This is a genomic window from Nitrosomonas marina, assembly GCF_900110145.1.
GTDB lineage: Bacteria > Pseudomonadota > Gammaproteobacteria > Burkholderiales > Nitrosomonadaceae > Nitrosomonas > Nitrosomonas marina.
In genome coordinates this window covers 1-57671 of sequence record NZ_FOCP01000008.1, presented here as the reverse complement: position 1 = coordinate 57671, position 57671 = coordinate 1, and the positions used below count along the sequence as shown (strand labels likewise).

The window sequence follows — 57671 nt, the reverse complement described above, 5'->3', positions numbered from 1 at the left end:
TATTGGCACCCTACAAAGCACCCACAAAACCTTTTTTATTCAATATTCTGAACCTGCTCGCGCATCTGTTCGATCAGGACTTTCAGTTCCATGGCGATTCGGGAGATTTCGATGTCGACCGATTTGGAGCCGATGGTATTGGCCTCGCGGTTGAGTTCCTGCATCAGAAAATCGAGCCGCTTGCCGACGGTTCCGTCGGTGTTCAAAATGCGTTCGACTTCATCCAGGTGGGTGCGCAGCCGGGACAGTTCTTCGTCGATATCGATTTTGGCGGCAAAAATGGTGATTTCCTGGCGTATGCGGTCGTCTTCGCGATTATCGAGTGCCTCTTGCAGGCGTGTGGCCAGTTTCTCTTCAAAGGCTGCGATCAGGTCGGGTATGCGCGGCACAATCGCCGCCAGGTGCTGCCGCATGGTAGCGACACGCTCAAGCAGTACTGCTTGCAGTTTTTCGCCTTCGCGCATGCGGGTCGCCTGTAGTTCAGGCAGTACCGACTGCAGCAGGGCCAGCGTGTTTTGATGTAGTTCATCGATGGACAGCACGTCGCTGCCGAGCATGCCCGGCCAGTTCAGTATTTGAGCAACGGACAAGCCGGCTGCTTCGGGTAGCGCGGTCTTGACCGTGTGATTCAGTTCCAGCAGTTTGTGCATTAACGCCGAGTTCAGTTGCTGCGGGTTTTCAATGTCCGAATGCGGTGTGAAGTTCAGTCGGCATTCGATTTTTCCGCGTTTCAGATGCTGTGCGATCTGTTCGCGGATTTTGGGTTCGAGTGCGCGGAAGTCGTCCGGCAGACGTAACTGAATATCCAGAAACCGGTTGTTGACGGCACGTAATTCCAGCGTCAGCGTGCCGTTAGGGGTCGTCTGCGTCCGGGTGGCGTAGCCCGTCATGCTGCTGATCATCATTGATGCACGCTCCAGTCGTTGGGATGAATTTACTGCGTTTGAAAGACCAGTCCGGCGTGTTCACGCATTTTGTGAAACTGCACGGTTGGCCAGTTTTCTTCGGCGACGCTGATTTCGGCGCCGAAGGAAGCCAGGAATGTCGGTGCGTCGACAGCATCGTAAGCAATCCGGTGCGCATTCGCTTCGATAAAACGCTGTAATTCACGCGGATCGTCCGCCGTCACCCAGCGTGCCAGCTGGTATTTGGCCGGCGCAATACGGGCGGCAACGGCATATTCATGTTGCAGGCGGTGCGCAACGACTTCAAATTGCAAAATGCCGACCGCTCCCAGCAACAGCATGTTGCCGAGATGGGGACGGAATACCTGGATTGCGCCTTCTTCGCCGAGTTGGGTCAGGCCAAGCTTGAGTTGTTTGCTGCGCAGCGGATCAGCTATTTCGACGGTGCGAAATATTTCCGGCGCAAAAAACGGCAGGCCGGTGAATTGCAGCGATTCGCCTTCAGTCAGGGTGTCGCCAAGCTGCAGGGTGCCGTGGTTGGGTATGCCGATAATATCGCCGGGATAGGCTTCTTCCAGAATATCGCGGCGCTGCGACAGGAACGACACCACGGTATTGGTACGAATATCTTTGCCGCTGCGCGCGACTTTAAGATTCATGCCGCGCCTGAACTGACCGGAGCAGATGCGCAAAAAGGCGATACGGTCGCGGTGCGCCGGATTCATATTGGCCTGAATTTTAAATACGACGCCGGAAAATTTCTGTTCGTCGGGCAATACTTCGCGCTGCATCGCCTGGCGGGGTTCTGGTGGCGGGGCCAGGTCCACCAGCGCATCCAGCACTTCACGTACGCCGAAATTATTGATGGCCGAGCCGAAAAAAACCGGTGTCTGCTGGCCGGCAAGAAACGCCATGTGATCGAAGGCCGGAGAGGCCACCTCAATCAGTTCGATTTCCTGTTGTGCATCGCTCAGGGCAGAGCCGAAACGTAATTGTACATCCCTGTCATTCAGGTTTGTAACAAGTTCGTTTGCGGTATCGGCACGGTCGGCGCCTGGTTTAAAGACACGCAACCCTTGCTTGCGCAGGTCATATACGCCGTGGAAAGAACGACCCATACCGATCGGCCAGGTAAACGGCACCGCATCCATACCGAGCGTGCGCTCTATTTCATCGATGAGGTCCAGCGGCGGCTGCACTTCACGGTCCATTTTGTTGATAAAAGTCAGTATCGGTGTATGCCGCGCTCGACAGACCTCAAGCAGGCGCAGGGTCTGTTCCTCGACACCGTTGGCAGCGTCAATAACCATCAATGCAGCATCGACGGCGGTCAGGACGCGGTAGGTATCTTCAGAGAAATCCTGGTGCCCGGGTGTGTCCAGCAGATTGATCACGCAGTCGCGGTATTCCATCTGCATGACCGAACTGGCAACCGATATGCCGCGTTGCTTTTCGATTTCCATCCAGTCTGAGGTGGCGTGTCGGCTGGCTTTGCGCGCTTTGACGCTGCCGGCAATATGGATCGCGCCGGCGTACATTAACAGTTTCTCGGTGAGTGTCGTTTTGCCCGCATCCGGGTGGGAAATGATGGCGAACGTTCGGCGCCGCGTGACTTCTTTTTCAATGCTCATGTTGCTTAGTAATGTGCTCCTGTGAATAAAGATAACAATGTGTATAGTGCGTTGGGCTGATTGTGCTGGCTGCCGGATAAGACTGGTTGCAGACCGGCATGGCATGCGGACAACGTGGGTGAAAATGACAGCCTGCCGGTGGCGAGGCCGGCGAGGGCAAATCCCCTTTTAATTTTATCATGGCTGCAGCAGAGGATTCATTAATGACCGGCACTGCGGATAATAACGCCTGCGTATACGGATGCCGGGGATGATCGATCACTTCATCGACCCGCCCGTATTCAACAATACGACCCAGGTACATGACTGCAATCTCGTCGGCCAGATATTCGACGACCGAAATATTATGCGTTATGAATAAAAATGCAAGTCCAAAATCATTCTGTAACGTATTCAGAAGATTCAGAATCTGCGCTTGTACAGAGACATCGAGAGCGCTGGTTGGTTCATCGCAAATCAGCAGACTTGGATTGACCGCCAGCGCCCGGGCGATTGCTATGCGCTGCCGCTGACCACCCGAAAATTCATGTGGATAGCGCCATTTGGCTTCAACGGGCAATCCGACGCAATCGAGCAGTGCATCAACTGCCTGTTCGCGCGAAAGGGGGGGCTGCGATGCCTGAATATTCACGGCCGGCGTGTCGACATTGAGTGCATTCATGCCTTCCTGAAGAATATCGATAATCCGCATACGCGGATTCAGGGATGAATAGGGATCCTGAAATACGAATTGCAAATCTGAACGCAGCGGGCGTAATCGTTCACGGCGCATGCCAACCAGCTCATGGCCGTTATAACGGACATTGCCGGCCGTCGGTTCGATCAGCTGCAGAATACTTTTACCGACGGTGGTTTTTCCACAACCCGATTCACCGACCAGCGCCAGTGTTTTTCCGGCAAAGATGTTCAGCGAAACGCCATCAACAGCCCTGACCTGCCCGACCAGGCGTTTGAACAGTCCTTTGCGGATCGGGAAATGAACTTTAAGTCCGTTAACCTGCAATAACGGCTTGTCGGCCTGTGGTTGCCGTGCTGCGGTTTCGGTTTTCAAGGTAACATCAGGTGCCGGTCTGTTTTGCTCAGGTACGGCAGCCGTATCGTAAAGATGGCAGCGGACGCTGTGATTGTCAGCAATTACATGCCATTGGGGTACGATATCGTGGCAGCGTGCAAAAGCATGCGGACAGCGGTCAGCAAAGCGGCAGCCTTTGAATTGCTGTGACAGTGAAGGCACCGTGCCGCTGATGACAGCCAGTTCCAGATGACGTTTCTGTTTGGCCGGAAGCGAGGCGAACAGCTGCTGTGAATATGGATGCGCAGGTTGCGAAAAAAACCGTTCCCGCGGGGATTGCTCGACGATTTCTCCTGCATACATGACCGCGATGACCTGCGCCATTTCACTGACGACGCCAAGATCGTGCGTAATCAGCAGGATTGTCATCTGATTTCGTTGCTGGATCCGGCGCAGCAGATCGAGAACCTGCGCCTGAATTGTGACATCAAGTGCGGTTGTCGGTTCATCGGCAATCAGCAATTCGGGCTGGCCTGCCAGTGCCATGGCGATCATCGCCCGTTGCTTCATGCCACCTGAAAACTGAAAGGAATATTCATGCATTCTGCGGCGTGCATCGGGAATTCCGACCTGTTCGAGCAATTCGACAATGCGATGCTGCGCGGCGTCATTACTCAGCGGTAAATGCTGCTTCAAAACCTCGTTAATCTGATCTGCAATAGTCATGACCGGATTGAGGCTGAGCATGGGTTCCTGAAATATCATACTGATCAGTTTGCCGCGAATACGGCGCATTGAAGCCTCAGGCAACTGAAGTATGTCATTGCCGCTGAGTCTGACTGCGCCCGACTGAATTTCACCGGTGTCAGGTAATAATCGCATGATGGACAGCGCTGTCATGGATTTGCCGCAGCCTGATTCGCCAAGCAGGGCGAAAGTCTCACCTTTATTGATGGTTAATGACAGGCCGTCGACCGCACGTACCGGACTGTTACCGGTATGCAGTATCGTTCTCAGATTTTCAATTTGCAGAAGTGTGTTCATGATTGCCGTGGTGGTCTGTTGACTGTAACGGCTGTAACCGGCGAGACGGATGCTTGTGTCGCCGCTGCCTGATGTGTGGTTGCCGCAGCCGGGATATTACCTTTTGACTGGTTGTCGTGGCTCTGATAAGTTCTGACGCGAGGGTCGAGCGCTTTCTGTACTGCGTCTGCAAACAGGTTTGCACAGAGTACCAGGGTGAACATAAATAAAAACGCGGCCAGTAATGCCCACCAAACCATCGGTTCGCGGGCCATTTCCAGCCGGGCCGCATTAATCATGGTGCCAAAGCTGATCATGGACGGATCAACGCCCACGCCAACATAGGACAGCACGGCTTCGGCCAGCACCAGCCCACTGAAATCCATCACTGTGGCTATCAGAACAATGTACATCACGTTAGGCAGGATATGGCGGCTGATAATACGCCAGTGCGAGACACCGAACGCATGTGCAGCCTGAATGTACTCCATCTCCCGAAGTTTCAGTGTTTCTCCGCGTAGCAATCGGCACAGGCTGGTCCAGCTGGTAATACCCAGAATAATGCACAAAAAAAGCAGTCGTATATCAGCACGCGACGCAATCGTTTCAAACATTTCCGGATGAGTTTCAATATAAACCTGCATCATGAGAACCGTTGCTGCAATCAGCAGGACACTGGGGATGGAGTTCAGCGTGGTATAAATGTATTGAATCACGTCATCGATCCAGCCGCGAAAGTAGCCGGCCGTTATGCCCAGCAGCAATGCAAAAGGCAGCATTATCAGCGTGGTCAGGGTGCCGATAATCAGCGCAATGCGTATGCTTTTCAATGAAAGATACAGTACATCCTGGCCGACTTTGTCCGTGCCAAGCACATGGTATTGCATTGCGAGCAGTGTGGTTATACCGATCAGCACGGAAACAATTGCCAGTGTAATAAGAATGGCATGCCATGGAATCTCAGTTGACCGCCGCCAGATGGACTGAAAACACTGAGCAAAGTTGCGGTCTGAACGCCGTGCCATGCTCAGGCACAGCAGGGCATGCAAGCCGCACCATACCAGGAGTCCCAGCACTGCACCAGTAGCGGTCCGCCACGCGATATCCGTTAACCGGTCCGACGCCGGGTTTTGAAGGTGCGCGCCGCCAAATTCGAGTCTGGCAAACGTGCGTATCTGGTTGCCGTCCGGTCGGTCGATAGTTTCTTTGGTATATAAATGCGTCGCCAGCGGCGCCGAATAGGTCTTTTCTACGTTGGTTCGCAACGGCGTCAGCACGATATCGAGCACACTGAGTACTTCAACACTGTACACTCTTTCCCCGTGATTGTTTGTGTGCTGTAAAGCCGGGCGGAAATGTAGCGTATCCAGTAAACCGATAGTAATGAAGACCAGTAAAACGGTAAGTGCTGACATACCACTGGTACTGTGCCCGACTCTTCTCCAGGGGGCGAGCAAGTACTCATGGTTTCGTACATACCAGATGGTAACGAGCACGATCAGAACCAGTAAAAATACCAGTGAGTCGGTCCAGAGAATAACGGGCTTGAATGGCATTTCAGTATTCGTTTGCAGCAGGGTCAAATGTGGATGGTTTAAGACCACCGGTTATAACATAATTGTATCTGCTTCACCATCACCTTATTATGGGGCGGTCTCGCTGTTGATGGTGAATTTGTGTGTCAATCGGATGCACTTGTTTGTGATTTGCAAACAGCAACGCGCTGTTTGATTGTTGACAGTTCAGTTTACTCGGTATGCAATGCATCGACGGGATTCAGTTGAGCGGCGCGCATAGCCGGTAACACCCCGGCTGCAAGACCTATGAATATTGAAATTACCAGGGCACCTAAAACATAGTCCCAGGGAATGTTAACCGGCAAATTGACGACAAAAATTTTGAGCAAGCCGGCCAGACCTGAGCCGGCGATCAGTCCTGCCATGCCGCCCAGTGTTGATAACACCGTCGATTCAATCAGAAATAAAGTCCGAATGCGCGCGCGCGTTGTTCCCAGCGCAGTCAGCAACCCGATTTCGGCTACCCGTTCTGCGACTGCGATATGCATTAATGTGACCATGCCGACAGCGCCGACCAGCAGGGAAATACCGCCCAGAGCCGCAACAGCGAACTTGAGTACATTCAGCACTGTCGAGAGCGTACTGAGCATTTGCTGTTGTGGTGTGACCGTAAAATCTTCCCGTCCGTGACGTGCGACGAGAATATCTTTTAGCTCGTCAACAACAGCTTCCAGCGGCGCGTCAGGCTGGTAGGAAACATTAATTTCCATTACGCCTTCCCGATTAAAGACCTCCAGTGCCCTTGTGGTGGGAATGTAAACGGTATCATCCAGATCGAACCCGAGCACATGACCCTTGGGGGCCATGACGCCGATGATCCGGAACCGGGAGCCGCCAGCCTGCAGAATTTCTCCAAGCGGATTTTCGCTGTCGAACAGTTCCTGATGTACTTTGGCGCCGAGTACGACATAAGCGCGCGGGTTCCGTGGATCGTCGTCCGGCAAAAATCGGCCGATAGCAACCTGCATATTGAACGCACGTGCGAAATCGGGGCCCTGGCCGTACAGCGTGACGCGTCTGCTGAGTCTGTTAGCCTTGATTTCCGCATTTCCCATAACGCTTGGATTGGCATATTCGACATAGCGGGAATTGCCTAATGCAATCGCGTCATCGATGGTCAGCAGACGGGCGCTGCCGATAGCGCCCAGCGAACCGCCGTGTGTTGTGATTTTACCGGGTGTAATAGTAATGATATTGGTCCCGAACTGGGTAAATTCCGATAATACAAAACGCTGGACACCATCACCGATGGCCGTTAACAGAATAACTGCGGCTATGCCGATGGCGATCCCGGATGCCGATAATGCCGTGCGCAGGGGGTGCGCGGTCAGTGAACGAAAAGCAAAATGCAGTGTATCGATCGTGTTCATTTCTTGCTCAATGCTTGAACGGCATCCAGACGCGCGGCCTTGTTGGCTGGCAGGATACTGGCAAGAATTCCGGTTAACAAAGCGACCGTGATACCGGCAATGCTGGCCCATGCAGGCGCCCATGCAGGAAGATCAGGATAAGCAAGGCGTAGCATAAGACTGCCTAACTGACCTACCAGAAAACCGAAAGCTGCACCCGCTGTAGACAGCCACATGGCCTCGGCAAAAAACAAGAAACGAATATCGGCGGCTGGCGCGCCTATCGCTTTCAACAGTCCGATTTCCGAAGTGCGTTGATTCACGGCGACCAGCATCACATTCATGACCAGAATACCGGCAACGATCAGGCTGATCGCAGCGATACCGGCAACAGCAAGTGTCAATGCGTGCAAAATACGATCGAATGTCGCCAGAATTGCGTCCTGCGTGATAACGGTGATATCTTCCTCGCCATCGTGACTTTGTTTGAGCGTTTCCAGAATGGCTTCTTTGGCTGGTTCTATGGCATCGTGGCTTTTGGCCTCGACCAGTATGCGAAAAAGGGACGTGGTGTTGAACAAGGACTGCGCCTGTTCGACCGGTATGATCACGATTTCATCGGTATTGTGGCCCATGGTTTTACCCTGAGGGGCGAGAACGCCGGATACAAGAAATCGACGTTCATTCAATCTGATTCGCTGTCCAATGGCCGATGTCAGTGGAAAGAATTCGCTGGCCAGTTTGGAACCAAGGACGATCTGGGCGCTGTAGTCAGCGCCATGCTTCAAAAAGCCGCCTTGAGCCAGTTTCATGTGCCGTATGGGAATTAGTTCTTCATTGCTGCCGAGCACGGTAACCTCGCGCAGCCGGTTTGAAGCGGAAAGCTCCGCCTCGCCAACGTTCAGTGGCGCGTATCGCCTGACTTGAGGAAGCCTGCCGAGCAATTGCGCATCTTTCAGCGTCAGATCACGTGGTGTCTGGCCCAGCACGGCGCCGGGAAATGCGCCGGTAGTTTCTGCGCGCCCTGGCATGACAACAAGTAAATTGGTTCCGATAGAAGAGAACTGGTTTACAACATATTTTCGGGCGCCGTCGCCCAGTGCAGTCAACACAACAACGGCGGCAACACCCAGTGTCATCGCCAGAATAATCAATACCGAGCGCAGGCGATAACTGACTACGGTTTTAAATGATAAAAAAAAAGTATCGGCCAGCGTCATGTCTTTTTATCGGTCATGATTTTTCCGTCACGCAGCATCAGTTGACGGTGCGCACGATCACCCAGCTCGCGGTCATGTGTCACCACTATGAGTGTGGTGCCGGTCTGGTGCAGATTTTCCAGCAGCGCAATTACTTCTACGCCTATTTGATGGTCCAGATTGCCTGTTGGTTCATCGGCCAGTATAGCCGTCGGCTGCATAATGGTGGCGCGTGCAATGGCGACGCGCTGTCGTTGTCCGCCGGATAATTCAGACGGCCTGTGCGCGGCACGGTCTGAGAGATCGAATGCACGTAATGTATCGTTTACACGTTGCTTGCGCTCAGCAGCCGCCAGTCCGCTAAGAATCAAGGGCAGCTCAATATTCTCGGCAGCTGTCAGGCGCGGCACCAGATGAAACGATTGAAACACAAAACCGATCTTTTCACGGCGGATCTGTGCCTGCTCGGCTTCAGACAAGTCGGTGACTGTTTTTCCATCGAGCCTGTAACTGCCATCGTCCGGTTTGTCCAGTAAACCGATGACATTCAGTAATGTTGACTTTCCAGAACCGGAAGGTCCCATGATGGCCACATATTCACCATTCTGTATCTCAAGATCAATATGATCCAGCGCATAAATACTCTGTTCTCCCATATGGAAAATGCGCGTTATACCGGTCAGCTCAATCATGACACAGGGGTTTCGGATGCTTTGGGCCGCACGACGATACCCGGTTTGATTTCTTCAAGATCAAATGAAATCAGCACTCGATCGCCGTCATCGAGACCACTGATGATTTCGGTGAAGCTCCAGTTAGCCAGACCTGTTTCAAGTTGCCGTTCTATCAATGTATTGTCCTGACTGAGCAGCCATACCTTATTGTTCTGGCGCAGGGCTTGTGTCGGTATACGCAGCACATGTTCGCGGCTGTCGAGAATCACTTCGACATCGGCGCTGTAACCAGCCAGTAGCGGATTGTCAGGCAGTTCGGAGAAATCGACTTCAATATCGACGGTTCTGGCCTGTTTTTCAACTTCTGTGACATAAGGGGCAATGCGCCTGACCCGGCCCGGAAAGGATATTTCGGGCATGGCATCCAGGGTGATACGTGCAGGCTGACCGATTCTGATTTTGGGGGCGTCGATTTCATCCATGGGCGCCATTACATACAAGCAGCTGGTATCAATCAGGTCAATAACCGGCGGCATTGGAATACCTGGAGGCGAAGGGGTGGCGTATTCGCCGATTTCGCCTGTTACCTGTGCAACGACACCCGCAAAGGGTGCTTTTAGAACGGTACGTTCCAGACCGGCCAGAGTAACGCGGATCTGCGCCTTGGCACGCTTGATATCGGATATTGCCGCGTCGCAACTGGCCTGTCGCGCACGTGCATTGGCATCGGCGTCTTCAGCGGCCTGCGGGCTGATAAATCCCTTATCGACCAGTTGCTGTGTCCGTTGCGACTCCCGCCAGGCATTTTCTGCAATGATACAGGCCTCCCGGCGGCGCTCTTGGGCCATCGAAAGCTGGCGTTCGGCGAGTTCTCGCTGCGCGATCAGATCGGCATTCCAGAGTTCGAGTAAAACCTGGTCCTGCTCGACATTGTCGCCTTCATCGACGAGAATATGCGCGATCTGCCCACCGAGTGCCGGGGCCAGTCTGGCACGCTGGCAGGCCTTGACTGTGCCGGCACGGGTATTGACCACGGTAGACTCGACATTACCGTACGTGACGACAGCCAGTTCAACCTCTGGAGGCTCCGGACGGGAAAAATACCATACCGCAGCAAGTATCAAGACAATGAAACCGCCATATATGATAAAGCGGAATGTTTTTTTGGATTGCTGCATAATTAAGTAGCGATTTTGTTTGTATTCTTTAATGGGATACTGATATTTTACACATTCAATCAACCTTGCTTTTGCATGAATTAAGAAAATTTATGAATATTTCCAGCCAAGCGATATCCGAAGAATCTATCTGGCGCCACCCATTCATTCTTTCCAGTGGTGATCGACCTGTCAGCATAGACAATTTTCGTCCTGCTGAGCCAGACCATACGGTACTGGATCCGAAAACATACGAAGCGATTGAAGCCGAGAAGCTTTTTGCTACCATTAATCATACTCGAACCGAAGCAGGGCGCTTGTGCCTGTATCGCTCGTTAGTACGTCCGCTGCCTGATGCGCAGGTTTTACGAATGAAACAGGAAGCACTGCGGGAAATCGAATCGAACCAGAATATCTGTGAAGCGCTTGAACGCTATGTTGAAAAAGGTGTAAAAGACGAGCGTGAACTTAAATATCTGTTGTATGGAGAGTTTACAGGCGGATTGACTACCGATGTGCCGGCCGAGAGATCAGGAAGGCTCGAATTTGGCGGTTTTGGCTATCATCAGTATCGTGAAGGCACGCAGTATGTCGTTGACAGAGTTGCTGCCGCTAAAACATTACCGCAGCCTGAAAGCCGGTATCTGCAAATTCTGTTTGCAACGTTGCAGACATTTGAGCAGACGCATGTTTATCAGCTGATGAAAGGGCCGGTATACCTTGCCAACGACAAATTCAAGACGCAGCAGGAGAAACCCAGGTTTTTGCCGTTACCGCGGTTTCGCCCAACTATTTTCAAATGGGTGCCGGCAGTTTTATTTATTGCGGCAATTTATGCGATTATGCTTTTTTTTGAAATTCTGGCACCAGAGCTTGGCGCTTCGTATATCGGTTATGGAATTCTGCTGTTAACCGTGCCGGCTTTCCCGATCGTATTGCTGGCGATGGGCGCGTCGGATCGTGATTCGGTGATTTATCCACTGCGCCGACTATACCGGCAAAGCGAAGATCTGGCCAGACTGTATGATACTCTGGGCATGCTGGATGAATTACTGTCATTTCACCGCTTCAGGGCTTCACTGCAGGAGCCTATGACATTACCCAAAGTACTGGACGAACCGCATCACTTGCTGATCGTCGATAACGCCAAGAATCCCCTGTTGATTCACGACCATCCTGACTATGTGCCGAACGATATCGTTCTGGATACAGTCGGCAGGTTGCTGATTATTACCGGACCAAACAGCGGCGGCAAGACGGCGTATTGTAAGACGATTGCTCAGCTTCAGCTGCTTGGCCAGATTGGTTGCTATATACCGGCAACCAGTGCGCAACTGGTCCCTGCCGAACGGATTTATTATCAGGTGCCGGATCCGGGACAGCTGGCAGCGGGTATGGGACGTTTTGGGCATGAGCTCAAACGCACGCGTGAGATTTTTTTTAATTCAACGCCACGCAGTCTGGTTGTGCTTGACGAATTATCCGAGGGCACTACATTTGAGGAAAAAATGACACTATCGGAATATATCCTGAAAGGATTTCATCAATTGGGCGCCAGTACCATACTAGTTACCCACAATCATGAACTTTGTGAGCGGTTGCAGAGCGAAGGTATCGGGCGGTATCTACAGGTCGAGTTTGTACAGGATGGTCCAACGCACAGAATGATCGACGGTATATCCCGCGTCAGTCACGCGCATCGTGTTGCCAGTGAGATCGGGTTTAGTAAAGCGGATGTTGATAAGCATATCGAGCAGCATTTATCCGGCAGCAACAATAAAACAAGCTAGCGTTGTGTGGAACAGTAACAAGACCGGACAACTGCTTGTTTATTGAGCGGCGGTGCGGACCGCTTTTAGCAGATCTGAATCCAGATGGCCGTCAGCGACACGCTGCGTTCTTTGCTGAAAAACGCTGATCGCTTTGCGTGTTTGCGGACCCATGACACCGTCTACGCCGCCGGCATCGATACCGAGTGCTTGCAGATCCTGTTGTAACTGCCTGACTTGATCCCGCGTGATTTTAATTTCATCCTCGGGCGGGTGCTGGGATAAACCGGGTTCGCCGGCGATGCGGTCGGCCAGATGACCGACAGACAGGGCATAATATTCTGAACGATTCCAGCGCATGATGACATGAAAGTTGCGCGTGACGAGAAACGCCGGGCCCTGGTGGCCAGCGGGCACCAGTAACGAAACTTTTTGGTCTGTTGGCAAGAGGCCTGGACCGGAAACAGGTGTGACGCCGTATGTTATCCACTCACGTAACGGGCGTTTATGATGACTGCCGGCCAGGGCATAATCGAAATCCGGCGGCAGCCTGACTTCCTGTCCCCATTCGAGATCCGGGTCCCAGCCCATTTTGAGTAGAAAATTTGCTGCCGAAGCCATGGCATCTTCAAGACTGCCCCACAAATCGCGGCGGCCGTCACCGTCTGCGTCAATGGCATAATTTAAAAATGTGGATGGCATGAATTGCATATGACCCATTGCTCCCGCCCAGGAACCTTTCATGCGATCCGGGGTGATGTCTCCAGCATCGATGATACGCATGGCATTAAACAGTTCTTGCGTGAAGTAAGTGCTGCGACGTTGGTCACAGGCCAGTGTCGTCAATGCATCCGGCACCGACCAGTCGCCAAAGTATCCGCCATAATTGGTTTCGAGCCCCCAGAATGAGGCAAGGTATTTTGGCGGAATACCGGTTTCCCTTTCTATTTTTTCAAATAAATCGCGGTGTGCCGTGAACAGTCTGCGTCCGTTACGGACGCGTTCTTCAGTGACGCGTGCGTTAAAATAACCGGCGAAAGTCTGGGTGAATTCGGGCTGGCGACGATCAAGCTCAATGACGCGCGCCAGGTATCTGGCCTGACCGAGTACCCGATTGACTGTATGTTCGGATATTCCCTGCTGCAACGCCTGTGGTTTCAGGCGGTTGACGCACTGATCGAATTGCTGATTTGCAGCCAGGCTGGAGCTGAAAAACACCATGCCGGCAATTGAAGCAATAGTGCACAGCCCGCTGGGTGAAAAAAAAACTGTGCCTGACAGACGCAAAGAAGACATTATTTGCAATTGAATGTGTACGAGTTGTTATTTACGGTGTGGGCACGGGTCTTTCAGGCATTCGGCGTAAAGTGATAACGAATGTTCCTGTAATTTGAATCCTCGTGTTTTTGCTATCTCGATTTGACGCTTCTCAATTTCAGCATCATAAAATTCCTCGACACGACCGCACTGCATACAGACCAGGTGATCGTGATGTCCCTCGTTTTTCAATTCGAAAACAGCTTTGCCACTTTCAAAATGATGACGTTCCAGCAGGCCGGCTTGTTCAAACTGCGTCAAAACACGATAAACTGTAGCCAGCCCGATATCTTCATTTTCGTTGATCAACTCTTTGTAAACATCTTCTGCCGAGAGATGTCGTATAGGGCTATTCTCAAAAAGGTTCAGTATTTTGAGTCTCGGCAGCGTGGTTTTGAGGCCGATAGTTTTCAGGTCAATGCTTTTGGCTTCTCCAGAATTGCTCATGGTGATTTCTGTCAAGTAAATAATTTACTGTATCATATCGTGCTCAATTATGTTCAGTCTACTGTACCAATATTACAAATTTGTACAATTCTATAAAATGATAATAAAAATCATTGTGTTGCTGGTTTTTTTTAATTTGTCAGGGTGTTTTTTAATTCCACATGTACTCTATAAAATCGATGTACAGCAAGGCAACGTGGTCACTGATGAAATGCTCGACAAATTAAAGGTGGGAATGACCAAGCCCCAGGTGCGGTTTGTACTCGGTTCGCCGTTAGTTGTCGATACGTTTCGGGATAATCGCTGGGACTATGTCTATATTCAGCGTGAAAAGGGTGATCTGGTTGAACAAAAAAGACTGACAATTTACTTTGAAGATGAACGTCTGATTCGAATAGAAAACGAGCAGCTTTACTCACTTCATCCGGTTGAGTCTGATGCGCGCGAATCGCGTGGGGCGGTTGAGGAAAGCGATGATCAGTCAGATGATCGTTGAATTATTCTAATTTCTAATTATTTCACAGGAGTCACATGTCCACTCAAAACATCGCCATAGCCGGCAGTGCTGGCCGCATGGGACGTGCATTGCTGGAAGCAGTCACGCACGCTGACGGCATGCAGTTATCTGCAGCACTGGAACACGACAACAGTCAATTTTTACACAAGGATTCGGGAGAACTGATAGGGTCTACCAATGGTATTGTAATTACCAGTGATATTGTCACGGCTTTGGCTGGTTGTCATCAAATTATCGATTTTACGAGACCGCAGGGCACGATGGCGCATTTGGACGCATGCAGGGAAAAGGGTGTAAAAATGGTAATTGGCACCACGGGTCTTTCCGAGCAAGAAAAAAACCGATTGAAAGACGCGTCAAATGATATTGCCATTGTATTTGCGCCCAACATGAGCGTGGGTGTAAATGTCACGTTTAAGTTGCTTGAAATCGCTGCCAGGGTATTGCGTCAGGGTTATGATATCGAGATCATAGAGGCACATCATCGTCATAAAATCGATGCCCCTTCAGGTACAGCGTTGCGCATGGGTGAGGTCATCGCCGATGCACTGGGTCGGGATTTGAAGCAAGTGGCGATTTATGGACGGGAGGGTGTTACGGGAGAGCGCTCAGACGAAACCATCGGTTTCTCTACCATTCGAGCGGGTGATATTGTCGGTGAACATACTGCGATGTTTGCCGGCGCGGGCGAGCGCGTTGAAATCGTGCACAAAGCAAGTAGTCGCATGACCTTCGCCATGGGTGCGGTGCGTGCCGTACGTTTTCTGGAAGATAAGGCCAGCGGTCTGTTCGACATGCAGGATGTGCTTGGTCTGCGGTAAGTGCGTTGCTGCATGAATTCATCTCTATTGTCGATAACTATTAAATTGTCGAATGCATTGTTGAATCTGAGACCAGCATAATTATCATGGCAACTTATGCAATTGGCGATATTCAAGGCTGCTACTCATCATTCAGAAGGCTGCTTGATTTAATTGAATTTGACGCTGCGCTCGACCGGCTGTGGCTGGTTGGCGATATTGTCAATCGTGGTCCGCAATCGCTGGAAACGCTGCGTTTTGTCAAACAGTCGGATGACGCCATGATCATGGTGTTAGGCAATCACGATTTGCATTTGTTAATGGTTGACGCCGGTATTGTCCACTGCGGAAAAGGCGATACCATTCAACCGATTCTGAGTGCACCTGATCGTGACGAGTTGCTACACTGGTTAAGGCACCAGCGATTGTTTTTCAATGAGGGTGACCATGCGCTGGTTCATGCCGGCCTGTTACCGGAGTGGTCTGTTCCAGAAGCTGCTCGGCTGGCGCACGAAGTTGAAACGGCGTTGCGCAGCGATGATTACAGCTATGTTTTTTCGCAAATATATGGCAATGAGCCGAATTACTGGCGTGATGACCTGACAGGCACCGAGCGTTTGCGTGTCATTATTAATGCCATGACTCGCATGCGTGTCTGCAGTATTGATGGGCGGATAGATTTTACATTCAAAGGCAATTTGCAGGATATACCTGACGGATCTTTACCATGGTTCGACATGCCTAATCGCGCAAGCCGGGACCATACGATCATATGCGGACACTGGTCGGCACTCGATCTGCATCTATCAGATACAGTGGCCGCGCTCGACAGCGGCTGTGTCTGGAATAGACAGTTATCCGCTATGCGTTTGGAAGATAAGAAGGTTTTTCAGATTCGCTGTGATAAGCGGATTGTGACAGATTCTGGTTAATTGCTTCTTCTGACAGGCGCGCCAGTTCACGACGGTTTTTTTCTGTACTGTGAATAGGTTCGTTGCAGTTCAGTACAGCTTCAATGTGGGGCTGGCGCAAAATTTGTCGCAGTGAGGTTACCAGGGAGACATCGGTATATGCGGCGTCGCGGCAGGTGTTTCCGTCTGTATCCAGATAACGAATTGCGACAGGGTACACCAGTGCCTCAGCATTGATGGCGGATTGTAGCAGTGAAGCATGAAAGTGGAGCGTTTGCGTACCATCGCTGATACCGCCTTCAGGAAAAATGCAAACACACTTGCCAGCGGTCAGTGCTGCGCTGATTTCCTGGTTGATACGAGCGGTATCTCTTCGTTTTGCACGCTTTATGAAAAGTGTGTCAACTCTTTTGGATAAAAAGCCGATAATCGGCCAGCTGCTTATTTCGGATTTTGCAACAAATTGTGCGGGGCACACAGCCAGAATCACACAAATATCCAGCCAGGATACGTGATTGGCTACCAGAAGCGCACGTTGGTGGCTCTGGTTCGGGATATTACCGGTATAATGTATTTTGATGTCCAGTGCTTTCAACATGCCTGCTGCCCAATTTTTCATCTGGCGCTGCTGAGTGGAATGGGAACAATACGGGTAGACGATTGACTGCAGAATACCGGTTACGATCTGTACCAGCAGACGAAATAAACGGATGAGACGGACAACTATAGAGGTAGTCTTTTTTTTCATCTTTTTGCGTTACGGCTGTTAAGTCATGATTTTAACCCGATCGCCTTAAAATTAAAAAAAATTTAGCCGGCAAAGACCGGTAGCTGTTTCTTGATTACACTTTATGTAATAATTTAATGTTGAGATTACTGAACTGAATCAATTACGATCTGGATGATGTATACGTTATACGACAAACTTTGGAATCAACATCTTGTACACACTGAATCGAACGACGCTGACAGCATGGCGCTGCTTTATATTGACCGTCATCTGGTTCATGAAGTAACCAGTCCGCAGGCGTTTGAAAGCTTGAAACTGGCCGGACGTAAGCCATGGCGGGTGAATTCGATTCTGGCTGTAGCAGATCACAACGTACCGACAACGGGTCGTAATCAAGGGATTAACGATCCGGTATCGCGTTTGCAGGTCGATACGCTTGATGAAAACTGTGAGGAACTGGGTATTACTGAATTCAAAATGCACGACGTGCGTCAGGGGATTGTACATGTAATTGGGCCCGAACAGGGGGCTACTTTACCTGGCATGACCGTAGTATGCGGGGATTCGCATACCAGTACCCATGGTGCGTTTGGCTGTCTGGCATTTGGTATCGGCACCTCGGAAGTCGAACATGTGCTGGCCACGCAATGCCTGTTAGCCAAAAAATCCAAAACCATGCGCATTTTAGTTGAAGGCGAGCTTGGGCTGGGCGTTACCGCCAAAGATATTGCGCTGGCAGTAATCGGCAGAATAGGAACGGCAGGTGGTACCGGCTATGCCATTGAATTTGCCGGCAGCGCAATTCAGTCGCTGTCTATGGAAGGGCGCATGACACTTTGTAATATGGCTATTGAGGCTGGTGCACGGGCAGGAATGGTTGCCGTCGACGACACGACGATTGAGTACATCCAGGGACGGCCATTTGCACCGCAGGGAAACTTATGGGAACAGGCTGTTGCATATTGGCGAACATTACACAGTGATGCGGATGCAGTATTTGACAAATCTATTATCTTGAATGCTGCAGAAATTCGTCCTCAGGTTACCTGGGGAACTTCTCCGGAAATGGTAACGACGATAGATGGTTGTGTTCCCGATCCAGCGAATGTGGCTGATCAGGTAAAACGCCATGATATGGAGCAGGCACTAAAATACATGGGACTGCAACCCAATACACCGATTCAAGCAATTACGCTCGACAAAATATTCATCGGCTCATGCACAAACTCGCGGATTGAAGATTTACGTGCGGCAGCAGCGGTAATCAGGGACAGACATATTGCTCCAACAATCAAACTGGCGCTGGTTGTACCCGGCTCCGGACTGGTTAAGCAACAGGCCGAAAAAGAAGGGCTTGATAAGATTTTTGTTGCAGCCGGATTTGAATGGCGTGAACCCGGTTGTTCGATGTGTCTGGCAATGAATGATGACCGGTTGTCAAGAGGCGAACGCTGCGCGTCGACGTCCAACCGCAATTTTGAAGGAAGGCAGGGGCCTGGTGGCCGTACACATCTTGTAAGCCCTGCGATGGCGGCTGCAGCTGCTGTGGAAGGTCATTTCGTGGATGTAAGCAAGTTCGGCACATCCTGAATATTGTTTTATTTGATTATTGCTGCAGTTACTGTACTTTTTATTCCACTGAAGGAGGGCATCATGAAACTTTTCACGGCAATCATTGCGTTCATTGCATTATTCGGTTTGACGGCCTGCAATACAATGGCCGGACTTGGCAAGGATATTCAGTCAGGGGGTGAGGCGCTGGAACGTACCGCACAGTAAAAATTATGGAGAAATTTCAAACATTCACGGGTGTTGTGGCACCGCTTGATCGAGCCAATGTGGATACGGACGCCATTATTCCAAAGCAGTTTCTGAAATCAATCAAGCGCACGGGTTTTGGCCAGAACCTGTTTGATGAATGGCGCTACCTCGATCATGGCGAACCGGGTATGGATGTATCGCAACGGCAGCTGAATCCGGAATTTGTCTTGAATTTACCCCGTTACAAATCAGCCAGAATTTTGCTGGCAAGAGACAATTTCGGGTGTGGATCGAGCCGTGAGCATGCGCCGTGGGCACTTCAGGATTATGGTTTCAAGGTCATAGTTGCGCCCAGTTTTGCAGATATCTTTTTTAATAACTGTTTTAAAATCGGACTGTTGCCTATTGTGCTGGAAGGAAAATTTTTGGATCAGTTGTTTCGTGAGGTAAATCAGACGGAAGGTTACGCCTTGACTGTGAATCTGCAGGATCAGATGTTGATAAAACCTACAGGTGAACATATTTCATTTACTGTGGATACATTCCGGAAACACTGTTTGCTGAATGGCCTGGATGATATCGGTCTGACGCTGCAGCACGCCGAGAAAATTAAAGCATACGAGAAAAAAAGACGTGTACAGCAGCCTTGGCTGTTTGTGTGAAACATATTTATGGCAACTATGAAAATTGCGATTCTGGCCGGTGACGGTATAGGACCTGAAATTATTGCGCAGGCAGTCCGTGTTCTGGACATCTTAAAAGTGGAAGGCCTTGATATTGAACTTGAGTATGGATTGATAGGAGGGTGTGCAGTCGATGCGACTGGCGAGCCTTACCCGGAAATGACCCATCAGCTGGTTTCACGCGCAGATGCGGTGTTACTCGGAGCAGTTGGTGGCCCACAGTATGATGCGTTGCCGCGTCAGCAACGACCAGAGAGAGGACTGTTATCCATCCGTAAATCTTTAAATCTGTTTGCCAACCTGAGACCGGCAACGCTTTATTCAGAACTGGCCGATGCGTCAAGCCTGAAACGCGAGATTGTAACCGGAATGGATATTCTGATTGTTCGTGAATTAACAGGTGATATCTATTTTGGTGAACCGCGCGGCATTGAAATGCGCGACGGGCAGCGCGTTGGTGTGAATACAATGGTATATAGCGAAGCCGAGATTCAGCGTATTGCGCATGTTGCATTTCAGGCAGCACAGAAGAGAAATCGTGCTGTATGTTCAGTGGATAAGATGAATGTACTGGAATGCACTCAATTATGGCGTGACGTAATGGAAGAAACCGGTAAGGAATATCCCGACGTTACGTTGTCGCATATGCTGGTTGATAATGCGGCCATGCAGCTGGTTAGAGACCCCAGGCAATTTGATGTGATTGTCACGGGAAATATGTTTGGTGATATTTTGTCTGATGAGGCGTCAATGCTGACGGGTTCGATTGGTATGCTGCCGTCTGCCTCACTTGACAGTCAGAATAAGGGGCTGTACGAACCGATACATGGTTCTGCACCGGATATCGCGGGTAAGAATATTGCAAACCCGCTTGCCACTATTCTTTCTGTCGCTATGATGATGCGTTACACTTTCAATCAGGATGATGTGGCACAGCGCATTGAAAAAGCAGTGCAAAAGGTGTTGTCAGATGGTTTGCGCACAAGCGATATCGCAAGCCATGGAGTGCAGGTGCTTGGTACGAAGGAAATGGGCGATGCGGTTTTATCAGAATTATGAAGTCAATTGTTCTTGCTACATATTTTTGATAAAAAAGATTGTCGAAATGCATTGTTGAATATTTCTGGCGATTAGTTGATAACAACAGTTTTTAACGAGTGATACATTTTAGGGTGATAGATTAATCATGAAGCAGGTTGGTTTTGTTGGTTGGCGAGGTATGGTCGGTTCCGTTTTAATGCAGCGCATGCGTGAAGAAAGCGATTTCTCCTTGATTGATCCTGTATTTTTTTCAACATCCCAGCAAGGCGGCCGGGGACCGGATGTTGGAAAAGATGTGCCACCACTGAAGGACGCTTACGATTTGACCGAACTTGCTGCAATGGATGTCATTGTGACTTGTCAGGGCGGAGACTATACCAGTAAGGTCATCAATGACCTCAGAAAGTCCGGCTGGCAGGGCTATTGGATTGATGCCGCATCGGCACTGCGTATGAATGATGATGCTGTCATTATTCTTGATCCTGTAAATATGCCTGTGATTGAACAGGCATTGCACCAGGGTGTGAAAAATTATATTGGCGGTAACTGCACAGTCAGTCTGATGCTGATGGCAATTAGCGGTCTGATAGAAAAAGGGCTGGTAGAGTGGGTCAATGTTATGACTTATCAGGCGGCCTCGGGTGCAGGTGCCCGCAATATGCGTGAATTGCTACAGCAAATGGGTGAAGCGCATCGGGTCGCCAAGGAATTACTTGATGATCCGGCGTCCAGTATTCTGGATATTGATCGAGAAGTAGCCGGAACATTGCGGGATAAAAATTTTCCGGTAGCCAATTTTGGTGTTCCACTGGCCGGCAGCCTGATTCCCTGGATTGATAAGGCTGTAACCAACGGCCAAAGTCGCGAGGAATGGAAAGGTCTGGCTGAGACCAACAAAATCATAGGTAAAAAAGATCGGATATTGCCGGTTGATGGCACCTGCGTTCGAATTGGGGCCATGCGTTGCCACAGTCAGGCGCTTACCATGAAGTTAAAGAAAGATATACCGCTGGATGAAGCGGAAGACATTATCGCTAATTCCAATGAGTGGGTGCGGGTTATACCCAATGAACGGGAAGCAACAACAAAAGAATTAACACCTGCGGCCGTTACCGGTACCCTGTCGATACCAGTCGGGCGTATACGCAAATTAGCCATGGGGGACGAATATCTGTCTGCTTTCACAGTTGGTGACCAGCTGCTTTGGGGTGCCGCGGAACCGCTGAGAAGGATGCTTAGGATTATAGTACAACATTAATTTTGTACAATTATTGACTGATTATTAAGACAAATGGTATTGTCTTGATATATAAACTCAAATCTTTTATTCAGGAATTAGCATATAATTCCCTGAATATTTTAGCGCTTGCACTAGTCATGTTCCTGTTAGGCTAAGTCTATTTTCTTTTGAGAACAAGAAAGGGGTCCTCAGTGTATATTTCGTATCTTAGAGCGTGTTTGTTGTTGGTCAGTGTAATTTTTTCCCTAACTGCGCATGCCGCAGGACTTGGTAAGCTAACCATCAATTCTTCTCTCGGGCAGCCGCTCAACGCCGAGATTGATCTTGTCTCTGTCAGTGAAGAAGATCTTTCTTCTTTAAAAGCCGAGATCGCCTCGCGCGAAGCATTTGCACAAGCGGGTATACGCTATGAACCTTTCTTTTCAACTTTTCAATTATCTGTAGAATCGCGTGTCAGCGGTAATTCCTATGTAAAAATTGTATCACCGCAATCCGTAAACGAACCTTTTCTCAACATGCTGGTGGAGTTGAGCTGGGCATCAGGCCGATTGTTGCGTGAATATACAGTCTTGCTTGATCCCGCAGATGCGCGGCCTGCAGATCCGGTAGCGCCTGTTGTGCCACCAATCCAGCAAAAACAAGAGGCAATAGCTGAATCAGAGAATATTCCGGTAAACCAGGTTGCTTCTCAAACAGCACCACTACCTGTTGCTGATGAGCCTGATGTACAAACGCGACAGGCACAGGCATTATCAAAACCTGGAACATACGGACCAATACTGGAGGGTGATACGCTATCGTCGATTGCCAGGCAGGTAAAACCGGAATCGGTCAATTTGAATCAAATGCTGGTAGCGATTTTCCGTGCTAACCGTGATGCGTTTATCTCGGAAAACATGAATTTGCTCAAAACGGGCGCGGTTTTAAAAATACCTGATTTGCGGGATATTGCAGAAATCACTGAAAGGGATGCCAATGCTGAAGTCAGAGTACATGTTAGTGATTGGCACAAGTATCGGCAGAACCTGGCTTTGTCAACACAACAGCCGCAAAATGAGGACGATACGCTTAGCCAGACTGCTGCCGGAGAAATCACAACGGCTGTCGATAATGCAGCCGTTTCCCAGAGTGATTCTCCAAAAGAGGTGCTGCGGTTATCCAGTGGCGAGAAACCTGCTACAGCTCAAAACGGAAGTTCTGATTTAAGTGCTCAAGAGCGAATACGCATGATGGAAGAAGATGCCATTGCGCGTGATCTTGCGCTGAAAGAAGCCAATGAACGTGTTGCAATGCTGGAAAAGAATATAGAGAATCTGCAAAAACTACTGTCATTGCAAAATCCCGAATTGGCACAGGCACAGTTAAATGCCGAATCTGAAACACAACAGTCAAAGCCTGAGACAGAAACGCTGGAAGTTATACCTGCTGAATCCAATCTTGCATCCGATGACGAATTTGATTTGTTTACTGAAAATGAATCTGGCTTTGAAATGGATGTTATGTCCGAGGATGATTCTACCTCGCTGGCAATGACGGATGCTGCAACACAGGAAAGTGCTGACACTACTGCGCAGGATGCCACGCTAAACCCTGAACCACGGATAGAGTCTGCGGCACATTCTATCCTGTTGCCAGAGTCAGATGAAGCATCTTTGTTTGATCAAATCATGGACAATCTGATGTACATCGGTGCGGTTGCAGCCATTGTATTGCTTACCCTGCTGGCTTATATACTCAGACGACGCAGACAGACGGCTGAGGCAGAAGCTGAGGCAGAAGAGGCCAGATATGAAGAGCTGTCATCGGCACTGCGTGATAAAACAGCTGCTGCAGTGGCGGCTGCTCACGCAGTGGATCAGAAAAACGATGAAACGGATGAATTTGATCAAACCAATCAATTTTTCTCACAGGACGAATCACAGGAAAAAAATGATTCGGCAGCATTTGATTTATCATCAGATGTAGAGGAAAAATCAGAAACGCAGGCAGAAAATGCATACGAAATAGATCAGCCGATCGAATTGGATTTTTCAAAGGAGAATGAAGAAGCGGATGCCGGTAAAGAATCTCCTGTTGATAATTCAGAGACCGCTTCAGAATTAGAAACTTTTGATGACAATATGTCGGAACTAGAAAGTTTAGATGATGTGTCGCATGAAAATGCAGATCATACGCTTGATTTTAGTGATGCTAGCAAAGCTGAGATGGGTGCTGTAAAACAGGGTTTGGAGGAAAGTAACGAGCCCGATGATTCGAATCTGATGGATTTCACGCCAGAAACGCCGGATTTGTCTAAAGATACTGAATCAGATTATGAACTGAAGATTGATTTTGACGAACCACAAAAATCAGAAGCAGACAATGCAATGTCGGTGGATTTTACGGATGAAAAGCTTGAAACTGAACCGAAAGAAATCGACTCTGTATCTGGGATTGATAACACGCTCGACTTTTCAGTTGATCCTTCTTCGATCGATTTGTCTGATGAGAACAATTCTGCTGATGAAATGCCTGAACTGAATTCGCTGCCTGAAACAGAATTGCCGGATACGCTGCCCGAAACCGGAAGCGATTCTCAGGATTCTGGTCAACAACCCGCGGAAGTTGATTTTTCGGATATCAATCTGGATCTTGAGGATACATCTGGAGTTGATAAAAATCAGGCGGACAGTGAAAATGAAATTGCTAAACCCGAAGAAAAAAATGAGCGCTGGCATGAGATAGAGACCAAAATTGATTTGGCAAAAGCTTATCTGGAAATGGAAGATTTCGAAGGTGCGCGAGAGATGCTTGAAGAAGTTGCCCAGGAGGGCGACGAGAATCAACAAAATAACGCTAAAGAGTTGCTGAGAAAACTGTAAGGTGTAAACAGGTTATTAGATTTATCGGTGTGTGGTTATACTACTTAATGAATACTTCAGGCTGATTACCGCCTTACTGTGAGAGTTGTACTGGTTCTTGAATACGACGGCAGTAATTTTTGTGGATGGCAAAGTCAGTCAAATGCCTGTTCAATACAAAATAAACTTGAATTAGCCCTGTCCCGAATTGCCGATGAAAAGATACGTGTCATTGCTGCCGGCAGAACAGATGCAGGGGTGCATGCCCTATATCAGGTTGTGCATTTTGACACCACGGCCAGGCGTCCGCTGACAGCCTGGACACGCGGTGTCAACACATACCTGCCAAAGGGAATTGCCGTATTATGGGCAAATGAAATATCCACTCAGTTTCATGCGCGTTTTAGTGCACAAACGCGCCGTTATCAATATTTACTTCTTAATCATGCTATTCGTCCAGGCATTCTTTATCATAAAGTCGGATGGTTTCATCAACCGCTTGATTTCGAAAGAATGCGAACAGCAGCACAAATTTTACTTGGTGAACATGATTTTTCGGCTTTTCGTGCTGCTGAATGTCAGGCAAAATCACCTGTACGCACACTGACACAACTGGATATAGCCCATCGTGGTAATATGCTTATCTTTGAGTTAAGTGCCAATGCGTTTTTGCATCATATGGTGCGTAATATTATCGGATGTCTGGTCTATGTGGGTAAAGGCCGATACCCACCGGACTGGTTGCGAGTATTATTGGAAAATGGTGACAGATCGGCTGCAGCGCCCACATTCTCTGCATCCGGCTTGTATCTGGCCGATATCAAATACAGTCCGGACTGGAATCTGCCACGCATGGCAGGGCGTCTCAATATAGTTGATGAATATCGTTTTTTTTAGTTGCTGTTGTCTTTCCTTCAAACTAAATTCTATTTATGGTGGTGCGCGTAAAAATTTGCGGAATTACCCGTACTGAAGATGCTTTGGCGGCGGTCGATTCGGGAGCGGACGCAATTGGGTTTGTTTTCTGGCCAAACAGTGCGCGTTATATAACTCCGCACGAAGCCGCTGAAATTTCGGCTGATATACCTGCCTTTATCAATACTGTCGGCGTTTATGTTGATCCTGAACCAGAATGGGTAAATGAAACCGTCCAGATTGCGAAGCTGAGTCTGTTGCAGTTTCACGGTAATGAAACACGCGATTTTTGTGATCAATTTTTCTTGCCTTACATCAAGGCAATTCGCGTCAGGGAAGATGTAGATTTGTTACAATATGCAAATCGATACGACACTGCAAAAGGTTTATTGCTGGATACCTATACCAAAAACATGCCAGGTGGTACGGGGCATAAATTCGACTGGAATTTGATTCCCCGTCAGTTACCGCTGCCCGTGATTTTATCGGGTGGATTGAATGCTGAAAATATTTCTATGGCGATCAAACAGGTTCGTCCTTGGGCAGTGGATGTTTCCAGTGGTGTCGAATCTGCCAAGGGTATAAAGGACGAGCAAAAAATTTCTGCTTTTATGCGAGGAGTTCGAGAAGAGTGAATATTTATGATCTACCGGATAAACGGGGCCATTTCGGTCCTTACGGTGGTGTATTTGTTGCTGAAACATTGATTTCCGCACTGGACAAGTTGCGCGAGCAATATGATTCCTATCGGAATGATGCTGAATTTAAGCGTGAATTCGAAAACGAGTTAAAACATTATGTTGGGCGACCAAGCCCAATTTACCATGCCAAACGCTGGTCAGAGCATCTGGGCGGCGCACAGATTTTGTTAAAGCGTGAAGACCTAAATCATACCGGAGCACACAAAGTCAATAATACCGTCGGACAAGCCTTGCTTGCGCGGCGTATGGGCAAAAAACGAGTTATCGCCGAAACAGGTGCGGGGCAGCATGGTGTAGCAACAGCTACAGTCGCTGCACGCTATGGCATGCAATGCGTTGTTTACATGGGTGCTGAGGATGTGCGGCGACAGGCAACCAATGTATACCGCATGAAATTACTGGGAGCTGAAGTGATTCCAGTTGAATCAGGTTCCCGAACTTTGAAGGATGCACTGAATGAGGCCATGCGCGACTGGGTAACGCATGTCGAGAATACTTTTTATATTATTGGCACAGTTGCCGGGCCGCACCCCTATCCGATGATGGTGCGTGATTTTCAGACGGTTATTGGAGCTGAAGCCAAGTTACAAATGCAGGAGACGTATGGCAGGCAGCCCGATGTGTTAATAGCGTGCGTGGGTGGTGGATCAAACGCGATTGGCCTGTTTTATCCCTATATCAATGATGAAAGTGTGCGTATGATCGGTGTGGAGGCTGCAGGTAAAGGTCTGGATACAAATGAACATGCGGCCACATTGAGTAAAGGAAAACCCGGCGTGTTGCATGGGAACCGTACCTATTTGATTCAGGACGATAACGGACAAATTATTGAAACACATTCCATATCAGCCGGCCTGGATTACCCTGGTGTAGGTCCGGAACACGCATGGCTCAAGGATATTCATCGGGCTGAATACGTGGGAATCACGGATGATGAAGCGCTTGAAGCATTTCATGCGTTATGTCGCTTTGAAGGAATTATGCCGGCGCTTGAATCGAGTCACGCTCTGGCCTACGCAGCCAAATTTGCGCCAACCCTCTCTAAAGACCAGTTAATACTTGTCAATCTTTCTGGACGCGGTGACAAAGATATGGCGACCGTTGCGCAAATGTCCGGAATCACGTTATAGCATCAAGCGATGCCAACAAATTTTTTTGACTCAGCTTTCAACTTTATCTCTACTATAGGCTATTGCTGAGCTGGCCTGGATACTTGACATATTTTTACCAATTTAGAATGAATCGTATCGCACAAACATTTGCTGTTTTACAATCAAACCGGAAAAAAGCACTTATCCCATTTATTACAGCCGGGGATCCCGGCCCTGCAAATACTGTTGAACTAATGCATTGTTTGGTCGAGGCCGGATCAGATATTATCGAACTGGGTGTACCGTTCTCTGACCCGATGGCGGATGGTCCCACCATACAGCGTTCATCAGAACGGGCTTTGAAGCACCAGGTCGGGATAAACAGCGTGCTGAACATGATATCGGAGTTCAGAAAAACAAATTCACAAACGCCGGTTGTTTTGATGGGGTATGCTAATCCCATAGAAGCGATGGGTCATGAATATTTTGCCGCTCGTGCAAAAGAAGCCGGTGTAGACGGCGTACTGACAGTTGACTATCCACCGGAAGAGTGCGAAGAATGGGTGCGTTGCCTTGAGCAGCATGGTATGGACGCCATATTTCTGCTTTCGCCAACATCGGCGCAGTCACGGGTAGCGCGGGTTGCTGAATTGGCAAAAGGCTATATATATTATGTTTCATTGAAAGGGGTTACTGGCGCGTCTCATCTTGACCTAGAAGACGTTGAATCAAGACTGGCACAACTGCGTACGGCGGTATCCATTCCTATTGGGGTTGGTTTTGGCATACGCGATGGCGCGATGGCGGGTGCTGTAGCCAAACTGGCCGATGCAGTGGTTGTCGGCAGTCGCATTATCGAAGAAATTGAGCTTTCCCCGCAAAACGAACTGCTGAATAATGTAAGGAATTTGGTTGCGGGCATGCGTAAAGCTATTGATGAACAAGGGGATTAAATTAACGAATTCCAAAAGAGATTGCCATTATGAGTTGGTTTCAGAATATTATTCCACCTAAGATAAAACGCAAGGAAAACGGTGAAAAGAAAATTGTTCCGGAAGGTCTTTGGAGCAAATGTGGTTCCTGTGAAGCTGTTCTGTATTGTACTGATCTGGTAAAGAATCTGGACGTTTGTCCCCGCTGTGATTTTCATAATCGCATTTCTGCCAGAACACGGTTGGATTATTTTCTGGATGATCGTGACAGGCAGGAAATTGGTGATGAGATTCTGCCTACTGATCCGCTCAAATTCAAGGATAGTAAACGCTACGTGGATCGACTCTCACAAGCTAAATCCAGTATTGATGAAGACGATGCCTTGATCGTGATGAGTGGCAGCGTATTATCTGTACCTGTTGTTGCCGCTGTATTTGAATTCGGATTTATGGGTGGTTCGATGGGATCGGTTGTAGGTGAACGTTTTGTGCGCGGTGTCAACGCTTGCATCGAAAACCAATTGCCTTTTATTTGTTTTAGCGCCAGTGGCGGGGCGCGCATGCAGGAGGGTCTGTTTTCGCTTATGCAAATGGCCAAAACATCAGCGGCATTGACTCGTCTGAGCCGTGAAAAATTGCCATTTATTTCAATATTAACGGACCCAACAATGGGTGGAGTATCTGCCAGTTTTGCATTTATTGGCGATGTTGTAATTGCCGAGCCGGGTGCGTTGATCGGTTTCGCCGGTCCACGAGTTATCGAGCAGACGGTACGCCAGAAATTGCCGGAAGGTTTTCAGCGCGCGGAATTTTTGTTGGAACATGGCGCTATCGATATGATAGTCGATCGTAGACACATGCGTGAAAAAATCGCGAATCTGTGCACACTGCTGATGCGAAGCCCCTTGCCAGCAACCACATAAAAGTCAATTTTGAGAAAAATATAATTAATCCCGTATCTGTGTTTCATTAATTTCTATTCTTTTGTTCCGTGACTGTATCCAAAACTGGAGCAATCTCACCTGACGGGAAATTCAGCGATCTGAAAGAATGGCTGGCCTACCTGGAGCAGCTTCATCCAAAATCAATCGAAATGGGTCTGGAACGTATCGATCAGGTGCGCAAAGCGCTTGGATTGACACCTTTTTTTCCGGTGATTATTGTGGGTGGCACCAATGGTAAAGGTTCGGTCTGTGCGATGCTGGAGTCCATTTTGACTGCAGCTGGCTATCATGTCGGATGTTATACTTCACCGCATTTGATTCGCTACAATGAACGGATTCATGTCGGACAACATGCGGTTACCGATGAACAGCTGCTTAAGGCATTCAAAGCTGTTGAACAGGCCAGAATAGAAACTGGCGTTTCGCTGACTTATTTTGAATTTGGGACGCTTGCAGCCATGCATGTGTTCATGGTCAAACAGATTGATGTTGCCATACTCGAAGTTGGCCTGGGTGGGCGATTAGACGCTGTCAACATTTTTGATGCCGATTGCGCCATTGTGACCAGTGTTGACCTTGATCATCAGGATTATCTGGGTGATTCGCGAGAGAGCATAGGATATGAAAAAGCCGGAATTTTCAGGCAAAACAAGCCGGCTGTATGTGCTGATGCTGTTCTGCCATTCAGTGTGCAGCGTCATGCACAAGAAATTGGCGCTGAGATCAGAATGGTCCATCAGGACTTTGGTTTTATTAGAGAAACCAACCAGTGGCGCTTCTGGAGCCAGCATCATCGACGGCACGCATTGCCGATGCCTGCGTTGCTTGGCAGAAAGCAGCTATATAACGCAAGCGCCTGTTTGATGGCGCTGGAATTATTGCGAGAACAACTTCAGGTCAGTATGCACGCAGTACGTGAAGGCCTGCTAAATGTAAAATTACCAGGAAGATTTCAGGTAATTTCAATCCAACCGATGGTTGTTTTAGATGTTTTGCATAATCCCGCAGCCGCCGCTGCATTTGCAGACAATCTGCTGGAATTGGCGCCGTCTTCCGGAAAGACTTATGCAGTATTTGGAATGTTGCACGATAAAGATATAGCAGGGGTTGTGGAGGAACTAAAACCCCATATCGACAACTGGCTGATCGCTACTATTGATGTTCCCCGAGGTGCACATGCTGATGAATTGTTGCAAATTCTCAATCAATCAGAAATCACTAGAGAAAACCATACGATTTATGAATTTGAAGACGTTGTTTCAGCTTATGTATTTGCCTGTGAACATGCAGGTAAAAATGATAGAATCTGCGTGTTCGGTTCATTTTACACAGTAGGCGCAATCCTGCGACATCATGGAGAATAGTCAGTCATACTGGGACATTAGGTATGAATAAAAATATCACTGAAGAAGAGTTGTTACTCAGAAAGCGCGCAAGGCGTCGTCTGGTTGGTGCTGTCGTATTGGTCGTGACGGCAGTTATTGTACTGCCCATGATATTCGATGAACCAAAGCCGGATACGGAGACACATGAAATCGATATTCATCTGTTTCCCCAGGATGATATTAGTGAAATCCCGCCTTTAGTCCTGCCTTCAGAACAGTATCCACCGCAAAATACGGATCGGATCGATGATCGTACAGAGTTGGCGTCAGATATGCCGCCCGATATTCCCGAGGTGTTTGAGCCGCATGATCAGATAAGTGAAAATGAAGAGCGCCATAAACACATGCAGACTGGCCGGACTCCAATTCCGGGTATCAAACCGCGATTAGCCCAGGCTCCCCAATCAGGTCATAGCGCACCGTCCAGCCAGACGACCCCAGCGCAGTCAGAGCGCGTTCCACAATCCGTTCAGACTTCCGAGCAGTTTGTTGTTCAGTTAGGCGCATTTTCCGATCAGTCTAAAGCACAACAGCAACTGAACAATCTGCGAATGAATGGTCTAAATGCTTATACAGAAACACATACGATTAATGGTAAAGTTGTTACGCGCGTGCGCATAGGTCCCTTTTCTAGTCGTAATGCCGCGGAAAGCGAACTGGAAAAACTGAGACGACAAGGACTGGATGGCGTTGTAAATCCCAGATAGGATGAATTTCATACGATGTTACTTCATTATTACATTTAGATTGTAAAGAATGAATCCATAACCATGATTGATTTCAGCTTTCTTTCTAATGACTTTGCTTGATTATATCGTTCTGTGTATTTTTTTTATATCGATTGTTTTAAGCATTATTCGCGGATTAGTACGTGAGGTTCTCTCTATAGCAGGCTGGGTTGTCGCCTTTATTGCCGCCAGTACATACGCCTATGAGTTTGAACCTTTTATTCCTTCAGAAATCGGGGGGGAATCTTTACGCATCATTGCGGCGTTTATTGTAGTTTTTGTTGCAACGTTATTAGTTTCTGTTTTGATCACCATGCTGCTAAATGCACTGATAAAAAATGTTGGCCTGGGTTTTATTGACAGAACATTTGGTGCTTTTTTCGGGTTTGCGCGAGCGCTTGTTATTGTCATGATGCTGGTTCTGATAGCTGGCTTGACAGCCCTGCCGCAGCAGCCGGTGTGGCGTCAGGCCGTACTGAGTCCGACATTGGAAGTTGTGGCGCTGGAGGTGCTGCCCTGGTTGCCGGACGATTTATCCAAACGCATCAGCTATGAAAAAAAAGAACAGCTTACTCAGCAGAAGAATTAGAGGGTTTTTGCCGTGAACATTCAGTCATTGTCGGTTTTTGTTTTCCAGCACAGCATATTTGGAGTACGCCAATGTGTGGAGTATTAGGTATTGTCGCCAAGTCACCGGCTAATCAGTTGCTTTATGACGGTTTGCTGATGCTGCAACATCGCGGCCAGGATGCGGGCGGGATCGTTACGGCTCAAGGTAGCACGTTTCATATGCACAAGGGACTCGGACTTGTTCGCGATGTTTTTCGAACCCGAAACATGCGTGCGCTGCATGGCAACATGGGTATTGGCCACGTACGTTATCCTACAGCGGGTTCGTCTAAATCTCCTGCCGAGGCGCAGCCTTTTTATGTAAATTCTCCGTTCGGCATTGTACTGGGTCATAACGGTAATCTAACCAATGCAGAGCAACTGAATCAGGAATTGTTCCGGACCGATTTGCGACATGTCAATACGCATTCCGATTCGGAAGTATTATTAAATGTTCTGGCGCATGAACTGCAGGAACAGACAGGTAATTGCCATCTTGATCCGGAAACGATATTTGCTGCGGTCAGTGGTGTGCACAGGCGCTGCGCTGGCGCTTACGCTGTTGTTGCCATGATTGCAGGCTATGGTCTTCTGGCATTTCGTGACCCCCATGGTATTCGTCCGTTGGTGTATGGAACGATGGAAACTGAAAAAGGTACAGAATACCTGATTGCATCCGAAAGTGTGGCGCTGGATACACTGGGATTTCAGCTGGTTCGAGATATCGCACCGGGGGAAGCGATTTTTATCGATGAGGCAGGCAATTTTTTCAGTCAACAGTGTGCGAAGAAAGCAAGCCTGAATCCGTGTATTTTTGAATATGTCTATCTGGCGCGACCCGATTCCGTTATCGATGGTGTTTCGGTTTACGAGACAAGATTGAATATGGGTGAGTCGCTGGCGGAAAAAATCACCCGGACTATGAGCCACCTTGATATTGACGTTGTTATTCCGATTCCCGATTCAAGCCGGCCGAGTGCGTTGCAGCTGTCCAATCGACTGGGGGTCGATTTTCGTGAAGGCTTTATCAAGAATCGTTATGTTGGACGCACGTTTATCATGCCCGGACAGCAGCAGCGTAAAAAATCTGTGCGGCAGAAACTGAATGCCATGAGTATCGAGTTCAAAGGAAAAAATGTGCTGCTCGTTGACGATTCGATCGTACGCGGCACAACCAGCCGTGAAATCGTCCAAATGGCAAGGGATGCAGGTGCCAATAAAATTTATTTCGCTTCTGCCTCGCCACCAGTGCGGTTTCCGAATGTCTATGGAATAGATATGCCGACGCGCCAGGAATTGATTGCAGCTGAACGGGACACAGAAGAAATTTGTCGTGAAATAGGTGCGGATTATCTGATTTTTCAGGAACTGGAAGCGTTGACGCATACGGTTTCGAAAGTCAAGCCGGATTTGTCATGTTTTGAAACCTCCTGTTTTAATGGTCACTATATTGCGGGTAATGTGACAGCAGAGTACCTGGAAACGCTTGAGACCAAAAGGAACGGAGACAGGGCCGGCAGGCAAATGCCATTAAAAACACAGCTTGATCTGAGTCTGACGGTATCCGAATAGACCGCCTGCTTTGCATTCCAGTTGACAGAGTGTCTTGTATCAAGTTTGCCCAGGAGTAAAATATTTAATGTCCGACGATCAACTAAAACCCGAAACGCGTGCTCTCAGGACAGGGATACATCGCAGCCAGTTTAATGAACATTCGGAAGCGCTTTTTTTAACATCCAGTTTTGTCTTTGATAGTGCGGCACAGGCCGCAGCACGTTTTTCTGGTGAAGAATCCGGTAATATCTATTCGCGTTTTACCAATCCAACTGTAACCGCTCTGGAAGAAAGGCTTGCAGCGATGGAAGGTGCGGAAACCTGCGTTGCCACATCAACCGGCATGTCGGCAATTCTGGCATGTATTATGGGCCTGTTATCGGCCGGCGATCATGTTGTTGCTTCGCAGAGCCTGTTTGGCGCCACTGTTAACCTGTTTAACAATATATTGAAGAAATTCAACGTTCAAACGACGTTTGTATCTGCGACTGATTTGAACGCATGGGAGGCTGCGGTCCAACCGAACACCAAACTTTTTTTTCTTGAAACACCTTCCAATCCGTTGACAGAGATTTCGGATATTGCCGGACTCGCCAGCATCGCCAGGAAGTCGGGTGTATGGCTTGCTGTTGACAATTGCTTCTGCACCCCGATTTTACAAAAGCCTATTGAACTGGGCGCCGATATTGTCATTCATTCGGCGACAAAATATCTGGACGGCCAGGGACGTGTTTTGGGGGGTGCTGTTCTGGGCAGTCGTGAGTTGATGATGGAAGGTGGTGTTTTCAGCTTTCTTCGCACTGCAGGCCCGACTTTGAGTGCATTTAACGCATGGGTGATCCTGAAAGGACTGGAAACGCTTAAGGTACGTATCGACGCGCATTCCAGAAATGCGTTGCAAATGGCGCAATGGCTCGCTGCACATCCTAAAATTGAACGGGTTTTTTACCCTGGATTGCAGTCCCACCCACAACACGCACTGGCAATGCGACAGCAGAGTACAGGCGGCGGTATTGTTTCATTTGAAGTTAGCGGGGGCAGGGAAGCCGCCTGGCGCGTCATAGATAATACGCGGCTGGTCTCTATTACCGCAAATCTGGGTGATGTAAAAACCACGTTAACGCATCCTGCTACGACTACACACGGACGTATCAGTCAGGAAGCACGCGATGTTGCGGGTATTACCGACGGTTTGCTGCGGATCGCGGTAGGATTGGAAGCCGTGGAAGACATACAGGCCGATCTGGCCAGAGGTTTGTCCTGATACTCCATCAACAGTATATTCGATTGATGGAGTACAGACTTATTGTTTGTATAGGACAGGCAAGCCGGTTATTTTTGTTTTTGCAAATTGTGCATTGACCGTTCAGATTACTTCTGCCTTTTCAATCACAACATCATCAAGCGGAACATTCTGATGTCCGTTCCGGTCGCCTGTTTTGACTTTCTTTATCTTATCGACCACATCCTGACCATCAACGACTTTGCCAAAAACACAATACCCAAATCCTTGAGTAGTTGGTTCTTTGTAATTGAGAAACCCGTTATTGGTGACATTGATGAAAAACTGTGACGTGGCTGAATGAACATCTGCGGTCCTTGCCATGGCGATGGTATAAGTTTCGTTTTTTAACCCGTTGGCGGCTTCATTCTGTATGGGCGGGCTGGTTTTTTTTTGTTTCATGCCAGGCTCGAAACCACCACCCTGGATCATGAAATCGTCAATCACACGGTGAAAAATCGTATTGTTATAAAATCCGCTGGTGACATAATTTAAAAAATTCTGTACTGTCTCGGGCGCTTTCTCAGCGTCGAGTTCAAGCGTAATATCGCCAAAATTTGTTGTCAGTTTGATCATGATAATTTCCTGTTATTGTTGTTGACTGTTGTCTTCGGCATTCAAGACAGAGATATTTTCAATGATAACCATTGTCTTGGGCACATCTCCCGGAAACGGACCGCCTGAGCCGGTAGGTGTTTTGGCAATCTGATGGACGATATTCATGCCATCTGTCACTTTGCCAAAAACGGTATAACCGTATCCTCTTGGAGTGGCTGCGGTATAGTTCAGGAACGCATTGTTTTTTACATTGATAAAAAACTGTGCAGTTGCTGAATGTGGATCGGAGGTTCTGGCCATCGCAATGGTACCCACCTCATTTTTTAAACCGTTGTTGGCCTCATTTTTAACTGGACTGCGAGTGGCTTTCTGATGAAACGTCGTATCGAAACCGCCGCCCTGAATCATGAAATTGGCTATGACACGATGGAAAATAGTATCTTTATAAAATCCGTCTTCAACATAGCGTAAAAAATTCTCGACAGTTTCCGGTGCCTTGTCCGGATAGAGCTCCAGTGTGACAGGACCTAGATTTGTTTTCATGAGTACCTGGGGGTTTGCGGTATGAGCTGTCATGCTCCAGAAAGTGAATAAAGCGGCCGCGAGAAACTGTATTAAGCGCATGGTAATTCCTGTTATTTGATTGATTAAAAGTCGATAAATTAGCCGTTACGGGGTATGTTATACTCCCCAAGTTTTTGTGTCCGCTCTGGATTCTATCAAGAAGGTAAGTCATTCTACAATTATATCGATTCTTCCTATGTTGAAAATCTATAACACCTTAATACGCGACAAGCAGGATTTTGTTCCTTTAACGCCTGGAAAAGTGAAAATCTATGTGTGTGGCATGACGGTCTACGATTATTGCCATCTTGGTCATGCGCGTGTTCTGGTTGTGTTCGATATGGTTGTGCGCTGGTTGAGAGCACGTGGATTTGAAGTTATTTATGTCCGTAATATTACGGATATCGACGATAAAATCATTCAGCGCGCACTGGAGAATCATGAAGCAATTGAATCATTGACAGGACGCTTCATTCAAGCAATGGAACAAGATGCGACTGCTTTGGGTGTTGAACGACCAACGTATGAACCACGCGCTACTCATTTTATTGAAAATATGATCACCATGATTGAGAAGCTGATCGATAAATCACTGGCCTACGCAGCTGATAACGGTGATGTTTATTACGCGGTGCACCAATTTCCTGGATATGGAAAATTATCCGGCAAATCACTGGACGATCTTCGAGCGGGCGAGCGTGTTGAAATTGATGCAAATAAAAAAGATCCGCTGGATTTCGTTTTATGGAAATCTGCCAAACCAGGAGAGCCTGCCTGGGATTCGCCGTGGGGCAGGGGGCGGCCGGGCTGGCATATTGAATGTTCAGCTATGGGTGAGCACTTTTTGGGCGAGCAGTTCGATATTCACGGCGGTGGACAGGACTTGCAGTTTCCGCATCATGAAAATGAAATTGCCCAGAGTGAGGGGGCGCATGATCACCCTTTTGTCAATTATTGGATGCATAACGGCTTTGTACGTGTAGACAGTGAAAAAATGTCCAAGTCGCTGGGCAATTTCTTTACTGTAAGAGAAGTGTTGAAGAACTATCAACCAGAAGTTATAAGATTTTTTATTTTACGTGCTCACTATCGCAGTCCATTAAACTATTCGGACCAGCACTTGCGGGATGCCAAACTCGCGCTGGATCGCTTATATATTGCGTTAAAAGATTTCGAAATCAGTAACAATGATGAGATCGATTGGACAAATGATTATGCGCAGACGTTTATGTCAGCAATGAACGATGATTTCAATACGCCGGAAGCAATCGCGGTATTGTTCGAGCTCGCCGGTACTGTTAATAAAACGCAATCGAACTCACATGCGGCACTACTCAAACAGCTGGGTGGTATTCTGGGATTGTTACAGCAAACTCCGCAACTATATTTGCAGCATAATCCAGATGAATCCGATAAAGAATCCATTTCTGCTGAACAGATCGAGAGAATGGTACAAAAACGACTGGAAGCCCGAAAAAGCGGACAGTATGCAGAAGCCGACTCGATACGCCAAAATCTTATGGACTCAGGTATTATTTTGGAAGACGGTCCACAAGGAACAACCTGGCGTAGAAACTAGTTTTTTGAAGATGTCACAGGATCTGGTGATTTATCAGAAGCTGTGTTGTGTCCGGGAAAAATCCGCCAGATGTATAAGGTTGAACCTGTGAAATCATTGAGTTCAATACAGCTGTCAGGTGAAACGCCCGGTATTACAAAAGTGTTACTGATAAATATACTGCCCGGGCGCATTTCGCGGCATATTTTTTCCCAGAGCATTTTCATGGGCGCAGGCGACAAATACGCATACACGATATCGTATCGTGACAGATCCTGCTTCCATAGGTCGCCCCACTGAATGCTGCAGTTGGACTGTGAGCGCAGGCTTTTTACTTTGCCAATGAAACAAGGCAGCGGAGCAGCTTCTATGCCGTGGAACACGCCATTGGGTCTTGTTTTACTGAGTGAACTGAGGAGGCCACCACAACCGCAGCCCAGGTCAATAAGAGAAAAATGCTTTGTTTGCGGCAAATATGTGGATAGTGCCTGCGTAACTGCCTGACTGGATAGATATAAAGGTACTTGTGTTTGATCTGTTCTGCCATAAATCAGTAAAAGCACGCAAAAGCCCAGGCCAAACCACAGCGGTGAAACCCCAAGGGCAAGCGTTGCTACTATTGCTGGCAGAAAACATAACTGTATCGGAATCCACCAGACGTCTGCCTTTAGAATGTAGTTGATGAACGCAGCCATGATTCCTTGCAATACGGCCCATTCAAAGACTGTTAATGGCGGTGATACAGCCACCAGTACGACTGTGAAAGTCAATGCCGTCAGTTGAGACCATGCTGCCATCAATACAGGATTGCGGCGGGTTTTTATTGCGGTTTGCATGTATGTAAACAACAGGAGTCAACCCTGCTTCAGTTTGCGGGCGTCAGAAGTGTCGACGCATCCAGATTCGTCTGGTCATTTACATGAACAGCCTCATTCTCTTGTGTAATTGCATTTTCTGTTTTTTCATTCATGACGATAATGCTGATGCGACGGTTAATCGGATTAAACGGGTTTTCCTTATCAAATAATACTGCTGAGGACAAACCGACAACGCGTAAAACCTTGTTGGTATCCATTCCTCCGGAAATCAACTCTCTCCTTGAGGCATTGGCTCGGTCTGCGGATAATTCCCAGTTACTGTAACCTTTATCCCCTGTCGGAAATGGCGTTGCATCCGTATGGCCGGAGAGACTGATCTTGTTTGGGACATCGTTCAGCATTTTACCGATTTCATGCAGAATGATTTTTGTATACGATTGCAGTTCCGCTCGTCCGCTTGCAAACATGGGACGATTCTGTTCGTCCACGATCTGGATACGCAATCCTTCAGTGGTAATATCCAATAACAACTGGTTTTTGAATTGCCTCAAAAGAGGATTGGCATCAATAGCTTTTTCAAGCTTTATTTTCAGTTGGTTAAGGCGCTGTAATTCAAGTCGTTCACGTTCAGCGTCGGCGGCTTTTAGATCGAGTACTTTTTTTTCAATGATAGTTTCGCCTTTTTTTACCTGACCGCTGCTGCGGGATAAGTCGGTACCGCCGCCTTTGACAACGCTGGTAGCATCACCAACACTTGAACCGCCCAGGAATGCGACCTTTAGTGGTGTTCTGAAATATTCCGCGATACCTTCCAGGTCTCCCTGGGAAGCTGATCCCAACAACCACATCAACAGAAAAAATGCCATCATGGCGGTTACGAAATCTGCGTAGGCAATTTTCCATGCGCCACCGTGATGTCCACCAGCGACTTTTTTAATCCGCTTGATAACAATCGGGCGCTGAGAAATATCTTCAACCATAGACGGCCTCGTTACAGTGTAGTTTCAATTTTAAATGCACGTTTATTCAGCCTTGCTTTTCTTTACATGCTCTTCAAGTTCCATAAATGACGGCCGCTCTGTGGAGAATAAAACTTTCCGGCCGAACTCCACAGCCAGAACGGGTGAGTAGCCATTCAGATTGGCTAATAAGGTGATTTTGATACATTCAAGCAGTTTGCTTGATTCATGCAACTGATGCTCAAGCTTCGCAGCCAGAGGGCTGACAAACCCGTATGCAAGGAGAATGCCTAAAAACGTGCCAACAAGCGCCGCGGCAATCAGGATACCCAGTTCACTGGGCGGTAAATGAACGGATTCCATGGTATGAACAACACCCATGACCGCAGCGATAATTCCAAAAGCGGGTAAACCATCTCCCAGTTTTGCAATACAGTGAATCGGAACTACACCTTCCTGATGATGTGTTTCGAGTTCACTATCCATCAGGTTTTCAATTTCCAGTGCATTCAGATTCCCACTGACCATTAAACGCAAATAGTCAGTAATGAATTCAGTAACATGGTGGTCTGTCAGAATGGTTGGGTATTTTGTAAAGATTGGGCTGTTTTGCGGATCATCGATATCAGATTCGATTGACATAAGTCCTTCTTTACGAATTTTCCCAAGAATTTCATAGAGTAGTGTCATGAGCTCCATGTATACTGCCTTGGTGTATTTGGATCCTTTGAAAACGCCAGGCAGGCCTTTAAGTGTGGCCCTAAGCGCTTTGCTGGAATTGCCGACAACAAAAGCCCCAATAGCGCCACCACCTATCATAAGAATTTCAACAGGTTGCCATAAAGAAGCCAGATGCCCGCCTGCAAGTGCAAAGCCGCCGAAAATAGATATCAGGATAATAAGATAACCGACAATAACTAACATTGAAGAAAATCCTTGGGATAAGTCAATTAGAAATAATTTAAAAATTGAGCCAAAGTTATCATAAGCGTCCGAAAATAAAGGAATGAGAAAGCGCGCAATTTACCCGTATTTTTCCTGGGCTTCTCCAAAGGTGATAAAAGATGATTGATATTCAATAAGATGGAATTCTGTGTTCGAGATAGTTGTACTCTCGATTCAGACATATCCAGCAAGTATTAAAGCAATTATTGGTGAATATTTTATGGCTTTGGCAATTCTCTGAAACGTGCGGGGATATTCAGCTACATAATAAAGCCTGGATGATTGCCTGGAGATTCTGTTGAAACGGCAGTGGCACCAAAACAGCCAGTATTTGATTAAGAATTTTAACGACGGGTCGTCGAACAGGATCGTTTTTGCCCGGCGATCAGATTGGGGTGATAGTGTTGACAGAGAGGAATGTGGGAATTTTGGACAAAAAGAAACCCACCGAAGTGGGTTTCAAAATTGATTATATAGAGCTGTTATAAAATCAATTTGTTAGCTTTTAGTGTTGCCTGAATCTGCAAAAACCGGGCGAGAGCCTTGCTCCTCAGCCATTTTTCTGTGATACGCGGCTTGCTCCAGATTTTCCTCGGCAACCTTTTCATATTCTTGAATTTTGTGCTTTACGTGCTTTTTAATATCACGTCCATGCTTTCCAAAGAAGCTGCTGCGGGACCTTTCTTTCAAGGCCTCGATCTGTTCCTCGATTTTTGCGTACATTTCATTGGCTTGTTCTTCATGATGGCGCGCAAGTGCTGCATGATCAACAATCTCGGCGTTTTCCATGGCGACGGTTTTCGCTACGTCATTCTGCTCTGCTGCAAAAGCGTTCATTGGTAATGCAATATATGTAAATGTAAATAAAACTAATGCAGTGAAAAAATGTGTTGTTCCGTTTTGCATGGTTGCGCTCCTTAAAAGTTGTATAGCACGCTCGGAAGTCTAAACAAGCTCAAACAAAATAAAAATTGGGGAGACCATTATTCTTGTCTAAGCGAAACCATTAGTTCAGTACACAATCTGATCCAGATACCACAGCACACAGCACTGTGCGACTGCTGTACGCAACGGACTGGTGGCTACGGGTATCAGCGCGACAGATACAAGCAAGGGGACAGGACCGAGTTGATGCCTTAGGCCGCTTTTTTCTGAATGTGGTACTGATAAATGTGCAATAACTCCAGTCGTTCAGGGTGCGTTATTTACTTGTCTTGCTCGAAATAGCGTTTGCGGCTTTTTTGACAGCCGCCTCTACAGCAACATGATAGGCCTCCGGATCTTCAGTTCTCAGCTGATCCGAAATACCTGCAAAAGCGGCCAGGCTATTTGGAAAGTCGGTGACCCTGGTTCCATCCTTTTTTATATATAGAATAGGGCTGGGCACAAAATGACGAGAATGCCAGACAGAAACTACAGTCAGAAACGCTGCCTCATTCTTATTAGTCACAGAAGCCTTTCCATCATTGAGAATCTGATTGGTTATCAATGATTTGACAGTTTCATAAGTCTCCTCCGCATTTCTGTCCACGAGTGCCGTATCGGGTGTCATACTGAGAAAACGCGGTTCGTTGAGCAATGCGGTTACAAGCTGGCGCCGGTCAACCCCATATATCGAATAGATGTTTGCATCATTTCTGTCACCCGTTGCTATCATTGCCGGATTGACGGGATTTATGGCAGGTTCTGCCCTGTATTCCCGCCAGCCGGCACTTTTGATATCCAGATGTGCTTTAAAACCGCGGATTAAGGCTTTTCCAAGAAAAACGGCTTTGACGGTTTCACTGTCTTCAATAAAGTCAAGGTTTTTTCTGAGGGGAAAGCCTTCTTCCAGGGTTCCGCTGACAGCCACAATAACAAATCTGGTTGAGCTCTCATTTGTACATTCAGGTATGGTAATCGGGCTTCCACCGGAATTTGTTAAGCCGGAGCGCTGAAGCAGTCTCTCAAAATCGCATGGCGTATAAACATCAATCATCCGTTTAGTGTGGTGATCTACACCATAAATTTCGCGCTGTTGTCTTACGTCTGGTTTGCTCAGCATCATATGCCTTCCTTGTTAATGTTTGTAAATGCCGTTGCCTGGTTTTGCTATATGTGTATGGATAAACGCCTGGATTTTACTAAACTCCAGATCCTGGTCCAGGTGTCTATGAAAGCGTCTGTGTTGATATTTAAATTCTAGGCTAACAATTAGGTAATAAGCGGAATAACAGAAAACTGAATGTGAGTCTATCGAAATGCTGCTGCCGGAGTGCAAGCAGCTGAGATGTATAACGAGATGTAAAACTTCCCGGATTGGCAGGTAAATTCAGCACGTTATTGTGAGGTTTGTCACAGTGTCAATATTGGGCCAATGGTAATCTGGAACAGCAGAAAACAGCGTAATAGAACTGATATATTTTTATGGGATTTAATATCTTTGGGAGTATTTATCATGAATGTCAGAAATCTATATTTACATTTTTTTGTTGTACTTCTTGGCACGATTTTGATCGCTTTCCCTGTTGCAGCAGAAGCTGCCCGGTATGATGCCACAAACAAAGCCTTTTACGGCCAGTTGTCGTGTAAAGCTTCGAAGCGAGCTATCGCCGCGCTCGCAGAGTCGATGGAAACCAGGGGAGTTTCACAGCTGGATTTTAATAAAGTGATTGTAGAAGCGCTTCAGGGAACTGCGTTGAGTCCGGATGGCCCTCGCTGGCAGTGTTGCAGGGCCTGTGTCGAGAATGACCTGCCCAATGATTCTGCCGCCTGTCAGTGTTGTGACGGACTGGGTGACGATGTAATTGATGTTCCGGATGTTGAACAGCGCTGAGCCGCGCTTAAACATCGCGAACAGACGTTGTGGCCGGATTGGTTTTGACTGTTTGATCTGAGTCATCATGTGAACGAACACGCGTATTTCAGCTGTAATGTGGAAAATGACCGGTCCGTTGCCAATCCGGAATAAATTTCAGTTTAAATCCAAATTGACAGATACACCCACAAAAAAATGATCATCAAATCAGAAATAAACTGGAGCAGACGAAATTTAAACTTAGTCTAAAACGTCAGTCCTGCTGCGTGAATATGAGTTCGTCCGTATCAAAACCAAGTTTGTCAGACAGTCTGATAAACTTCGCTTTCACGTCCTTGCCGACCTCGGGCGTTCTTGAGAGTAACCATAAATAAGAAGTGTTGTAGCCGGAAATGAATGCATATTGATAATTATCATGGTCCAGATCAAATACAACATATGACCCGTAAAAAGGGCCAAAGAATGATACCTTTAGGTGGCCAATGTCGTCATTGCCAACAAAATATGCTTTTCCCTCCGCCTCTTGCCATTCGCTCTCGGCTGCTGAAAATCCCCGGTTGATAACCCGGATGCCGCCGTCTTCACGCAATTCATAATCAGCCGTAACATGACTCAATCCACGTTCGAATGAATGATCAAGCCGGGCTATTTCATACCATTTTCCCAGATACCGCTGTTTATCAAAATTGCTGACGGGAACAACCCCGTCCGGCATACCCGTGCAACCGGTCAGCGAGACAAGCAGCAGTAACAAAAAATATTTTCGCATACTTTTGACTCCGGTAATAATGCGTCTGGGGTTAGTATAGCCAAAACAGATGTCAGATGCCTGCTCAATTCAAGGAAAACCTGCGATAAAAACAAAACGTTTGTTGCCTGTGTAGCTTGTATTGCACCGGGACAAGCAAATGGATTAAGCGCTGTTTGAATTATCGTTCTGAAATTTACTTTTGATATAGCGGTATGCCCTGCCTAAAATAGAAGGCGCAGGCTTATGCGAATAGTTTTGCCACTGCGCTATGATTCGCTTTGCTGGAGCGCCAGTGACTCGTACGGGCGTGTGTGGCAGCGAATGAAGGACCGCCGTTTCCTGTGAATAAACATAGTCGATATATGGATCGTATTGATCTGCCGTTGGTGGCGTTGCACTGGCGTCCTTAATTGCGGTAATGACATAACTGCAATTCAAGTGGGCCTGGTGAATGCCATATAACGGAACATCCTCATTCCAGATTTTGATGTCTTTAAAGCCTGTATCAGAGAGAATGTACAGTAAATCAGTTTCGGAAAAGATGCGCATCTCGAGTGTTGATCCCACGCCACCATGCCAGGTTAACTTGTCATAGACTTCCACTGTTTGGTCTATGCGGCGATTGATCAGTAGTATGCTGTTTCCGTCCTGAATGAATTCGAACTCATGCAGGCCGGGAAAATGTTCTATCGTTTTGGGCAGTGTTGAATAAGGTACGGTCAGCAGCAATAAGCCATCCGGCTTCAATAAATGCCAGCTGTTGACAAATGCGACATGACGAGGCGGCGGCACATGTTCGAAAACATCTGACGTGATCAGCAGGTCGTAAGTATCTGATGCTAAGTGGTCGATATTGCGAATATCCAGAAAAGGTTCGGTATGGAAAAAGAAATTGGTGTAATCAAACAGGCTGGCGAGCTTGTCCGCATAAAGGGAAGCATCGCTAAGTCCCATGGCCTTGAATTGTCTGTCAGGTGTAAAATGTGATAGTGGGATGGGCTGGCTGTACAAGTGTTCAGACAGCGCAAGGATCAATGCGCGAAAACGAACATTGGAACCGCAATGGCTGCACAACCCGGTTTCACGCTCAAAATCCTGAGCTACCGGGGATTCTTGTCCGCAGAGATTGCAAGTAAACTGATCGTAATCCGGGCGCGTCATTGTAAGTGCAGAAAGCAGGCTTCATCTGCATTGTACACAAAAACAGACAGATCAAGCGAATAGTGATTGCGTATACAGATATTGATCAGGAATATCGGCATATTCATTTTTTCCAGCGCGCAGAATCAGGGTCGGGCAGTTATTAGCAAGTTGTCAAGTCTGTTAATTAATTAACTCCCAACCTTATTCATCCATTTTACCAGGTGTCAATCAGGCACCTTGCAAATGACACCGATCAAAAGCAGGTAGGGGACAAACAGGAAAACATCATTAATTTATTATTAATAAACAGACTTGACACTTATTCATATCCAGAGACACTTGAAGAAGTAAAAGAATTTGTTATCAAGTACAGTGAATATGCATATGAGTAGTCGTAAATGCATATAATAATACGGCTCAGTAAAATACCAGCAAGCTGGTATCAGACGTCCTGTGGTGCGCCGTTGCCCACGAACGTTAGCCATATATAAATTTTTTCAGAAGGTGAATGCAAAAGTGAAGGAAATATCAGGAATAAATCATATTGGTGTACGAGTAGCAAGCCTTGAAAAGGCGAGGGCCTTTTACGAGAATCTTGGCTTTGAGTTCATTATCGGCCCAATTGGACCAGAACCGGTAGCAGTCATGGAACACCCGTCCGGAGTAAATATAAACTTTATTCTGAATGCAGCACCTGAAAATACAAAAAATCTGCTGATGGATATTCCTGAAAAGCACCCGGGCTATACTCATATAGCGCTAGACGTAAGTGATATTAAAGCAGTGCAGGCTAAACTCGGCAATTTAGGTATTGAAATCACAGAAGGTCCGATTACTTTACCCGATGGGGCAGTCATGCTGTTTATTCGTGACCAGGATAGAAATGTTATTGAATTTCATCAAAATCCAAAGTAAAAAATGATGAACAAGTTCGGTCAAGTCGGACTGCCTCCGCAACGCTCGTTTGTGGCAATGCCACAAGCCTCCCGCTGCTGCAGCATGCCACTAACCGGCAACTTAGAAGGTGCGTAAGGTGTCAAGTCTATTTATTAATTCACTCCTATCCTTATTCACCCATTCTACCAAGTGTCAATCGGGGATCTTGCATATGACACCGATCAAGAGCAGGTAGGACACAAACAAGAAAACATCATAGATTTGTTATTAATAAACAGACTTGACACTTGTTCTAAGTTTTTTCCGTGCTTAAACTGTAGTGCTTGTACCTTATTTTCTCTCGTACCTGGACAAGCATTTTTTTCCGGGCGGCGTTGTCGTGTTTGCTTGCATAATATGTCCTGTTCATTCTAAATTTTTGTTAAATTACATGATGATGATAAATATTTACCATATTTATACGACATTGCCTGGAAGTTTATTAGACAAGATGTCGTATATATTGAGTTAGCTGCTTAGGAGAACACATGGATCTACCAACAGTATTGTCTTCGGGTGTCGTTGCTGGATTAGTAGCAGGCCTTGTAACTTTGCGTACGACAGAGCGAAAAATTGCAATCGAAAATATCACGCAACAACGGCAGCAGTGGAGGGATAAAGTTCGTGATCTAGCCCAACGAATTAAACTCTCATACCGAAACGATAAAACTGAGGAATTACACAGCCAATATGTTGAGATGCAACTACTACTTAATCCTGAAGATAGCGATGATAAGTCAATCCTCGACACGATTTGGAAGATGATTGAAAAATCGACATCCGAAGATCTACATATTGAGCTTGGAGAAAAATTATCGCTTCTTTTAAAACATGATTGGGAACGTGCTAAGACAGAAGCAAAACCAGCCTGGTATTGGCTCAGCGAAACAGAAAGAACCAGCTATGAAAATTTCAAGTCAAAGCGCATCAGCAGCTAACAAGCGCATGCAGTCGGACTTTTTTGCCGGCTGCGCCGTCAAAAAAGCCGCTGATGCGTGGCGTTAGATCCTGCACATCTATGGACTATGCATGAACTCGGATAGCAAAAACCTGACCCGCGACGGTCTTATCCAGAGAACGTTAGACGGAAAGGACAGGGCAATTGCGGCGTATGACGGAATTCTGTGGAAAATTAGAACAGGCTATGCCACCGTTCTATACGGCATGTTCACACTCGTGGTGAGCCTCGGCGACAAGACGAATTGGCCGCTATCTCTCACAGAAGCACAATTAGTGGCGCTTACGTTGATCACCGGTTTCAGCGTTTGCGCAGGTGCTTTGGATTTCTTCTTCCTGCGCAGCAAATTGCGAGTAATTCAATCCAAGGAGGAGCTCATTGATCTTGCACTATCGTTGGCATCCGGGCAGCAACTGGAGGCGTGGAAAGGAACCGCATTAAACGTTCTTCTTCACAATTCTGGAGAGGGTTTGGCACCAGTCGACTGGAAAGCACGGTCTTCGGTTTGGCCAGTCGCTCTACTGTACCTTGGCACCTGGGGACCATTATGCATCGCAGTTCTTTTGATGGGTGGCCTAATTCGCGCGTGAAACGGATTGCCCAACAGCATCGCTGTTGGGTACCGTCGTCACTTGCCGGAATGATTTTTTTGTTTGTTAATGACCGGCCTGTCTGTGTCTGTCAGTGGCAAGTACCGTATAAAGTGAAGGAACGACAAAAAGGGTAAATACCGTACCAATAGCCAGGCCCACGCCAAGAGTGAAGCTGATGGCAAAGCGACTCTCGGCACCCGGGCCGCTGGCAGCGACCAGCAGGGGGATCAGGCCGAACAGGGTCGCCAGTGTGGTCATGAGAATCGAACGCAGTCGTAGTGAAGCAGCTTTTTCCATCGCTTTGCGCCGGTTAAGCGATTCCTTCAGCTGTAAATCATTGGCAAACTCCACGAGCAAAATGCCATGCCGTATGATTGAACCTATGAGTGCCAGTAGACCGATTTGCGTATAGATGTTGACGCTTACGACGCCAAATGCAAAAAAGATCAGGGCGCCGGCCAGAGACATCGGCACACTGACCAGCATGACGGCGGGATCACGAAAGCTGTTGTACTGGGCCGAGAGAGTCAGATACATAAACATTACGGCCAGTGCAAAAGAAAACAGCAGTGCCGAGCCTTCGGTAACGTACTGCCGCGATTCCCCAGCCCAGTCGGTCACATAGCTGCCGGGCAGAAGCGTATCAGCCTGTTGCTGGAGATATTCAACAGCTTGCCCCAGGGTAATGCCGGGCGCGGGAACGGCCGACAGCGTAGCAGAGTTAAGCTGATTGAAACGTAACAGCTGACGTGGCTCAACCTGCTGGGTCAGCGTTGCGATAGCTGAAAGCGGAATCAGTTCCTTTTCATCGTTGGCAATGTAATAGTCCAGCAACTGCTCTGCCTGAAGTCGATACTGCCGTTCCACTTGCGGTACGACACGGTAGCTGCGTCCGTCAAAGCTGAAAAAATTGACATAGTTGTTCGACAGCATGGTTGCAAGGTCATCGCCGAGATGGCGCATATCGATGCCGACAGCGGCAGCTTTATCGCGGTCAATGTCAATACGGTATTGCAGGCGGTCGAACTTTAAATCTGACTGAATGTAGGTAAACAGACCGCTTTGACGCGCCTGACGGGCGAGGGCCTCGGCGTTGGTGAAAACGGCTGTGGGGTCGTCAATGGAACTGATGATGAACTGCACCGACGTGCCGCCGGTTGAGCCTGGCAGCGACGGCAGCGAAATCACCACAGCCTGCAATCCCGGGTTTTGTGTGACCAGCTGTTGTATCTGCGGTTTAAGTTGCATCTGGGTTTGATCACGCTCACTCCAGTCCCTGAGCGAGAGACCGCCGAAGGCGCTGGCACTGCTGCCACTTTGCGGACCGATATTGTTCACCATAAAAACATGTTCGATGTCCTGAAACCGTCCTACATTTTGTGCCAGCAATGAAGTCCAGCGTTCGAGTTGATCGATGGACATATTCGGGTCACCTTGCGCTGCAATCATCAGAAACCCGTCATCCTCCACGGGGGCCAGTTCGCGTTCGGAGGCCGTGTACAAAAAATAGACGCTGATCAATATCAGTCCGCCGAACCCAAGCACCAGCCAGTGCCTGTCCAGAGTTTTGCTGAGTAGCGTATCGTAACTGTTTGCAATACTTTTGAAGGCAGTATCGACCCATTGAGTGCTTCGCCTGCGCTTCATATTATGCTGAAACAGTTTCGCACACATCATCGGTGACAATGTTAACGCAATCACGCCGGAAACCAGTGTTGCGCCCGCAGCCGTGTAGGCAAATTCGGTAAATAATGTGCCTGTCAGACCCCCCATCAGTCCGATAGGCGCGAAGACCGCGAGCACCACGATGTTCATCGCAATAATTGAACCCGAGAGTTCATTCGCTGTCTGCTTGGCGGCCTCATCTGGCGTTGCGCCGGCCTCGATATGCCGCATTGCATTTTCCGCTATGACGATACCGTCATCTACGACGGTTCCGATGGCAAGAATCAATGCCAGCAGAGTCAGCAAATTAATGCTGTAACCCAGCATTTGCATTATGAAAAAAGCACCAATAATCGCCAGCGGCATTGCAATACCGGGAACAAGTGCCGAACGCAGCGCGCCCAGAAAGAAAAAAATGACGGTAGTAACGATGAGCAGCGCCTCGATCAGCGCATGGATAACTTCGTTGATCGAGTCTTCAATGGCGACCGTACTGTCGTAGACGACTATGCCTTCCAGGCCTGCCGGCATTTGCGAATAAATATCGGGCAGCAGGGCTTTCACGCCTCCGACAGTATCAAGCAGATTTGCGGTTGGCGTAACGGATACACCGATAAAAACGACCGTGCGGTCGTTGAACATGACTGAACTTTCGTAGTTTTCCGCGCCGAGACTGACCTGAGCCACATCACTTAACCGGATGATTGCGCCGTCTTCTTCCCGTATCACCATGTCGCGAAAAGCATCGACCGATTCGAGATCAGTACTCGTCTCCAGAGAAATCGACAGCACCGATCCTTTGGTGTTTCCTATGGCGGCCAGATAATTGTTGTCGGCAAGCACGTCTCTTACTTCGGATGCAGAAATACCCAGCGCGGCCATTTTGCGCGAATCGAGCCAGATACGCATGGCGATTGACTGAGCGCCCAGTATGACAGCTTCCTGAACACCCTGTCGTGTTTCCAGGCGTGGACGAACTGCCCGTGTCAGGTAATCGCTGATCTGTGTCGCATCCAGTACATCGCTGTAAAAAGCCAGATACATGGCAGCCTGGTCGCTGCCGGTACTGACGGTGACAATCGAATTTTCCGCGCTTTGCGGCAGCTGGTTGCGAACCTGTTGTATTTTAGTCAGAATTTGAGCGACTGCATCGTTCGGGTCATAGTTTAATACCAGCTGCACGGTGATCACGCTTTGTCCCTGACTGCTGGCGCTTTTCAGATACTCGATGCCGTCCATCGTTGCAATGGCCTGCTCCAGTGGCGTGGTTATAAAGCCGCGAACAAGTTCCGCATCGGCCCCGATATATGGCGTGACCACCGTCAGCGTGGTCGTGACGGTTTCCGGATATTGACGTACATTTAACTGCATCATCGCCTGTATTCCCAGCAGTGCAATAACAAGGCTAATGACGCTCGCCTGTACCGGTTTATCGATAAACTGCTGCAGCAGGCTCATGGTTCTTTCGGCCTCGGTTTGGCTGTTTGCAACACATCGTCATCGGAGATAATGATTGAGGCGCCTTCGTCAATCTTGATTTGACCTGCAGTGACGATACGATCACCTGCCTGTACGCCTTTCAGGACTTCCACCATCAGCCCGCGCCTTTCTCCGGTTTTGATAAATCCCCGTTCGGCTATCAATGCTGGCGGATGCTCCGGTGCATGTGAATCCCGGGATTGATCCCGGCCTGCCTCAGGCGCTGTAGGTGTACCAGTGCCGGAGAGACCGCTCTGCTGCGCTGATTGGCGCACAAAAAAAACGGACTCTCCAAAAGCATTGAAGGTGACTGAACTCACCGGAATGACGATCACGGGTCGTTGCTTGCCAAGGTCAATCGTGACATCTGCAAACATACCGGGCTGCAAGAGTGCCTCGTCGTTGGCTAGCAGCGCCTGAACTGTGAAATTGCGCGTTTTCTCGGATATTTTGGGATTAATCGCACTGATTTTTCCTGTAAATATCTGCGCCGGGTAGGCTGCTACCTGTATTTCAATTGTTTGTTCCGGATAAACTTTTGCAAAGGTATGTTCCGGCAGGGCAAAGTTTACAAAAACTGGGGAAATTGACTGCAATGTCACGATTGACGTTCCCGGTGAAATCAATTCACCGGGGCTGATCTGGCGGATACCCAGCTTACCCGCAAAGGGGGCGCGAATGGTTTTTTTGTGGATGCGTGTACGCTGTTCTTCTACCTGCGCCTTGAAATTTTTTGTATCAGTTGTCGTTTGCTGCAGAGCAGCTTCTGATATGAAACCTCTGTCGACAAGCTGGCGCGCGCGGTGTTCATCGCTGCGTGCTTTCTCAAGCTGCGCCTCTAGCGACCGGAGTTCGGCGTACTCTGTGCTGGTATCGAGTTTAACAAGAAGATCGCCCGTTTCAACGTAAGCGCCGGCATTGAAATCAATTTTAGCCACTTTGCCGGCGACTTCAGTCGTTACGTCGATACCCTGTATGGCCTGAACAGTACCGACTGACGTCAGTTGAGAGCGCCAGAACTGCTGCTCGGCTGTTGCTGCGGTCACTACAACCGGTGGCGGTCCACGCCGGTAACCGGATTGTCCCTCACCGCTGGATTCAAAATAATCATAAAAAAGATATCCTGCCAGCACGAGAACAAACCCGCTGATGATCCAGGTGGCAGTGGTGTGCCTGTAAGACATAGAGTTCCCGGTTTTCCTGTTGTCGTGTTTAAGGGCTCAACGGAAAAACTATAGTGACGGTTATAGTTTTGCAGTTACGGTTCTGGCAAACGAGTTTACTCTGTCAATACGGTATTTTTCATCATCGAGCGCCTGTCAATGAATACTGCACTTGTTTTTCATGATAGCGCAATTGGCGATATTTTTAATCCTTTTGTTGGCTGCAAATGGTAGCGGGGTGATCGACCGTAATGATTCATTGTGTGCAAATCAGGCTGTGGCAGTATGAATCGGTCAATAAGATACAGACATCAATTAAAACAGCTTGTGCATCGTGAAACACTACGTGTTTGTACTTATATTCTCAGGCAAATGGATTTGCTAATCTATCAGGCATCACGCATAAACGAAATATCGCTGTTTGGGCGATACGAACGTTACGGCTTCATCCCCTATGAAGGAGTCTAAGTATTATGATCCTGTCACTGAATGATCCCTTGCTTCAAACAACCTTCGACCGGGCATCAAAGCGAACGCAACGTGTCGTACAGGCGGGCACTCAAAGTGTGACGATAACAACACCTTTCCCGTCGCCGCATGACTGGCGGGATGTCTGGATCTATTTTCTGATGCTGGACAGATTTAATCGCGACGACGGCCTGCAGCCGGTCAGCTTGCCGTATGACAAACCCTTTGGTCAGTTTCAGGGCGGCACCTTCAATGGTGTCAGAGCTCAGTTGCGTTATATCAAGGATCTGGGAGCCGGGGCAATCTGGCTCTCGCCGGTATTGAAAAATCGTCAGTCAGACCTGCATACTTTTCATGGTTACGGAATTCAGGATTTTCTGAGACCCGAACCGAGGTTCGCGTCGGTTCCGGGCAAGGAAGATGAAGAACTGCGCGCACTGGTCGACGAGGCGCATGCTTTGGGGCTGTATGTCATTTTTGACATCGTGCTGAACCATGCCGGCGATGTTTTTGCTTACAAGGACTTTGGTTCTTCCGCGCCTGGCGGAAGCGAGATGCGGCCGGTTGAATGGCGTGACGAGACCGGGCAGGCGCGGGCCGATTTTCCGGTCATCGAAAACATTCCTGATCAGCATCGTAACCCGGATGCGCTGGTCTGGCCGACGGAGTTGCAACAAAACAGATTCTTTCGCCGCAAAGGCAAGGGTGGAGAGGATGGTGGCGACTTTGAGTCATTGAAGGAGTTTGTGACGGATGTGCGTGATGGTCAGATCTTTCCCGTTCGAAATGCATTGATTCTCGCTTACCAGTATGCCATTGCACGCTATGATATTGATGGATTTCGTATAGACACCTTGAAATTTGTCGAGCGGGATTTCGCCCAGACCTTTGGCAACGCGATGCGGGAATACGGTTTGAGCATTGGCAAAAAGAATTTTTTTTCCTATGGCGAAGTGTTCGACGACGAAGCGCGTATTGCCGAGTTCATTGGCCGCAATACCCGTGACGGCAGCGATCTCGTTGGCGTCGACGCCGCATTGGATTTTCCGCTTTTTTTTCGGTTGCCATCATTTGTCAAGGGATTTGCGCCTCCAACGCAGATTATCGATGTTTATCGGCGCCGCAAAGAGCTGGGGCGCGACATTCTGACAAGCCACGGCGAAGCAGGGCGTTATTTTGTCACGTTTCTCGATAATCATGATATGAAAGAGCGGTTTCGCAGTGCGATTTCGGATGACCCGGACAAATTCGATCCGCAAGTCACACTCGGTATTGCCGTATTGTTCTGCCTGCAGGGCATACCATGTCTCTACTACGGTACCGAACAAGGGTTGCGTGGCCGTGGAAACAGCGATCAGTTCGTACGTGAAGCCTTGTGGGGAAAACCCAATGCATTTGATCCCGATCATCCGATCTTCAAAACCATAAATTGCCTTTCACGCATTCGTGATAGCCAGCCTGCTTTGCGATATGGTCGGCTCTATTTCAGGCCAATTTCAGGCGATAGCGTGCATTTTGGTGCATCGCCTTACGCGCCGGGCGTACTCGCGTTCTCACGAATTCTGAATAATCGTGAAGTCGTCGTTGTCGCAAATGCCAGTACAGAAATGGAATTTGCCGGTCATGTGCTGGTCGATTTTTTTATTAATGGTGACGGTGACCGGTTTCGTGTGCTCAACGATTCATGTGCTGCCGTTCCGGGGCCGGTAGAGACTCGGAACGGCCTTGAAATTTATGAGGTTGATGGCGGAATAGCCGCCGGTCCGGCAAAAATGATCAGCGTAAGGCTGCGGTCGATGGAAGTCCAGATTCTGACCAGATAGCACGACAAAATCAAATCAGTTCAATACGTTCCCGAGAACACACCAATGAGGACTCATTGTTTCGCTTGACGGAGGTCTAGGTCAGGCAGCTTTTCTATTGATACGGTTACGCATAAGGTTAATTACAAAATGAACCTGGTTTGGGCAGATTGGGTTATGACAGTTGCCGGAAATTGTAGATTGGTAATCGGTGCCTGTTTTGAAATGACAAAGGTGCAGAGAATGAATTGCGTTCTGGCTGGATGAAATTTTTAACTTACTTCTGAAACTGCCATTTCTATTCTACCTGGCGTTAATAATAAATAACCATTTGGTAAAAGTGGTTGTTCCTTTAACTGTGGCAGTGGTACTGATCAAAGTGTTAATGAAAGAAGTGCGGATTTGCAGACGGTATACGCAGTCGCTTGAAGAAGTGGCATTATTTATAGTGCAAAGCCATGGCGTACCCCTGGCGGCAGCTTCATAAGCTATTCGCAGCAACATGCTGTACCGATTGAAGCAACAACAGTGATTAAATACAAACACGTCCATACTGTTTCGACTTCCGGATTGCTATCCCAACGGTTCATCTGGACAGCCGTTAGAGCGAAAACCAGGGTTGCAGCTCTCATGCTTGTGCTGCTTTCATAGCAGCCTACTCGATTGTATGATGTGGTAAAAATGAAGTTTTTCGATTGCGTATGTGATTTGATTTCCAATGAGCCTTGTTGATGTTTCGGCACTTTTTATCATCATGATAACGCTCGCAGCCATTCCCAGCGCGAGCGTGGCCCTTGTCGTTACCCGTTCGGCTACGATGAATCTGGCTAACGGTGTTGCTGTTTTAATGGGTGTTGTGCTTGGTGATTTGATCTTTGTTTTACTGGCAATAGTGGGGTTAGCTACCCTGTCTGAAATGATGGGTGGATTTTTTCTGGTGGTCAAATTCATGACCGGCATTTACCTGATTGGGTTCGGTATAACCCTGATCAGAAGCAGAACAAAAAAACTAACCAGCGTATATTCCAGCACGGGCAGTGGAATTCCGGCCAGTTTTCTTGCGGGATTGTTTGTCACGCTTGGCGACGTTAAAGCAATAATCTTTTATGCCAGCCTGTTTCCGGCATTTGTCGATGTGTCTGCACTGACTTTGCCGGATATAATGATTATTCTCATTGTCACGGTTGTCACTGTCGGTGGAGTCAAACTGGTTTACGCTATCGGGGCTGCGAAAGCCATGCTTATGAGTAAAAAACTGGCTGTTGAAAATAAAATCAGACTTGTTCCCGGTGTTCTCATGGTTGGTGCGGGTACCTATTTGATCGCAAAAAACTGAAAGAACATATCACCGCATGCAAGGGTATTCTTTACAGATTATTTGGTGTTACAACATGAAAATTCGTATTTTACTGATTGTGTTGACCGTGCTGGCGATAACGGGGTGCAGTTCAAGGCAAATTTACAACTCTGTTCAATACAATCAAAGAAACGATTGTATGAAACTGCCGGGATCGCAATATGATGAATGTATGGACAGGGTAAATAAACCGTTTGATCGATATGAAAAAGAACGAAACGAAGCCTTAGGTAAATAGCGTTTTAATGCGCGACTTCAATTCATTCAGATTAAAAGTACTTTACAATTAATTCAGGTACAGTAACAAGGAGAAGGCTGTGCCGTGGGACACCCGGCAACTTATTTGCATAGCCACAACAGCACAATACCCCGTTCGCACACCGATTGGTCTGCCAGGAATTCTTGATTATTCTGTTGATTCTAAAACGCAAAAATAAATAAGGTATGTTATATTAGACTCAGGCACTACATAAGAGAGAGACCAGGAACATGATTGAACATACTCTTGATACCGTACACGCCATACTCTATGTGCGTCCTAAAACTTCTCTTGAAGAAAACGATTTTGAGCAGCTTGCAGAAACGGTTGATCCATACATTGAGAAAAATGGAAATCTTGCCGGCCTCATCATACAAAACCCGACATTTCCCGGATGGAAAAGTCTTGGTGCGATGGTACAGCATTTTAATTTTGTGCAGGATCATCACAAAAAAATCAAAAAAGTAGGCCTTGTAACCGACTCTTCAATCGGCGATGTCGCAGAGCATCTGGCGTCGCACTTTGTGTCGGCTGAAATTAAACATTTTCCTGCAAGCGAACTCGAGGCCGCGAAACAGTGGGTCATTAATAGCGATTGAGTCATCTGATGTGCCGATTCACCCATTGATATATCGGTCGTGTTCAAGCCTGGCGAAGGCAATCGCGGAACCTAACGGTAAACGTTTGCTGATGGATGCGATGGTTCCTTTTAATTGCTGCTTTTATTCAGGGCAGAATTTCTTGTCCGTCCCAGCCGAAACATTTGCCGCTGTTCTGCGCGGATAAATTCTCTATAACAGAAACCAGTTTTTCAACGGCAAAATCAGGGGTGAATAACTTTCCTTCTGGTACACGGCTTTGAAAAGGTTTTGATAAATTACTATCAACTGTTCCGGGGTGCAGTCCCACAATAATCGCATGTTTATAACGTCGTCCCATTTCAATCGCGGCGTTCTTGATAATCATGTTCAACGCGGCTTTAGAAGCGCGGTAAGCATACCATCCGCCAAGCTGGTTATCGGATATGCTTCCCACGCGCGCCGAAAGTGCTGCGAAAACAGATCGTTTATCTTTGTTCAGCAGAGGCAGGAAATACTTGGCAGCAAGCGCCGGAAAAATGGTGTTGGCGTTAAAAATCGCCCGGAATTTATCCGCTGACAAATCACGCAGGCATTTTTCAGGCTGAATATCCGCGCCACCGTATAAAATTCCTGTTGCCACAATCACCAAGTCAAATGGCATATTTTCATACGCGGATTTGGCGGCGCTTTCGATTGTCTGTTCATCGGAATAATCGATTATATGATGCTTGAAATTTTTAGGCCTGTCCGCGACAGCTTTTCTCGAAAATGTGTGGATTTCAGCTTGTGGGTATAACCGGGTCAGTAGTTTTACAAATGACGATCCTATGGCTCCGGAGCTGCCGATGATTGCTATTTTAGTGTACATTTTCCTTTCCAGTTTCTTTCAAAATTGTTTTAGATAAATCGCTGACGTTGAGAAAACGGCCTTTTATGTCCACCTGTATGTCATCATGATCATTATTGGCAATTTGCCTGCTCGCCGATAAATTGATACGCATACTGATTTTGTCTTTGGTCAGAATTTCTTGACCGTTGACTTCCATATTTTGCAAATGCATATCGAACAGTTTGACAGTGAGCATGCGGCTAAATTTCTACCCGGAGTAGGTGCCCGTTTTTAACGTTTCAGACACTTTGCTTTCTATATCAAGAAAACCGACATGGCCTTCCGGTATCGTAACCGCAAAAATGGTCTTGCCGACCGATCGGGGTAGCGATGCACTTTCAGCATCCAGTACTTTGACGAATTTCTTATATCATTATCTAACAATCCTTTCTGGCTTTCTGCAACAATGTAGTTTTGTGGCAAAAGCATTTCATGTCACTAAGTGTCAAATCTGTTTATTAAAAATAAATCTATAATGTTTTCTTTTTTGTGTGCTACCTGCTTTTGATCAGTGCCATATACAAAATGCCTGGTCTACACCAGGTAGAATGGAGGCATAAGGTTAAGAGTGAATTAATAAATAGATTTGACCACTTGAGACCACTTGATGAGCTATAGTCAAATCTGGTGTATGGAGAATCAAGCGGCCTGCTGCTTTTGATCCCCATTTTGTTTAACGCCGTCAACGAATTTTGCACCTTCAA

General features: G+C 47.7%; 53 protein-coding genes. 29 read left to right on the top strand and 24 right to left on the bottom strand.

Annotation, left to right across the window (positions count from 1 at the left end; translation table 11 throughout):
* Window positions 1–35 precede the first annotated feature (35 nt).
* The 8 genes from BMX44_RS07335 to BMX44_RS07300 all read right to left on the bottom strand — a co-directional run bounded on the left by BMX44_RS07335 (window position 36) and on the right by BMX44_RS07300 (window position 10548).
* Window positions 36–905, bottom strand: a complete 870-nt coding sequence (locus BMX44_RS07335; protein WP_342708029.1) for a YicC/YloC family endoribonuclease — start codon at window positions 903–905, stop codon at window positions 36–38.
* A gap of 29 nt (window positions 906–934) precedes the next feature.
* Window positions 935–2536 carry a peptide chain release factor 3 gene (locus BMX44_RS07330; RefSeq protein ID WP_090630527.1) on the bottom strand — a complete coding sequence of 534 codons (1602 nt, stop codon included), beginning with the start codon at window positions 2534–2536 and terminating at the stop codon, window positions 935–937.
* Window positions 2526–4592 (bottom strand): ABC transporter ATP-binding protein, encoded by a 2067-nt coding sequence (locus BMX44_RS07325; protein WP_245738862.1) that lies wholly within the window; start codon window positions 4590–4592, stop codon window positions 2526–2528. The genes BMX44_RS07330 and BMX44_RS07325 overlap by 11 nt, the downstream gene beginning before the upstream one ends.
* Window positions 4589–6127, bottom strand: coding sequence for an ABC transporter permease (locus BMX44_RS07320; RefSeq protein ID WP_090630773.1), 1539 nt, complete (start codon window positions 6125–6127; stop codon window positions 4589–4591). The genes BMX44_RS07325 and BMX44_RS07320 overlap by 4 nt, the downstream gene beginning before the upstream one ends.
* 191 nt (window positions 6128–6318) lie before the next feature.
* Window positions 6319–7518: an ABC transporter permease gene (locus tag BMX44_RS07315; RefSeq protein ID WP_090630521.1), complete on the bottom strand. Its 1200-nt coding sequence runs from the start codon at window positions 7516–7518 to the stop codon at window positions 6319–6321.
* Window positions 7515–8717, bottom strand: a complete 1203-nt coding sequence (locus BMX44_RS07310; RefSeq protein ID WP_090630519.1) for an ABC transporter permease — start codon at window positions 8715–8717, stop codon at window positions 7515–7517. Before BMX44_RS07310 ends, BMX44_RS07315 begins: the two co-directional genes overlap by 4 nt.
* Window positions 8714–9388, bottom strand: a complete 675-nt coding sequence (locus BMX44_RS07305) for an ABC transporter ATP-binding protein (RefSeq protein ID WP_090630515.1) — start codon at window positions 9386–9388, stop codon at window positions 8714–8716. Before BMX44_RS07305 ends, BMX44_RS07310 begins: the two co-directional genes overlap by 4 nt.
* Complete coding sequence (locus tag BMX44_RS07300; protein ID WP_090630770.1) at window positions 9385–10548, bottom strand: efflux RND transporter periplasmic adaptor subunit; 1164 nt, start codon at window positions 10546–10548, stop codon at window positions 9385–9387. Before BMX44_RS07300 ends, BMX44_RS07305 begins: the two co-directional genes overlap by 4 nt.
* 92 nt (window positions 10549–10640) lie before the next feature.
* Between BMX44_RS07300 and BMX44_RS07295 the strand changes: the two genes are divergently transcribed.
* Complete coding sequence (locus tag BMX44_RS07295; RefSeq protein ID WP_090630512.1) at window positions 10641–12317, top strand: MutS-related protein; 1677 nt, start codon at window positions 10641–10643, stop codon at window positions 12315–12317.
* A gap of 39 nt (window positions 12318–12356) precedes the next feature.
* Here the strand turns inward: BMX44_RS07295 and BMX44_RS07290 are convergent, their stop codons facing one another.
* Window positions 12357–13592, bottom strand: a complete 1236-nt coding sequence (locus tag BMX44_RS07290; RefSeq protein ID WP_090630509.1) for a lytic murein transglycosylase — start codon at window positions 13590–13592, stop codon at window positions 12357–12359.
* Between the two features lie 27 nt (window positions 13593–13619).
* On the bottom strand, window positions 13620–14060 hold the full coding sequence (gene fur, locus BMX44_RS07285) for a ferric iron uptake transcriptional regulator (RefSeq protein ID WP_090630507.1): 441 nt from the start codon (window positions 14058–14060) through the stop codon (window positions 13620–13622).
* 97 nt (window positions 14061–14157) lie between these two features.
* Between fur and BMX44_RS07280 the strand changes: the two genes are divergently transcribed.
* The 3 genes from BMX44_RS07280 (at window position 14158) to BMX44_RS07270 (ending at window position 16309) form a co-directional block, all read left to right on the top strand.
* Window positions 14158–14556 carry an outer membrane protein assembly factor BamE gene (locus BMX44_RS07280; RefSeq protein WP_090630767.1) on the top strand — a complete coding sequence of 133 codons (399 nt, stop codon included), beginning with the start codon at window positions 14158–14160 and terminating at the stop codon, window positions 14554–14556.
* Between the two features lie 35 nt (window positions 14557–14591).
* Entirely contained in the window at window positions 14592–15398 is an 807-nt protein-coding gene (gene dapB / locus BMX44_RS07275) for a 4-hydroxy-tetrahydrodipicolinate reductase (protein WP_090630504.1), read from the top strand.
* An 86-nt stretch (window positions 15399–15484) separates the two neighbouring features.
* Window positions 15485–16309, top strand: coding sequence for a symmetrical bis(5'-nucleosyl)-tetraphosphatase (locus tag BMX44_RS07270; protein WP_090630501.1), 825 nt, complete (start codon window positions 15485–15487; stop codon window positions 16307–16309).
* On the opposite strand, the gene BMX44_RS07265 is transcribed toward BMX44_RS07270, so the two are convergent.
* The gene (locus BMX44_RS07265; RefSeq protein ID WP_245738861.1) at window positions 16239–16907 is read right to left on the bottom strand and encodes a lysophospholipid acyltransferase family protein; all 669 of its coding nucleotides are present in this window, start codon (window positions 16905–16907) and stop codon (window positions 16239–16241) included. The two genes, BMX44_RS07270 and BMX44_RS07265, sit on opposite strands and share 71 nt — an antisense overlap.
* Before the next feature lie 285 nt (window positions 16908–17192).
* Here BMX44_RS07265 and leuC point away from each other — a divergent pair, with 285 nt between their 5' ends.
* From leuC to BMX44_RS07185, 16 genes are all read left to right on the top strand, one after another.
* Window positions 17193–18608 carry a 3-isopropylmalate dehydratase large subunit gene (gene leuC / locus BMX44_RS07260; RefSeq protein ID WP_090630765.1) on the top strand — a complete coding sequence of 472 codons (1416 nt, stop codon included), beginning with the start codon at window positions 17193–17195 and terminating at the stop codon, window positions 18606–18608.
* Between the two features lie 63 nt (window positions 18609–18671).
* Window positions 18672–18797: an entericidin A/B family lipoprotein gene (locus BMX44_RS07255; RefSeq protein ID WP_090630762.1), complete on the top strand. Its 126-nt coding sequence runs from the start codon at window positions 18672–18674 to the stop codon at window positions 18795–18797.
* 5 nt (window positions 18798–18802) lie between these two features.
* Entirely contained in the window at window positions 18803–19441 is a 639-nt protein-coding gene (gene leuD, locus BMX44_RS07250) for a 3-isopropylmalate dehydratase small subunit (RefSeq protein ID WP_090630493.1), read from the top strand.
* An 18-nt stretch (window positions 19442–19459) separates the two neighbouring features.
* Window positions 19460–20521: a 3-isopropylmalate dehydrogenase gene (gene leuB, locus BMX44_RS07245; protein ID WP_090630759.1), complete on the top strand. Its 1062-nt coding sequence runs from the start codon at window positions 19460–19462 to the stop codon at window positions 20519–20521.
* A gap of 127 nt (window positions 20522–20648) precedes the next feature.
* Window positions 20649–21761, top strand: a complete 1113-nt coding sequence (gene asd / locus BMX44_RS07240; RefSeq protein WP_090630489.1) for an aspartate-semialdehyde dehydrogenase — start codon at window positions 20649–20651, stop codon at window positions 21759–21761.
* Window positions 21762–21934: 173 nt separating this feature from the next.
* Window positions 21935–24604, top strand: a complete 2670-nt coding sequence (locus BMX44_RS07235; protein ID WP_143056902.1) for a FimV/HubP family polar landmark protein — start codon at window positions 21935–21937, stop codon at window positions 24602–24604.
* Window positions 24605–24682: 78 nt separating this feature from the next.
* Window positions 24683–25480: a tRNA pseudouridine(38-40) synthase TruA gene (gene truA, locus BMX44_RS07230; RefSeq protein WP_090630480.1), complete on the top strand. Its 798-nt coding sequence runs from the start codon at window positions 24683–24685 to the stop codon at window positions 25478–25480.
* 35 nt (window positions 25481–25515) lie between these two features.
* A complete protein-coding gene (locus BMX44_RS07225) occupies window positions 25516–26133 on the top strand; it encodes a phosphoribosylanthranilate isomerase (RefSeq protein WP_090630477.1) in 618 nt (205 codons plus the stop codon).
* On the top strand, window positions 26130–27329 hold the full coding sequence (gene trpB / locus BMX44_RS07220; protein ID WP_218143929.1) for a tryptophan synthase subunit beta: 1200 nt from the start codon (window positions 26130–26132) through the stop codon (window positions 27327–27329). Before BMX44_RS07225 ends, trpB begins: the two co-directional genes overlap by 4 nt.
* Before the next feature lie 107 nt (window positions 27330–27436).
* The gene (gene trpA / locus BMX44_RS07215) at window positions 27437–28243 is read left to right on the top strand and encodes a tryptophan synthase subunit alpha (protein WP_090630474.1); all 807 of its coding nucleotides are present in this window, start codon (window positions 27437–27439) and stop codon (window positions 28241–28243) included.
* A gap of 29 nt (window positions 28244–28272) precedes the next feature.
* Entirely contained in the window at window positions 28273–29145 is an 873-nt protein-coding gene (gene accD / locus BMX44_RS07210; protein ID WP_090630471.1) for an acetyl-CoA carboxylase, carboxyltransferase subunit beta, read from the top strand.
* Window positions 29146–29213: 68 nt separating this feature from the next.
* Window positions 29214–30530 carry a bifunctional tetrahydrofolate synthase/dihydrofolate synthase gene (gene folC / locus BMX44_RS07205; protein WP_245738860.1) on the top strand — a complete coding sequence of 439 codons (1317 nt, stop codon included), beginning with the start codon at window positions 29214–29216 and terminating at the stop codon, window positions 30528–30530.
* 23 nt (window positions 30531–30553) lie between these two features.
* A complete protein-coding gene (locus BMX44_RS07200; protein ID WP_090630468.1) occupies window positions 30554–31258 on the top strand; it encodes an SPOR domain-containing protein in 705 nt (234 codons plus the stop codon).
* 88 nt (window positions 31259–31346) lie between these two features.
* Window positions 31347–31868, top strand: a complete 522-nt coding sequence (locus BMX44_RS07195) for a CvpA family protein (RefSeq protein WP_090630465.1) — start codon at window positions 31347–31349, stop codon at window positions 31866–31868.
* Between the two features lie 71 nt (window positions 31869–31939).
* The gene (gene purF / locus BMX44_RS07190; RefSeq protein WP_090630462.1) at window positions 31940–33460 is read left to right on the top strand and encodes an amidophosphoribosyltransferase; all 1521 of its coding nucleotides are present in this window, start codon (window positions 31940–31942) and stop codon (window positions 33458–33460) included.
* Window positions 33461–33527: 67 nt separating this feature from the next.
* Window positions 33528–34706 carry an O-succinylhomoserine sulfhydrylase gene (locus tag BMX44_RS07185; protein WP_090630460.1) on the top strand — a complete coding sequence of 393 codons (1179 nt, stop codon included), beginning with the start codon at window positions 33528–33530 and terminating at the stop codon, window positions 34704–34706.
* Window positions 34707–34808: 102 nt separating this feature from the next.
* Here BMX44_RS07185 and BMX44_RS07180 read toward each other — a convergent pair whose 3' ends face one another.
* The gene (locus BMX44_RS07180) at window positions 34809–35300 is read right to left on the bottom strand and encodes a peptidylprolyl isomerase (protein WP_090630457.1); all 492 of its coding nucleotides are present in this window, start codon (window positions 35298–35300) and stop codon (window positions 34809–34811) included.
* Between the two features lie 12 nt (window positions 35301–35312).
* Window positions 35313–35906, bottom strand: coding sequence for a peptidylprolyl isomerase (locus BMX44_RS07175; protein WP_090630455.1), 594 nt, complete (start codon window positions 35904–35906; stop codon window positions 35313–35315).
* Between the two features lie 136 nt (window positions 35907–36042).
* Between BMX44_RS07175 and cysS the strand changes: the two genes are divergently transcribed.
* Window positions 36043–37425, top strand: coding sequence for a cysteine--tRNA ligase (gene cysS / locus BMX44_RS07170; protein WP_090630452.1), 1383 nt, complete (start codon window positions 36043–36045; stop codon window positions 37423–37425).
* Here cysS and BMX44_RS07165 read toward each other — a convergent pair.
* The 5 genes from BMX44_RS07165 to BMX44_RS07145 form a co-directional block, all read right to left on the bottom strand.
* On the bottom strand, window positions 37422–38240 hold the full coding sequence (locus BMX44_RS07165; RefSeq protein ID WP_177167704.1) for a class I SAM-dependent methyltransferase: 819 nt from the start codon (window positions 38238–38240) through the stop codon (window positions 37422–37424). The genes cysS and BMX44_RS07165 overlap by 4 nt on opposite strands.
* 29 nt (window positions 38241–38269) lie before the next feature.
* Window positions 38270–39202 carry a flagellar motor protein MotB gene (gene motB / locus BMX44_RS07160; protein WP_090630448.1) on the bottom strand — a complete coding sequence of 311 codons (933 nt, stop codon included), beginning with the start codon at window positions 39200–39202 and terminating at the stop codon, window positions 38270–38272.
* A 42-nt stretch (window positions 39203–39244) separates the two neighbouring features.
* The gene (gene motA / locus BMX44_RS07155) at window positions 39245–40105 is read right to left on the bottom strand and encodes a flagellar motor stator protein MotA (RefSeq protein WP_090630444.1); all 861 of its coding nucleotides are present in this window, start codon (window positions 40103–40105) and stop codon (window positions 39245–39247) included.
* Between the two features lie 519 nt (window positions 40106–40624).
* The gene (locus BMX44_RS07150) at window positions 40625–41032 is read right to left on the bottom strand and encodes a hypothetical protein (protein ID WP_090630441.1); all 408 of its coding nucleotides are present in this window, start codon (window positions 41030–41032) and stop codon (window positions 40625–40627) included.
* A gap of 295 nt (window positions 41033–41327) precedes the next feature.
* Window positions 41328–42173, bottom strand: a complete 846-nt coding sequence (locus BMX44_RS07145) for a hypothetical protein (protein WP_090630438.1) — start codon at window positions 42171–42173, stop codon at window positions 41328–41330.
* Window positions 42174–42563: 390 nt separating this feature from the next.
* On the opposite strand from BMX44_RS07145, the gene BMX44_RS07140 reads away from it, so the two are divergent.
* Window positions 42564–42941 (top strand): hypothetical protein, encoded by a 378-nt coding sequence (locus BMX44_RS07140; protein WP_143056901.1) that lies wholly within the window; start codon window positions 42564–42566, stop codon window positions 42939–42941.
* Between the two features lie 235 nt (window positions 42942–43176).
* Here BMX44_RS07140 and BMX44_RS07135 read toward each other — a convergent pair whose 3' ends face one another.
* The gene (locus BMX44_RS07135) at window positions 43177–43692 is read right to left on the bottom strand and encodes a lipocalin family protein (protein ID WP_090630430.1); all 516 of its coding nucleotides are present in this window, start codon (window positions 43690–43692) and stop codon (window positions 43177–43179) included.
* 144 nt (window positions 43693–43836) lie between these two features.
* Window positions 43837–44835 carry a hypothetical protein gene (locus tag BMX44_RS07130; RefSeq protein ID WP_090630427.1) on the bottom strand — a complete coding sequence of 333 codons (999 nt, stop codon included), beginning with the start codon at window positions 44833–44835 and terminating at the stop codon, window positions 43837–43839.
* Window positions 44836–45333: 498 nt separating this feature from the next.
* Between BMX44_RS07130 and BMX44_RS07125 the strand changes: the two genes are divergently transcribed.
* The 3 genes from BMX44_RS07125 to BMX44_RS07115 all read left to right on the top strand — a co-directional run bounded on the left by BMX44_RS07125 (window position 45334) and on the right by BMX44_RS07115 (window position 47301).
* Window positions 45334–45732, top strand: coding sequence for a VOC family protein (locus BMX44_RS07125; RefSeq protein ID WP_090630747.1), 399 nt, complete (start codon window positions 45334–45336; stop codon window positions 45730–45732).
* Window positions 45733–46241: 509 nt separating this feature from the next.
* Window positions 46242–46691 (top strand): hypothetical protein, encoded by a 450-nt coding sequence (locus tag BMX44_RS07120; RefSeq protein ID WP_090630424.1) that lies wholly within the window; start codon window positions 46242–46244, stop codon window positions 46689–46691.
* 91 nt (window positions 46692–46782) lie between these two features.
* A complete protein-coding gene (locus tag BMX44_RS07115; protein ID WP_090630422.1) occupies window positions 46783–47301 on the top strand; it encodes a hypothetical protein in 519 nt (172 codons plus the stop codon).
* Window positions 47302–47367: 66 nt separating this feature from the next.
* Here the strand turns inward: BMX44_RS07115 and BMX44_RS07110 are convergent, their stop codons facing one another.
* Together BMX44_RS07110 and BMX44_RS07105 are read right to left on the bottom strand one after the other, a co-directional pair.
* Window positions 47368–50427: an efflux RND transporter permease subunit gene (locus tag BMX44_RS07110; protein ID WP_090630419.1), complete on the bottom strand. Its 3060-nt coding sequence runs from the start codon at window positions 50425–50427 to the stop codon at window positions 47368–47370.
* On the bottom strand, window positions 50424–51632 hold the full coding sequence (locus BMX44_RS07105; RefSeq protein WP_090630417.1) for an efflux RND transporter periplasmic adaptor subunit: 1209 nt from the start codon (window positions 51630–51632) through the stop codon (window positions 50424–50426). The genes BMX44_RS07110 and BMX44_RS07105 overlap by 4 nt, the downstream gene beginning before the upstream one ends.
* Before the next feature lie 452 nt (window positions 51633–52084).
* On the opposite strand from BMX44_RS07105, the gene BMX44_RS07100 reads away from it, so the two are divergent.
* The 4 genes from BMX44_RS07100 to BMX44_RS07085 all read left to right on the top strand — a co-directional run bounded on the left by BMX44_RS07100 (window position 52085) and on the right by BMX44_RS07085 (window position 56096).
* On the top strand, window positions 52085–53902 hold the full coding sequence (locus BMX44_RS07100) for an alpha-amylase family glycosyl hydrolase (protein WP_090630414.1): 1818 nt from the start codon (window positions 52085–52087) through the stop codon (window positions 53900–53902).
* 697 nt (window positions 53903–54599) lie between these two features.
* Window positions 54600–55217, top strand: coding sequence for a LysE family translocator (locus tag BMX44_RS07095; RefSeq protein WP_090630411.1), 618 nt, complete (start codon window positions 54600–54602; stop codon window positions 55215–55217).
* A 55-nt stretch (window positions 55218–55272) separates the two neighbouring features.
* Window positions 55273–55476, top strand: a complete 204-nt coding sequence (locus BMX44_RS07090) for a hypothetical protein (protein WP_090630409.1) — start codon at window positions 55273–55275, stop codon at window positions 55474–55476.
* 251 nt (window positions 55477–55727) lie between these two features.
* On the top strand, window positions 55728–56096 hold the full coding sequence (locus BMX44_RS07085; protein WP_090630406.1) for a SpoIIAA family protein: 369 nt from the start codon (window positions 55728–55730) through the stop codon (window positions 56094–56096).
* A gap of 127 nt (window positions 56097–56223) precedes the next feature.
* Here the strand turns inward: BMX44_RS07085 and BMX44_RS07080 are convergent, their stop codons facing one another.
* Both BMX44_RS07080 and BMX44_RS07075 read right to left on the bottom strand, forming a co-directional pair.
* Window positions 56224–56946 carry an SDR family NAD(P)-dependent oxidoreductase gene (locus BMX44_RS07080; protein WP_090630403.1) on the bottom strand — a complete coding sequence of 241 codons (723 nt, stop codon included), beginning with the start codon at window positions 56944–56946 and terminating at the stop codon, window positions 56224–56226.
* Window positions 56936–57163, bottom strand: coding sequence for a hypothetical protein (locus tag BMX44_RS07075; RefSeq protein WP_090630400.1), 228 nt, complete (start codon window positions 57161–57163; stop codon window positions 56936–56938). Before BMX44_RS07075 ends, BMX44_RS07080 begins: the two co-directional genes overlap by 11 nt.
* Window positions 57164–57671 lie beyond the last annotated feature (508 nt).

Excerpts from the sequence above, each read along its gene's own strand:
- BMX44_RS07335 (WP_342708029.1), bottom strand. The coding sequence starts at position 905 with ATGATGATCAGCAGCATGACGGGCTACGCCACCCGGACGCAGACGACC.
- BMX44_RS07330 (WP_090630527.1), bottom strand. The coding sequence starts at position 2,536 with ATGAGCATTGAAAAAGAAGTCACGCGGCGCCGAACGTTCGCCATCATT.
- BMX44_RS07325 (WP_245738862.1), bottom strand. The coding sequence starts at position 4,592 with ATGAACACACTTCTGCAAATTGAAAATCTGAGAACGATACTGCATACC.
- BMX44_RS07320 (WP_090630773.1), bottom strand. The coding sequence starts at position 6,127 with ATGCCATTCAAGCCCGTTATTCTCTGGACCGACTCACTGGTATTTTTA.
- BMX44_RS07315 (WP_090630521.1), bottom strand. The coding sequence starts at position 7,518 with ATGAACACGATCGATACACTGCATTTTGCTTTTCGTTCACTGACCGCG.
- BMX44_RS07310 (WP_090630519.1), bottom strand. The coding sequence starts at position 8,717 with ATGACGCTGGCCGATACTTTTTTTTTATCATTTAAAACCGTAGTCAGT.
- BMX44_RS07305 (WP_090630515.1), bottom strand. The coding sequence starts at position 9,388 with ATGATTGAGCTGACCGGTATAACGCGCATTTTCCATATGGGAGAACAG.
- BMX44_RS07300 (WP_090630770.1), bottom strand. The coding sequence starts at position 10,548 with ATGCAGCAATCCAAAAAAACATTCCGCTTTATCATATATGGCGGTTTC.
- BMX44_RS07295 (WP_090630512.1), top strand. The coding sequence starts at position 10,641 with ATGAATATTTCCAGCCAAGCGATATCCGAAGAATCTATCTGGCGCCAC.
- BMX44_RS07290 (WP_090630509.1), bottom strand. The coding sequence starts at position 13,592 with ATGTCTTCTTTGCGTCTGTCAGGCACAGTTTTTTTTTCACCCAGCGGG.
- fur (WP_090630507.1), bottom strand. The coding sequence starts at position 14,060 with ATGAGCAATTCTGGAGAAGCCAAAAGCATTGACCTGAAAACTATCGGC.
- BMX44_RS07280 (WP_090630767.1), top strand. The coding sequence starts at position 14,158 with ATGATAATAAAAATCATTGTGTTGCTGGTTTTTTTTAATTTGTCAGGG.
- dapB (WP_090630504.1), top strand. The coding sequence starts at position 14,592 with ATGTCCACTCAAAACATCGCCATAGCCGGCAGTGCTGGCCGCATGGGA.
- BMX44_RS07270 (WP_090630501.1), top strand. The coding sequence starts at position 15,485 with ATGGCAACTTATGCAATTGGCGATATTCAAGGCTGCTACTCATCATTC.
- BMX44_RS07265 (WP_245738861.1), bottom strand. The coding sequence starts at position 16,907 with ATGAAAAATTGGGCAGCAGGCATGTTGAAAGCACTGGACATCAAAATA.
- leuC (WP_090630765.1), top strand. The coding sequence starts at position 17,193 with ATGTATACGTTATACGACAAACTTTGGAATCAACATCTTGTACACACT.
- BMX44_RS07255 (WP_090630762.1), top strand. The coding sequence starts at position 18,672 with ATGAAACTTTTCACGGCAATCATTGCGTTCATTGCATTATTCGGTTTG.
- leuD (WP_090630493.1), top strand. The coding sequence starts at position 18,803 with ATGGAGAAATTTCAAACATTCACGGGTGTTGTGGCACCGCTTGATCGA.
- leuB (WP_090630759.1), top strand. The coding sequence starts at position 19,460 with ATGAAAATTGCGATTCTGGCCGGTGACGGTATAGGACCTGAAATTATT.
- asd (WP_090630489.1), top strand. The coding sequence starts at position 20,649 with ATGAAGCAGGTTGGTTTTGTTGGTTGGCGAGGTATGGTCGGTTCCGTT.
- BMX44_RS07225 (WP_090630477.1), top strand. The coding sequence starts at position 25,516 with ATGGTGGTGCGCGTAAAAATTTGCGGAATTACCCGTACTGAAGATGCT.
- trpA (WP_090630474.1), top strand. The coding sequence starts at position 27,437 with ATGAATCGTATCGCACAAACATTTGCTGTTTTACAATCAAACCGGAAA.
- accD (WP_090630471.1), top strand. The coding sequence starts at position 28,273 with ATGAGTTGGTTTCAGAATATTATTCCACCTAAGATAAAACGCAAGGAA.
- BMX44_RS07200 (WP_090630468.1), top strand. The coding sequence starts at position 30,554 with ATGAATAAAAATATCACTGAAGAAGAGTTGTTACTCAGAAAGCGCGCA.
- BMX44_RS07195 (WP_090630465.1), top strand. The coding sequence starts at position 31,347 with ATGACTTTGCTTGATTATATCGTTCTGTGTATTTTTTTTATATCGATT.
- purF (WP_090630462.1), top strand. The coding sequence starts at position 31,940 with ATGTGTGGAGTATTAGGTATTGTCGCCAAGTCACCGGCTAATCAGTTG.
- BMX44_RS07185 (WP_090630460.1), top strand. The coding sequence starts at position 33,528 with ATGTCCGACGATCAACTAAAACCCGAAACGCGTGCTCTCAGGACAGGG.
- BMX44_RS07180 (WP_090630457.1), bottom strand. The coding sequence starts at position 35,300 with ATGATCAAACTGACAACAAATTTTGGCGATATTACGCTTGAACTCGAC.
- BMX44_RS07175 (WP_090630455.1), bottom strand. The coding sequence starts at position 35,906 with ATGCGCTTAATACAGTTTCTCGCGGCCGCTTTATTCACTTTCTGGAGC.
- cysS (WP_090630452.1), top strand. The coding sequence starts at position 36,043 with ATGTTGAAAATCTATAACACCTTAATACGCGACAAGCAGGATTTTGTT.
- BMX44_RS07165 (WP_177167704.1), bottom strand. The coding sequence starts at position 38,240 with ATGCAAACCGCAATAAAAACCCGCCGCAATCCTGTATTGATGGCAGCA.
- motB (WP_090630448.1), bottom strand. The coding sequence starts at position 39,202 with ATGGTTGAAGATATTTCTCAGCGCCCGATTGTTATCAAGCGGATTAAA.
- motA (WP_090630444.1), bottom strand. The coding sequence starts at position 40,105 with ATGTTAGTTATTGTCGGTTATCTTATTATCCTGATATCTATTTTCGGC.
- BMX44_RS07150 (WP_090630441.1), bottom strand. The coding sequence starts at position 41,032 with ATGCAAAACGGAACAACACATTTTTTCACTGCATTAGTTTTATTTACA.
- BMX44_RS07145 (WP_090630438.1), bottom strand. The coding sequence starts at position 42,173 with ATGATGCTGAGCAAACCAGACGTAAGACAACAGCGCGAAATTTATGGT.
- BMX44_RS07140 (WP_143056901.1), top strand. The coding sequence starts at position 42,564 with ATGAATGTCAGAAATCTATATTTACATTTTTTTGTTGTACTTCTTGGC.
- BMX44_RS07135 (WP_090630430.1), bottom strand. The coding sequence starts at position 43,692 with ATGCGAAAATATTTTTTGTTACTGCTGCTTGTCTCGCTGACCGGTTGC.
- BMX44_RS07130 (WP_090630427.1), bottom strand. The coding sequence starts at position 44,835 with ATGACGCGCCCGGATTACGATCAGTTTACTTGCAATCTCTGCGGACAA.
- BMX44_RS07120 (WP_090630424.1), top strand. The coding sequence starts at position 46,242 with ATGGATCTACCAACAGTATTGTCTTCGGGTGTCGTTGCTGGATTAGTA.
- BMX44_RS07115 (WP_090630422.1), top strand. The coding sequence starts at position 46,783 with ATGAACTCGGATAGCAAAAACCTGACCCGCGACGGTCTTATCCAGAGA.
- BMX44_RS07110 (WP_090630419.1), bottom strand. The coding sequence starts at position 50,427 with ATGAGCCTGCTGCAGCAGTTTATCGATAAACCGGTACAGGCGAGCGTC.
- BMX44_RS07105 (WP_090630417.1), bottom strand. The coding sequence starts at position 51,632 with ATGTCTTACAGGCACACCACTGCCACCTGGATCATCAGCGGGTTTGTT.
- BMX44_RS07100 (WP_090630414.1), top strand. The coding sequence starts at position 52,085 with ATGATCCTGTCACTGAATGATCCCTTGCTTCAAACAACCTTCGACCGG.
- BMX44_RS07095 (WP_090630411.1), top strand. The coding sequence starts at position 54,600 with ATGAGCCTTGTTGATGTTTCGGCACTTTTTATCATCATGATAACGCTC.
- BMX44_RS07090 (WP_090630409.1), top strand. The coding sequence starts at position 55,273 with ATGAAAATTCGTATTTTACTGATTGTGTTGACCGTGCTGGCGATAACG.
- BMX44_RS07085 (WP_090630406.1), top strand. The coding sequence starts at position 55,728 with ATGATTGAACATACTCTTGATACCGTACACGCCATACTCTATGTGCGT.
- BMX44_RS07080 (WP_090630403.1), bottom strand. The coding sequence starts at position 56,946 with ATGTACACTAAAATAGCAATCATCGGCAGCTCCGGAGCCATAGGATCG.
- BMX44_RS07075 (WP_090630400.1), bottom strand. The coding sequence starts at position 57,163 with ATGCTCACTGTCAAACTGTTCGATATGCATTTGCAAAATATGGAAGTC.